The organism is Streptomyces sp. ERV7 (assembly GCF_001653515.1).
Lineage (GTDB): Bacteria > Actinomycetota > Actinomycetes > Streptomycetales > Streptomycetaceae > Streptomyces.
In genome coordinates this window covers 1667053-1723606 of record NZ_LYOY01000029.1, presented here as the reverse complement: position 1 = coordinate 1723606, position 56554 = coordinate 1667053, and the positions used below count along the sequence as shown (strand labels likewise).

The following is a 56554-nucleotide window of genomic DNA, read 5'->3' as shown; positions in this document are numbered from 1 at the left end:
CGGGGCCGCCGACGGACTTCTGGATGACTGCGCGCACGGTAACTCTCCCTGAGTCGCGTTCTCTTGCTTGATGTCCTCAACTCTATGGAGATCGAATGAGCCGCAGAATAGCCTTCCGTCTCGCTCACATGTCCCAGCGTCTCGCTGTCTGGTGCTTCTGGTGTTGCCTGGCCGTCGGTCACCGGAGCCGTGGCGACGCGGTCGGCTGCCACCGCTGCTGGTACCGGCTCGCCGAGGCGCCCGCGGTGAAGGCGGCCGAGGACGCGGGGGAGGCCTGACCCGCGAACTCGACGACGCCTACGGCGAGGCGATCATCCTCAGCCACCTCGGCAACCTGTACGAGCACACCGACGCACGGGTGGCCATCGACTACCACGAGCGCAGCCTTGAGACCGGCTGCCGCATCGGCAGTGAGCTCCTGGCGCACACCGCGCACTGCAACATCGGCTACGCGCGCCTCACCCTGGGCGAATGGGCCGCCGCCGTCGGCCACTTCGAGCGGGCGCTGCGGATCCTCGGCGAGCAGGGCGACTGGCACGGGCGCTCGCAGTCCTGGGTCGGCCTGGTCCGGGTGCTGGGTGAACTGGGCCGTGCCGAGGAGGCGTTCGCCGCCTGCGCGGACCTCCTCGACCAGGCCGTCGAGCGGTGCGACGCGTACACCGAGGGCCTCGGCAGGCGTGAATACGGCCGTCTGGAACGGGCGCGCGGCCGTGTCGCCGAGGCGCGGGTCCAGTGGGAGCTGGCGCTGACGGCCCTGGAGGGCGGGGATCCCAAGGCGTACGCGGAGGTGGCGGAGCTGCTGTCGGGCCTGGACGCGGAGGCGGAGGCGGAGGCCGGTCCGGGGTCGGCGTCGGGTGCTGGACGGCTTGCGGAGGCGGGGCGGGCCGGCGCGGAAGCCGGGTGAAACATTCCCGGACCCCCAGCGCGTCAATGAGGTGTAGGGGAGGTCAAGGGGTCGGGGGAGAGCATGAGAAGGCCGGGGCAGCAGAGGCAGCCGAGACAACAAGCACGTCAAGCACGCACGGATGAGTTCCTTGAGTTCGCGTCCGGGCGCACGAACCATCTGTTCCGTGCAGCGTGCCTGCTGACCAGCGGAGACACTCATCTCGCCGAGGACCTCGTGCAGGAGACGCTGGGGCGGCTGTTCGCGGTGTGGGGCCGGATGTCCCGGATCGACAATCCCGCGGGATACGCGCAGACGATCCTCGTGCGCACATTCCTCACCCACCGGCGAAGGCGCTCGGCCGACGAACGGCCCCTCGGGGAGCTGCCGGACCGGCCCGTCACCACGGACGGGGACCCGGCGCTGCGGCTCGCCCTGCTCGCCGCGCTCGCGCGGCTCCCACCCAAGGACCGCGCGGTCGTGGTCCTGCGGTACTGGGAGGACCGCAGCGTGGAGGAGACGGCGGAGGCGATGCGGGTCAGCTCGGCCGCGGTCCGCACCCGCTCGGTGCGCGCGCTGGCGAAGCTGCGCGAACAGCTGGGCGGCAGCCTGGCGGAACTCGCCGCGCTCTGACCGCGAACCGCGAACCGGGCACCACTGACTGGGCACCACCGACCGGGCACCACCGACCGGGCACCACTGACCGAGCACCACGACCCAAGAGCCACCAACCACTGACCACGAAGCGAGGAGTGGGGTTCCACCATGCCTTTTGAAGACCAGCTCGGTGACGCGATGCGCAGCACCGGCGACGGCTTCGTTCCGCAGGACAGCCGCGCGCTGCTCGACGGCGCCCTGACCAGCGGCCGCCGCCGGGTGGCCCGGCGCCGGGCCGCCACGGTGACCGGCAGTGTGGTGGCGCTGGCCGTGGTCGGCCTCGGCGGAGCCTGGGCGGGCGGGCTTGTCGGTGGCTCCTCCGGCGGCTCCGGGGGCTCCGGCGGCGCGGCCGCGTCGGTGGCGCCGCCGCCCAAGTCGACGCTCCCGGACGGCGTGTCGGTCAGTGCCGAGCAGATGATCAAGAATCTGATCTCGCTCCTCCCGCAGGGGAAGACCAGCCAGAAGCAGGGCGGGGGCGCGGGTGGCCCGGGCGGCAAGTCCACGACGCCGACCGCGTCGGTCGTCTTCGACGACGGCAGGGGCAAGGGGGCGATCGGGATCTCGCTGAGCACGATCGACCCGGCGGGCCAGAGCGCCGCCCAGTATGTGACCTGCCCGTCGAAGGCGATCACGGACTACGACCACTGCGCGGCCGAAGTGCTGCCCGACGGCTCGCGGTTCATGCTCTTCCAGGGGTACGAGTACCCGGACCGCCGCGAGGAGACGAAGAACTGGCGGGCCACGCTGATCACCCCGAAGGGCGTGCTGGTCGATGCGAGCGAGCACAACGCGCCGGCCGAGAAGGGCGCGGAGATAACGCGCGTCGATCCGCCGCTGACCGGTTCGCAGATGAAGACGCTGGTCACGGCCGAGGTGTGGAAGACGACCATGGCGGGTGCGAAGGTGCCGCGCCGGGAGCCGGTGCCGCCCGGCGAGCCGAGCGGGGGCTCGATGCAGCACGCGCTGGTCGCCTCGCTCCCGAAGGGGCTCAAGGTCGTCGACCAGGGAAACCAGGGCGGCTATGCGTTCGTGGTCGTGGACGACGGCAAGGGCAGGAGCCTGGTCGGCATGAACGTCCAGCCCGGCATGGGAGACGTGCCCCTGCAGGGCACGGTGTCGACGCTCCCCGACGGCACCCGGGTCGGGGAGGAGCAGCGCCCGGGCGAGAAGGGCGGCGCGGGCGTGGTGTGGTGGACGGTGGACACGATCCGCAAGAACGACCTCCGCGTGGTCATCAGCGCGTTCAACACGGGCAACCAGAACTCCCCGGCGACCCGCGCCACTCCCGCACTGACGATGTCCCAGCTGAAGGCGATAGCCCTGGACCCGAAGTGGGACACGCTGCGCTAGCCACCGCACCGACTGCGCTAGCCACCGCGCCGACCGCTGTGCTCTGCCGGCCGCGCGGCGGCTCGGCCCGGCGGGGCACCTCGGGCACCTCGCCGGGCGGCGCCTCACTTCGCCTCCGAGTAGCGCTCCACCACCGCCGTCGTGAAGGGGAACCGCACGGGGGTCTCCCCGAAGGCGATCCGGCCGGCCAGCGCGCCCGCCGTACGGATCGCCTCCACCACCCGGGGGGCCTCGGCCTCGGGGCAGTGCACGATGACCTCGTCGTGCTGGAAGAAGACCAGCTCGGCCCGCATACCGGCGGTGGCGAGCTCCTGTCGCAGGGCGGCGAGCAGCAGCAGGGCCCAGTCGGCGGCGCTGCCCTGGACGACGAAGTTGCGGGTGAAGCGGCCCCGGGCGCGGGCGTTGGTGGACGCGTATCCGGGGGTGAACGGGGCGAGGTGGAGGAGGCGCTGGCCGCGTGGGACGGCGAGGTGGCGCCCGACCGTTCCGACCGGGTCGTACGCAAAGGCGCGGGGCTGCTGCTCCACACCCTGGAGGAGCTCTCGGAGGCGCTCGCCTCGCCCGCCCCGCCGATGGCCGTGAAGGACGGCGGGGCGCCGTCCCGCCAGGGAAGTCCCTGACGGGAAGTCACTTCTGGGGGCGGGTCACGGGTCAGGGAGTGGGCAGTCCCGCCGTCGGGACGCCCGTCGGCAGCTTTCCGTCCAGCTCCGACTTGGTGAAGGTGTCGGTCGTGCCGCCCTCCCACTTCACCGTGAGGCTCTTGCGGTCCGCACTCAGCGACGGCATGCCCGCCGCGCGGTCGGTGTTGCCGTCGGCGCACTTCAGCTCGATCATCGCCATGCCGTTGTCGCTGACCGTGCCGCTGCACGTGTGTTCGCCGCCGAGCGCGACCGTCGTACCGCTGATCACCAGGGCGGTGGGCCTGCCCTTCAGGACGGCCGCCCACGCTCCGGCGATGTCCTTGGCGGCCACCGTGCCGCCGCTGCTCCCGTTGCCGGAGCCGCCGCTCGCGCCGGGGCTCGCGCTCTGCCCGGTGCCGCCGGTGCTCTTGTCCTTGGGCTTGTCGCCGCCGTCCGAGCTGGAGCACCCGGCCAGGGCGAGACAGGCGAGGGCCACGGCGCCCGCCCCGGTACGTACATGCCTGCGCACTGCGCATTCCCCTTGCGTCGACGGTTTCCGGACGCGTCAAGCTACCAGCGCGTGAACCAGGGGGGCGCGGGACGCGTCTATACCCAGTGGACGAGTAGTCCAACCCGGTGGAATGCCTGTAACGGCCCGAGTACCGCGCGTGCACGTGCATATGCTCATGCAGGCGCACATGAACACGGCTATGATCCGGGGCAGTTGACCTTTCACAGATGCACGCCTGCACATCCCCCGGGAGCGACCTTGCACCACGCGTACAACGGCATGGCGGCAACAGAGCTTCAGGGTGTCGTCTGGCAGAAGAGCCGGCACAGCAACTCCCAGGGAACCTGTGTGGAGTTCGCCAGACTGCCGGGTGGAAGGGTTGCCGTCCGCAACTCGACGTTTCCCGACGGACCCGCGCTGGTCTACACGCGCGCGGAGATCGAGGCGATGCTCCTCGGCATCAAGGACGGCGAGTTCGACCACCTGATCACCGACTGATCAGGCTCCGTATCGCGCCGACGCCCGCCGCCCGATCGGGCCCCGACATGCGAACGGGCCCCCACATGGGGGCCCTCATGCCGTACGGGGGGGGAAGCGCCGGTCTCAGTCGGCCGGCTGGAGGCGGAACAAGGCCCAGACCACTTTGCCGCTCAGCGTGCCGGTGAGCGGGTGCCAGCCCCAGGAGTCGCTGAACGAGTCCACCAGGAACAGGCCGCGCCCCGACTCGGCGTCGCAGTCGTCGGAGCCGGGCGAGGACGGGCTGTCCACGCTGGGGTCGCGCACCGCGCACACCAGCCGGCTGGTCCAGCGCATCAGATGCAGCCGCACGGGCGGCGCGTCGGACTCGCGGGCGGTGTCGGCGGGCAGCGCGTGGCGCAGGGCGTTGGTGACGAGCTCCGAGACGACCAGGGCCACTTCGTCGAAGCGCTCCGAGAGGTCCCACTGGCCGAGGGTCTTCTTGGTGAACTGTCTGGCCCCGCGCACGGCTTCATAGCGGGCGGGCAGCGCGCACGAAGCGGAACTGGCCACGGCGGACGGGTCGATGGGCGGGAGGGCCTGCCTTAAAGGCTCCAACGGCTCCAGCATGGTCGATCCATTCGTCCCCATGCGAGGCACTCCCGGGATTCGCGGCCGTGGCGGTACAGGCGAACGTGGCGTACAGCAGAACATCACGCTAGGCACAGCAGGACACAAGACGAGCACGCAGGTGCGCGGGGACCATGGTTCCGAATGCCCGCTCCTGATGCAAGGGCAGATGCACGTGCACGTGCCAGACCTGTCCAACCCCGTGGTGATTGTTGCTCATTTCTTCCCGAGGCCGATTTCGGAGCTTGACCATTTCCGTAATCGATTGAGTACGGGGTGAAGCGTTTTGGTGGCAGACTGCCGTGCACCGTCGGTTGGGGAGGGACAGCGAAGTGACCGCAGGAGAGTCGAGCGGGTCGGTGGTCCGGCGCATTCTGCTGGGCTCACAGCTCAGGCGCCTGCGCGAGTCCCGGGGCATTACCCGTGAGGCCGCCGGGTATTCGATCAGGGCGTCGGAGTCGAAGATCAGTCGTATGGAGTTGGGGCGGGTGAGCTTCAAGGCAAGGGATGTCGAAGACCTGCTGACGCTCTACGGGGTCACCGACGACGCCGAGCGCGCGTCGCTCCTGGGGCTCGCGAAAGAGGCCAACATCGCGGGCTGGTGGCACAGTTACGGCGATGTGCTGCCCGGCTGGTTCCAGACGTACATCGGTCTGGAGGGCGCGGCCTCGCTCATCCGGATCTACGAAGTGCAGTTCGTCCACGGCCTGTTGCAGACCGAGGCGTACGCCCACGCGGTCGTCCGGCGCGGTATGCCCAACGGGTCGAACGCGGAGGTCGACCGCCGGGTGGCGCTGCGCCTGGAGCGCCAGAAGGCCCTCGTCTCCGAGCGCGCCCCGAGGTTCCACGCCGTCCTGGACGAGGCGGCACTGCGCCGCCCGTACGGCGAACGGGATGTGATGCGCGGCCAGTTGAAGCACCTCATCGAGGTGTCCGAGCAGCCGAACGTGACCCTCCAGGTGATGCCGTTCAGCTTCGGCGGGCATGCGGGCGAGAGCGGGGCGTTCACCTTGCTGCGCTTCCCGGAGTCCGACCTCTCCGACATCGTGTATCTGGAACAGCTCACCAGCTCCCTCTATCTGGACAAGCCGGAGGAGGTCGCCCAGTACGACCGGGCGATGGAGCGGCTCCAGAAGGACAGTCCGGGACCGGAGGAGAGCCGCGATCTTCTCCGTGGACTACTCCAACTCATCTGATACGTCAGTACGATGACGTCACATCAGGGTTGTGTACCAGAAGCGGGGGACACAGTGGACGCGACGACGAACACGTTCGCGACGGACACGGTGGCGGCGCAGTGGCAGCAGTAAGGGATGGCATGTCCTTCTTCACCGACCTGGCCCACCAGTACATCGACGGCGAGTGGCGCACCGGCAGCGGGTCGTGGGACATCATCGACTTCGATCCGTACAACGGGGAGAAGCTCGCCGCCATCACGGTCGCCACGGTGGACGAGGTCGACGAGGCCTATCGCGCGGCCGAGCGCGCCCAGATCGGCTGGGGTGAGACCAACCCGTACAGCCGAAGACTGGTCTTCGAGCGCGCGCTGCGGATCACCGAGGAGCGCGAACCGGAGATCATCGAGGCGATCGTCACCGAGCTGGGCGGCACCCGCCTCAAGGCCGGGTACGAGGTGCACCTCGCCAAGGAGTTCCTGCGCGAGGCGATACAGCTGGCAGTGCGGCCGGAGGGCCGGATCCTGCCCTCGCCCGTCGACGGCAAGGAGAACCGCGTCTACCGGCTGCCGGTCGGCGTGGTCGGGGTGATCAGCCCCTTCAACTTCCCCTTCCTGGTGACCCTGAAGTCGGTCGCGCCGGCCCTCGCGCTCGGCAACGCCGTCGTCATCAAGCCGAACCAGAACGCGCCGGTGGTCGGCGGCGGCCTGATCGCCAAGATCTTCGAGGACGCGGGCCTGCCGGCCGGGCTGCTGAACGTGCTGGTCACCGATATCGCCGAGATAGGCGACGCGCTGATAGAGCACCCGGTGCCCAAGGTGATCTCGTTCGCGGGCTCCGACCGCACCGGCCGCCATGTGGCCGCTGTCGCGGGCAGCCACTTCAAGCGGGCCATCCTGGAGCTGAGCGGCAACAGCGCGCTGGTCGTCCTGGACGACGCGGACATCGACTACGCGGTCGAGGCGGCGGTCTTCAGCCGCTTCGTGTACCAGGGCCAGGTCTGTATGGCCGCCAACCGGGTCCTGGTGGACCGGAGTATCGAGCAGAAGTTCACCGAGAAGTTCTGCGCGCGCGTAGCCGCCCTCAAGACCGGCGATCCGGCCGACCCGGCCACCGACATCGGCCCGGTCATCAACAACTTCCAGGCGGACGCGCTCACTTCGCTGGTCGACCAGGCCCTCGCCGAGGGCGCCACCGCGCTGGTACGGGGCCGTACGCGCGGCAGCCTGGTCGAGCCGACCGTCCTGACCGGGCTGCCGGAGGACTCCCCGCTGCTGCGGCAGGAGATCTTCGGCCCGGTGGTGCTGCTGCTCTCCTTCGACGGTGAGGAGGAGGCGGTACGGATGGCCAACGACAGCCCCTACGGACTGAGCGGCGCCGTCCACACCGCCAACGTGGAGCGGGGTGTGCGGTTCGCCAAGCGGATCGTCACCGGGATGATCCACGTCAACGACTCGACCATCCAGGACGAGCCGCTGGTCTCGTTCGGCGGCGAGAAGTACTCCGGGCTCGGGCGGCTGAACGGCGACTCGACGATCGAGGCGTTCACCACCCAGAAGTGGATCTCCGTGCAGCACGGGAGGAGCCTGTTCCCGTTCTGAGCGACCAGCTGGTTGCTCTCGCGAACGGTCGAGGTCATAGGCTGACGCGCATGTCAGCGATCCGACTCCTCGTCCTCGGCGCGATCCGCCAGCACGGCCGGGCGCACGGCTACCAGGTCCGCAACGACCTGGAGTACTGGGGCGCCCACGAGTGGTCCAACGCCAAGCCCGGCTCGATCTACCACGCCCTCAAACAGATGGCGAAGGAGGGCGTGCTGCACGCCCACGAGATCGCGCCGAGTACGGCGGGCGGCCCGCCGCGCACCGAGTACGAGCTGACGGACGCGGGCCGCGAGGAGTATCTGAAGCTGCTGCGCGCGGCGCTGACCTCGTACGACCAGAAGATGGACATGCTCTCGGCGGCGATCGGCTTCATGGTCGACCTGCCGCGCACGGAGGTGGTGGCGCTGCTGCGCGACCGCCTGGAGCGGCTGGCGGGCTGGCGGACCCGGGTGACGGAGTACTACACCCCCGAGGAGGGCCCCGAGTCGCTCGGCCACATCGGCGAGATCATGAACATGTGGGTCCACTCGGCGGACGCGGAGGCGGCGTGGACGGGCGGCCTGATCACCAGGATCGAGTCCGGCGCGTACACGTTCAGGGGCGAGGGGGAGCCGTTCGTGGGGGTACTGGCGGACGAGAGCGCCCCATAGGGGCGCGGGGCGGTGCCAGGTGCGGCTCCGCCGCGTGGGCGCGGGCAACCACGCACGATCCGCAGTCGAACACGTCATCCCACGGAGCCCCCTGGCGCCCCACGCAGTCCCCTAGTGGTGGAAGGCCGTGGCCTCCGACTCGTCCCGCCCCAGCGGGCCCGGCTGACGCCGCAGCTCCGGCAGGAGCCGTCCCAGGTCCTCCACCAGCATCGCCGCCAGATCCGAGGAGAACCCGTTGCGGCACACCACCCGCAGCACGGACAGGTCCTCGCGCCGCGGCGGGAACGTGTACGCCGGGACCAGCCAGCCCCGCTCCCGCAGCCGCCGCGACACGTCGAACACGTCGAAGCGCTCCACCTCCGGCGCGGTCGTGAACGCGAACACCGGCAGCTCGTTCCCGCGCGTGAGCAGCCGGAAGTCGCCGAGCGCCTCGATGTGCTCGGCGAGCGCCCGCGCCACGTCCCGGGTGGTCTGCTGCACCGCGCGGAAGCCCTCCCGCCCCAGCCGCAGGAACGTGTAGTACTGCGCCACCACCTGCGCCCCCGGCCGGGAGAAGTTCAGCGCGAAGGTGGGCATGTCGCCACCCAGGTAGTTCACCCGGAAGACCAGCTCCTCCGGGAGCTCCTGCGCCGAGCGCCACAGCGCCCACCCCACGCCCGGGTACACCAGGCCGTACTTGTGCCCGGAGGTGTTGATCGACGCGACCCTGGGCAGCCGGAAGTCCCACACCAGGTCCTCGTCCAGGAAGGGCGCCACCATCGCCCCCGAGGCGCCGTCCACATGGACCGGCACGTCAAGACCCGTACGCTCCTGCAACGCGTCGAGCGCCGCGCAGAGTTCCGCGATCGGCTCGTACGATCCGTCGAAGGTCGAGCCGAGGACCCCCACCACGCCGATCGTGTTCTCGTCGCACAGCTCGGCCGCCGCCTGCGGGTCGAGGTGGAAGCGGTCGCCTTCCATCGGGACCTGGCGCGCCTCGACCTCCCAGAAGGTGCAGAACTTCTCCCAGCAGACCTGGACGTTCACGCCCATCACCAGGTTCGGCACCGCGTCCCGCCCCGGATAGCGGTCGGCGTTCCGCTTCGCCCAGCGCCGCTTGAGGGCCATCCCGGCGAGCATGCAGGCCTCGCTCGACCCCGTCGTCGAGCAGCCCACCGCCCCGGCCGGGTCGGGCGCGTGCCAGAGGTCCGCGAGCATCGCCACACAGCGCCGCTCCAGCTCGGCGGTGCGCGGGTACTCGTCCTTGTCGATCATGTTCTTGTCCCGGCACTCCGCCATCAGCACCGCCGCCTGGGGCTCCATCCAGGTGGTGACGAAGGTGGCGAGGTTGAGCCGGGAGTTGCCGTCCAGCATCAGCTCGTCGTGGACGAGCTGGTACGCCGTTGAGGGGGCCAGCGGCCGGTCCGGCAGCCGGTGCCGGGGCGGCGCCGAGGTCATCGAGCCGACCGGGTCGGCCTCCCCGTAGAACGGGTTGAGGGCGAGGCGCCCGTACTGCTTCTCGTGCTCCTGCGCCTTCTTGTCGGCGCCCGGGTGCAGTGCCATGGCCGGTCCCCCCCCGTCTCAGAGCTTCGCGATCACGACGGCCGTTCCGTACGCGCAGACCTCCGTCCCGACGTCGGCCGCCTCGGTGACGTCGAAGCGCATCATGAGGACGGCGTTCGCCCCACGCGCGCGTGCCTGCTCGACGAGCCGCTCCATCGCCTGGTTGCGGGTCTGCACGAGGGTCTTGGTCAGCCCCTTCAGCTCGCCGCCGATCATGGACTTCAGTCCGGCGCCGATCTGGCTGCCGAGGTGCCGCGAGCGCACGGTCAGACCGAAGACCTCTCCGATGACGTGCTGGACCTGATATCCGGGTACGTCGTTCGTCGTCACGACCAGTACGTCGGAGTGCTCGCCCTGCCCGCCGCCGAATTCCTCGATGCCCATCGCGCCTACCTCCTGGAGATCCTGGGACCCAGCTTCGTACCCGCCCGGGCACAGCGCATCCCCAGGAACCCGGTGGAACCTGGAGTGCGCCGCAGGCGTTGATAGTTTTGGCCCCGTCAACGCGCGCTTACGCGCCCCCGCCCCGACCCCTGACCCAGGAGCGCCGGAACCCGTGACCAACCTCGCACTCGGTCCGAGCTGGCTGGACCCCGACCAGCTGCTGTCGTCCTTCGGCCTGGCCGGTCTGCTGGTGATCGTCTTCGCCGAGTCCGGCCTGCTCATCGGCTTCTTCCTGCCGGGCGACTCGCTCCTGTTCACCACCGGCCTGCTGGTCACCAGCGGCAAGATCGACACCCCGCTGTGGCTGGTCTGCGTGCTGGTCGTGGCCGCCGCCGTCGTGGGCGACCAGGTGGGCTACCTCTTCGGCCGCAAGGTCGGCCCTTCGCTCTTCAACCGGCCGGACTCCAAGCTCTTCAAGCAGGAGAACGTGGAGAAGGCGCACGAGTTCTTCGAGAAGTACGGTCCGAAGTCGCTGGTGCTGGCCCGGTTCGTGCCGATCGTGCGGACGTTCACGCCGATCATCGCGGGCGTGAGCCGGATGAACTACCGCTCGTTCATCACGTACAACGTGATCGGCGGCACGCTGTGGGGCGCGGGTGTGACGCTGCTCGGCGCCTCCCTGGGCAACGTCGAGTTCGTGCACAAGCACATCGAGCTGATGCTGGTCGCGATCGTGCTGATCTCGGTGGTCCCGATCGCGATCGAGTTCCTGAGGGCCCGCTCCAAGGCGAAGAAGGCGGGTCCGGGGGCCCAGGGCCCGTCGGACCTGTCCCAGCCCCGCCCGCCCCAGCGCAGGCGCCACGCGAAGCGCTGAGCGGGCCCCCGAGGGGCGCGGGGCCGCGACATGCGCGGCTCCGCCGCCCCAGCGCAGGCGCCACGCGAAGCGCTGAGCGGGCCCCCGAGGGGCGCGGGGCCGCGACATGCGCGGCTCCGCCGCGTGGGCGCTGCCGGCCCCCACCGGCCGGCGGCCGAAGCGCGCGTGCCGGGCGTCGGGGCAGGCGGGGGTCGAAAGACAGGCTCTCAGAACCCCCGCGTACGCTTCGCCGCCTTGCGCCCCGCTCCCGGCGCCTTCAGGAACATCCGGGACATCTCGCTCCCCAGGTTCACCCCGATGGCGATCGCCATCGCCAGCGCCGCCGCCTTGGCGATGTTGGCGAGCCCCTGGTCCCGGTGGTTCTGGGCGATCGCCAGCACCCCGAAGTACGTGGCGCTGCCCGGCAGCAGCGGCCCGATCGCCGCCGTCACGTACGGCAGCGCGGACGTGTTGCGGTAGCGCGCGAGCAGCTGCCCGAACAGGCCGACCAGACCGGCCGCCACCGCCGTCGCCATGATCGGTGACCCCTTCGCGGTGACCGCGATCGACGCGTAGATCACCCAGGCGATCCCGCCGTTCACCGTCGCGATCCACACGGTGGAACGTTCCTGCTGGAGCAGGACGGCGAAGGTCAGACAGAGCACCATCGACGCCAGCGTCTGCACGACGGGCCGCTCGATGGGGCTCAGCGCCGCCTCGGGGTTCAGCTTGGCGTCGACCTGGAGCCCCCCGTACAGCACGGTGAGCACGCCGATCACGATCGCCACGAAGAAGTACGTGACCTCCAGGAGGCGGGCCGAGGCGGTGATGTAGAAGCCGGTCAGGCCGTCCTGTACGGCGGCCACCAGCGCCCGCCCGGGGATCAGGGCGAACAGCCCACCGGTGATCACCGCCGAGGGCCGCAGGTCCCAGCCGAGCAGGCTGAGCGCCACACCCATCGCCGCGGGCGGCATCGCCGCCACCACGAACTGGTAGAACTCGGGCAGCCCGCGCGCCGCGCAGAGCCAGGCCAGCCGGTCGCCGAGGATCGCGCCGGCCGCGGCCACCAGGAACACCGTCACACCGCCGCCGACCAGCACCGACGCCGCCCCCGCGAGGCCGCCCGCGGCGAGGGTGAGGAGCCAGCCGGGGTACGGGTGCCGGTTGCGGCGGATCTCGGCGAGCCGGCGGTAGGCCTCTTCGAGCGTGACGTCGTGCTCGGGGCTGGTCATATCCGTGACGAGCCGGTGCACGGCCGCGAGGCGCGTGTAGTCGGTGCCCCGGCGGCGCACCGTCCGGTTCGCCGTGACCGGGTCGTCCACCAGGGACGGCTGGTGGGTGATGGACAGCAGGGTGAAGGTCACCGTCGGCTCGCAGCGGTCCAGGCCGTACGAGCGGCAGATCGCGAACATCGCCGCCTCGACGTCCTCCGCACCCTCGCCGCCCGCGAGCAGCAGCTCGCCGATACGCAGCGTCAGGTCGAGCACGCGCGGCACGGCGGGCCCCGACTCGTCGGACTTCAGGGCCGTCTCCGGCACCGGCCGCTCGCCCACCGGCATCCGCAGCATGGTGCGCATCCGGTCCTGCCAGGGCGCGTCCTTGGAGAGCCGCACCAGCGGCAGCCCGGCGGTGGTGATCGTCGCGGACGGGGCCTCGCGGGCCGAGTAGGTGCTGGGCGGCGCGAAGGCGGAGGCGGGCTGCTCCACGACCGGCTCGGGCTCCGGCACCCCGGCCGGCAGCGCGAACTCGGAGGTCGGCGAGTCCTCCTCGGGGGGCCCGGGGTGGTCCACCCCGTCGGGAGCCGCGAAGGCGCTGCGCGCCTCGTCCGAGAGCGGCTTGCGCTCCTCCGGCCCCTGCTGCTCAGCCACCCCTTGCCTCCCTACGGCCCCTTCAGTACGTATGCGTGTGCCCAGTATGTGGGCGATCATCAAGTCGTACGACAACGGGCGGCGCACCCCGGAAGGTGCACCGCCCGTCGTCGTACGGATCAGAGGCGCGTCAGTGCGCGCCGCCCTGCGCCTCAAGGCGCTTGTAGGAGGCCTTGATCTCTTCCTCGGCCTCGGCGCGGCCGACCCAGTCGGCGCCCTCGACGGACTTGCCGGGCTCCAGGTCCTTGTAGACCTCGAAGAAGTGCTGGATCTCCAGGCGGTCGAACTCCGACACGTGGTGGATGTCGCGCAGGTGCTCGACACGCGGGTCGGACGCCGGCACGCAGAGCAGCTTGTCGTCGCCGCCCGCCTCGTCGGTCATACGGAACATGCCGATGGCGCGGCAGCGGATCAGGCAGCCCGGGAACGTGGGCTCGTCCAGGATGACGAGCGCGTCCAGCGGGTCGCCGTCCTCGCCGAGGGTGTTCTCGACGAAGCCGTAGTCCGCCGGGTAGCTGGTCGAGGTGAAGAGTCGACGGTCCAGGCGGATCCGGCCGGTCTCGTGGTCCACCTCGTACTTGTTCCGCGAACCCTTCGGGATCTCGATGGTGACGTCGAACTCCACGGGTGGCTCTCCTCCATGATCAGCACATGCATTTGACGGTTCCCGCGTCCCCCGGGTCGGGCCCGGGACACTCAGCCGGATGGGCCGCCGGTGCTGACCCGGAGTGCCATGTTCGCGGCAAGACGCAGTTCTGGTGATTAAGTGTCCCTCACGCAGGTGTGTGATCGCGAAAGGGGCTGGTCCTCGGTGCCGGGACCCAAGACATGGCAGCTCACGGCGGGTGCGGCTGCGGTAGGCCTGGCGGTGGCGGCCGGAGCGGTGGCCACGGCCGGTCCCTGGGACTCCGGTCAGCGTACGGCGGAGCGCGACCGCGCAGCGGCTCACCGGCGAACAGGTGGCGCACATCACCTGGGCGCGCCCCCCGTACCGGCGCCCGCGCCCAGCGCGAGGGGCGTGCTCACCGCGCTTGGCGCCCCCGCGAACGCCCCCGCGAACGCCGTGGCGGACACCGCGCTCGACCAGGTCCTCGGCCCCCTGCTCGCCTCGCCCGGCCTCGGCCCGCGGCCCGCGGCCGCCGTGTACGACACGGCCACCGGCAAGCAGCTCTACGGGCAGCGCGCGGACACCGCCATGACGCCCGCCTCCACCGTCAAGATCGCCACCGCGGTCGCCGCCCTGTCGGCGCTCGGCCCCGGCCACCGCATCCCCACCACCGTCGTCGCCCCCGCCACGGGCAACGCGCTCACCCTGGTCGGCGGCGGCGACCCCACGCTCGGCAGGGACGGTCTGCGCGCCCTCGCCGACGCCACCGCCCGCGCCCTGCGCACCCGGGGCGTCGCCGACGCGTCCCTCACCTACGACCTCTCCCGCTACAGCGGCCCCGAGCTGCACCCCATCGGCCCGAACGAGAACATCGCGCCCGTCGTCGCCCTGATGACCGACGAGGGACGCGTGGACGGCAGCGACAGCGGCCCCGCGCCGCGCACCGGGGACCCGGCGGGCGACACCGCCCGTACGTTCGCCTCGCTGCTGCGCGAGCGCGGCGTCACCGCGAGCGCGCCCCGCCCGGGGAAGGCCCCGCAGGGCGCCGCCGAGCTCGCCCGCACCCTCTCCGCGCCGCTGTCCGACCTGGTCGAGCGGATGCTGACCAACAGCGACAACGACCTCGCCGAGGCGCTCGCCCGCCAGACCGCGATCGCCGCCGGGCAGCCCGCCGACTTCGACGGGGCCGCGAAGGCGGTGGCCGACCGGCTCGCGGCCCTCGGCCTGCCGCAGGCCGCCGCCGCCCGGTTCGCCGACGGCAGCGGCCTCGACCGCGACGACCGGGTCAGCGCCCAGCTGCTGACCCTGCTGCTGGCCCGCGCCGCCGACCCCGCCCACCCGGAGCTGCGCCCGGTCCTCACCGGTCTGCCGGTCGCCGGGTTCACCGGCACCCTGCGCGGCCGCTACGGGGCCGCCTCCGGGGGCACCGGCCTCGTCCGCGCCAAGACCGGCACCCTCTCCGGCGTCAACGCGCTCGCGGGCACCGTCGTGGACGCCGACGGCCATCTGCTCACCTTCGCCTTCCTCGCCTCGGACACCCCCGGCCCCGACGCCGCCCAGCGCGCCCTCGACCGGCTCGCCGAGCGGCTGGCCCGCTGCGGCTGCGGGTCCGGTTCCGCGTCGTCCGCCCCGTAAACGCCAAGGCGTCAACCCTCCTCCCCGCAGGAGAGGACAACGTACGGTTGACGCATGACAGGCATCGGTGGTGCTGCTTCTGCTGGGATGGTCGACTGGAACCTCGCGGTGGCGACCGCGACCCGACTGGTGAGGCCGGGCCCCGACGTGAGCCGGGACGAGGCACGCGCCGTCGTCGCGGAGCTGCGCCGGCACGCCAAGGCCTCGGAAGAACACGTGCGGGCCTTCACCCGGATGATCCCGGAGAGCGCCCGCCCCGCCGACACCCCCGTCCTCGTGGTCGACCGCGCCGGCTGGGTCAAGGCCAACGTGGCCGGGTTCCGGGCGGTCCTGAAGCCGCTGCTCGACAAGATGCAGGAGCGCCGGGGCGGCGGCGCGGGCGGCGCCGTGCTCGGCGCGGTCGGCGGCAAGGTCACCGGTGTGGAGCTCGGGATGCTGCTCAGCTTCCTGTCCTCGCGCGTACTCGGGCAGTACGAGACGTTCGCGCCCGCCACCCGCGAGTTCCCGGCCGGGAAGAACGGCGGCGGGCGCCTGCTCCTGGTCGCCCCCAACATCGTCCACGTGGAGCGCGAGCTCGACGTGGACCCGCACGACTTCCGGCTCTGGGTGTGTCTGCACGAGGAGACCCACCGCACCCAGTTCACCGGTGTGCCCTGGCTGCGCGACCACCTGGAGGGTGAAATCCAGTCATTCCTCGGTGAGACCGACGTCGACCCGATGACCGTCCTGGAGCGGCTGCGCGAGGCCGCCCAGTCGCTCACCGGAAGCCGCCCCGAGGGCGAGGAGGGCGACAGCGGCCGCTCCCTGGTCGAGTTGGTGCAGACCCCGGCCCAGCGGGAGATCCTCGGCCGGCTCACCGCGGTGATGTCGCTCCTGGAGGGCCACGCGGACTTCGTGATGGACGGCGTGGGACCGCAGGTCGTGCCCTCGGTGGCCGAGATCCGCGAGAAGTTCCAGCAGCGCCGCGCCAAGGGCGCCTCCCGCCTCGACCAGGCCCTGCGCAAGCTGCTCGGCCTCGACGCCAAACTGCGCCAGTACCGCGACGGCGAGCGGTTCGTACGGGCGGTCGTCGACCAGGTCGGCATGGACGGCTTCAACCGGGTCTGGACCTCGCCCAACACGCTCCCGACCAAGGCGGAGATCGCCAAACCGGCGGACTGGGTCGCGCGGGTGCACCGCAAGGCAGAGGGCTGACCGCACGAGCGCCGACCGCACCCACGTACCCGGGGCCCACAGCTGTCCCCCGGAAATGCGCAGGATCACCCATCCGAGGGACCGTAGGGCATGGGTAGGCGTGCAATGCTCGGGTATCGGCTCGGTTCTGTCACCATCTACGCACTCTGTGTGACCGATCTCTTCCCTCGTCCCGAGGCACCCCCCAACTTCACCGAAGGGCACCGGACATGGGTCCCCATCCTGCGGTCGCGGCGATACGCCTGGCGGTCCGCCGCGTACTCCACGACGTACTGCACGACGCGCTCGTCCTCCACGACGGCCGCACCCCGCCCCCCACCACCCCCCTCGACATTCCGCGCGACCCCGCGCGCGAGGGCGGCGCCGACGGCCCCCTGGTCCTCGTCGCCTGCTCGGGCGGCGCCGACTCCATGGCGCTCGCCTCCGCCCTCGCCTTCGAATCCCGCAAGCTCTCCGTCCGCGCCGGCGCCGTCACCGTCGACCACGGCCTGCAGGCCGGCTCCGACCAGCGCGCCGCCGAGGTCGCCGCCCGGCTCACCGCGATGGGGCTCGACCCGGTCGAGGCCGTCGCCGTGAAGGTGGGCCGCGTGGGCGGCCCCGAGGCCGCCGCCCGGGACGCCCGCTACGCCGCCCTGGACGCCGCCGCCGAGCGCCACGGCGCTGCCGCGGTCCTGCTCGGCCACACCCGCGACGACCAGGCGGAGACGGTTCTGCTCGGCCTCGCCCGCGGTTCGGGCACCCGCTCCCTGTCCGGCATGGCCGCCGTCTCCGGCGCCCACGGCCGCTACCGCCGCCCCTTCCTCCAGCTCGACCGGCACACCGCCCGCAAGGCGTGCCTGGTCCAGTCGCTGCCCGTCTGGGACGACCCGCACAACGCCGACCCCGCCTATACCCGCTCCCGGCTGCGCCACGAGGGCCTGCCCGCCCTGGAGAAGGCGCTCGGCAAGGGCGTCATGGAGGCCCTGGCGCGCACCGCCGAGCTCTCCCGCGACGACGCCGACGCCCTGGACGCCTGGGCCGCCGAGGCCGACCCCTCGGTACGGGACGAGGCCGGCGAGCTGCTGTGCGGAAAGCTCTACGCACTGCCCGCCGCGGTCCGCCGCCGGGTGCTGCGCAAGGCCCTCATCCACGCCGGTTCCCCCGCCGGCTCGCTCTTCGCCCGCCACGTCGAGGAGGTCGACCGCCTGATCACGGGCTGGCGCGGCCAGCGGGCCATCAACCTCCCCGGGCGCGTCGAGGCACGGCGGCAGGGTGGCAGACTGGTCATCCGGCAGAGCTGAGCTCACGTACGTACAACGAAAGTGGCCCGGGTGAACGAGAAGGACATGGGCACCGACCTCCAGTCGGTGCTCATCACCAAGGAAGAGATCGACGCCAAGCTGGCCGAGCTGGCCGCGAAGATCGACGCGGAGTACGCGGGCAAGGACCTCCTGATCGTCGGCGTCCTCAAGGGTGCCGTGATGGTCATGGCGGACCTGGCGCGCGCGCTGTCCACCCCGGTCACCATGGACTGGATGGCCGTCTCCTCCTACGGCGCGGGCACCCAGTCCTCCGGCGTCGTCCGGATCCTCAAGGACCTCGACACCGACATCAAGGGCAAGCACGTCCTGATCGTCGAGGACATCATCGACTCCGGCCTCACGCTGTCCTGGCTGCTCTCCAACCTCGGATCCCGCGAGCCCGCCTCTCTTGAGGTCTGCACGCTGCTCCGTAAGCCGGATGCCGCAAAGGTCGCGATCGACGTGAAGTGGATCGGATTCGACATTCCGAATGAATTCGTCGTCGGTTACGGCCTTGACTACGCCGAGAAGTACCGCAATCTCCCCTTTGTCGGGACGCTCGCTCCGCACGTCTACGGCGGCTGAGCCGGGAACCCTGACGGGAACCCTCAGCCCCCTTCCCGCGTTGGAGCTTGGGAAGGCGGGTTTGCCAGCCGTCCCTTGCGGCCGCGGGTGACAATGCTGGGGTACCGTCCGAAGAACAGTCTTTTCTCACAGCAGCATTTACCTACGGGCAGGAGGGACGGGGCGTTCTCGCTCCGTATGGATGGACGTGAAGCGATACTTCCGTGGGCCGGTCATGTGGATCGTGCTGGCCGTCCTCGCCGTGGTCGTGTTGATGCAGGTCGTCGGCTCGTCGGGCGGCTACAAGACGGTGGACACCTCTGAGGTGGTCCAGGCGATCGACAAGAACCAGGTAGACGAAGCCAAGATCACGACCGGCGACGAGTCGGTCATCAAGGTCGACCTCAAGGACGGCCAGAAGGTCAAGGGCGCCAACAAGATCCAGGCGAGCTACATCGGCGACGCCCAGGGCACCAGCCTGGCCAACAAGCTGCAGGGCAAGTTCGACAGCGGAGACCTGACCAAGGGCTACACGGTCTCCCCCTCGAAGCAGAACCCGATCGTGGGGATCCTGCTCTCGCTGCTCCCCTTCGTCCTCATCGTCGTCGTCTTCCTGTTCCTGATGAACCAGATGCAGGGCGGCGGCTCCCGGGTCATGAACTTCGGGAAGTCCAAGGCGAAGCTCATCACCAAGGACACCCCGAAGACGACGTTCGCGGACGTGGCCGGGGCCGACGAGGCCGTCGAGGAGCTCCACGAGATCAAGGAGTTCCTCCAGGAGCCGGCGAAGTTCCAGGCCGTCGGCGCCAAGATCCCCAAGGGCGTGCTGCTGTACGGCCCGCCCGGCACCGGCAAGACCCTCCTCGCGCGCGCCGTCGCGGGCGAGGCCGGCGTCCCCTTCTACTCGATCTCCGGCTCGGACTTCGTCGAGATGTTCGTCGGCGTCGGCGCCTCGCGCGTCCGTGACCTCTTCGAGCAGGCCAAGGCGAACGCCCCGGCGATCGTCTTCGTCGACGAGATCGACGCCGTCGGCCGGCACCGCGGTGCGGGCCTCGGCGGCGGCCACGACGAGCGCGAGCAGACGCTCAACCAGCTGCTCGTCGAGATGGACGGCTTCGACGTGAAGGGCGGCGTCATCCTGATCGCCGCCACCAACCGGCCCGACATCCTCGACCCGGCCCTCCTGCGCCCCGGCCGCTTCGACCGCCAGATCGCGGTCGACCGCCCGGACATGCAGGGCCGTCTGGAGATCCTCAAGGTCCACCAGAAGGGCAAGCCGGTCGCCCCGGACGTCGACCTCGCGGCCGTCGCCCGGCGCACCCCCGGCTTCACCGGCGCCGACCTGTCGAACGTGCTGAACGAAGCGGCGCTCCTCACGGCGCGCAGCAACCAGAAGCTGATCGACAACCACATGCTGGACGAGGCGATCGACCGCGTCGTGGCGGGCCCGCAGAAGCGGACCCGGATCATGTCCGACAAGGAAAAGAAGATCACCGCGTACCACGAGGGCGGACACGCCCTGGTCGCGGCGGCTTCCCCGAACTCGGACCCGGTCCACAAGATCACGATCCTTTCGCGCGGCCGGGCCCTCGGCTACACGATGGTCCTGCCGGACGAGGACAAGTACTCGACCACGCGCAACGAGATGCTCGACCAGCTCGCCTACATGCTGGGCGGGCGCGCGGCCGAGGAGCTCGTCTTCCACGACCCGACCACGGGCGCGGCGAACGACATCGAGAAGGCCACGACCACCGCGCGCGCGATGGTCACGCAGTACGGCATGACCGAGCGGCTCGGCGCGATCAAGTTCGGCGGCGACAACACGGAGCCGTTCCTGGGCCGTGAGATGGCGCACCAGCGCGACTACTCGGAAGAGGTCGCGGCGCTGGTCGACGAAGAGGTCAAGAAGCTCATCGAGACCGCGCACAACGAGGCGTGGGAGATCCTGGTCGAGAACCGAGACGTTCTCGACAGCCTGGTCCTGCAGCTCCTGGAGAAGGAGACGCTGGGCAAGGAGCAGATCGCCGAGATCTTCGCCCCGATCGTGCGGCGCCCCGCGCGTCCGGCCTGGACGGGCTCGTCGCGGCGTACGCCGTCGACCCGCCCTCCGGTCCTGTCGCCCAGGGAGCTGGCCCTGACCAACGGCGCCTCGACCGCCAACGGCGCGGCCCCGACCGACTCGGTCCCGACCGAGCAGGTCCCGGGCGCGGAGGACCGCCCCGAGAGCTGACTCCCGGCTCCTCGGACCCGGAATGCACGCCGCGCCCCCCAGGTTTTAGCCTGTGGGGGCGCGGCGCTTTCGTACGCCCGTGCAGACGAACGAGGAACGAGGCACAGATGACCGACCCGGTGACGCTGGACGGCGAGGGCCGCATCGGCGAGTTCGACGAGAAGCGGGCCGAGAACGCCGTGCGCGAGCTCCTCATCGCGGTCGGCGAGGACCCGGACCGCGAGGGTCTGCAGGAGACGCCGGCGCGGGTGGCGCGGGCGTACCGGGAGATATTCGCGGGTCTGTGGCAGAAGCCCCAGGACGTGCTGACGACGACGTTCGACCTCGGCCACGACGAGATGGTCCTGGTGAAGGACATCGAAGTCATGAGCAGCTGTGAACACCATCTGGTGCCGTTCGTGGGCGTGGCCCACGTCGGGTACATCCCGTCGGCGGACGGGAAGATCACGGGGCTGTCGAAGCTGGCCCGGCTGGTCGATGTGTACGCGCGCCGACCCCAGGTCCAGGAGCGCCTGACCACGCAGATCGCGGACTCGCTGATGGAGATCCTTGAGCCGCGCGGCGTCATCGTGGTCGTGGAGTGCGAGCACATGTGCATGACGATGCGGGGTGTGCGCAAGCCCGGCGCCAAGACGATCACTTCTGCCGTTCGCGGGCAGTTGCGGGACCCCGCGACCCGGGCCGAGGCGATGAGCCTCATCATGGCGCGCTGAGACCGGCTTCGCCCCGCAGGGGGCGGGGTTGTCCGGCTGCGGACCCCCTTGGGCCGGTCGCGCGGTTTCCCGCGCCCCTCAAGGGGGTGCGGTGCGCCCGGACGGGGCAGCTTGGTCCCGTCCCGGCCCCGCGCCCCTACTGCGCCGCCGGCGCCTTCCCCTCGTCCTCGTCGTCCGGGAGTTTGCAGACGCGTTCCAGGAAGAACGCCGCCGCTACCACCGCGATGCCCGCCGCCACCGAGAAGCCCGCGTAGATCGCCTGGTCGCGGCGGGCCGGGATGTCCAGGGAGCCGAGCAGGAAGACGCCCGTCCCGCCGTACATCCCGCAGACCAGTGCGGCGACCAGGGCGCTGGACTGGCCGAAGACCACGGCGCGGGCCGCCATCAGGGGCTCTACGCCCTTGGCGCCGGGGCGGCGCTCGCGCTGGGCGCGCAGCCGGGAGCGGATGGACAGGGCCGTGGCGAGCAGGATGACCGCGATCACGGCCAGCACGATCGGCGCGGCCAGCGGGACGCTCGGCAGGGTGCCCAGGGAGTCCCACAGCCGGGCCCCTGCCCAGGAGAGCACTCCGGCGACGGCGAAGACTCCCGCCAGTACGCCCAGCCTCAGTTGTTTCACCGAAGAGTGCCCTTCACTCGAAACCTACTCGCCGTCAGCAGCCTAACGACTACTCGGGCAGGCGGAGTTCCAGGTCGGCGCGGGGGAGGACGCCTTCGCGGCCGATCGCGGCGAGCAGGGTGGCGACCGGGCCGCGGCCGGGGAGCTGGGCCTCCGGGTCCACGTCCTGCCAGGGGGCGAGGACGAACGCCCGCTCGTGGGCGCGCGGGTGGGGCAGCGTCAGGACCGGGTCGTCCACGATGAGATCGGCGTAGGCAACGATGTCCACGTCGATCGTGCGCGGGCCCCAGCGCTCCTCGCGGACCCGGTCGAAGGCCTCCTCGATGGCCTGGCCGCGCTCCAGGAGCGAGCCGGGCGGGAGGGTCGTCTTCACCACGACCACCGCGTTGAAGTACGACGGCTGGGAACCCGGGGCGACGCCCCACGGCTCCGTCTCGTACACCGGGGAGACCGCCTTGACCCGCAGGCCCGGCGTGTCCTCCAGCGCGTCGATCGCGCCCTGGAGGGTCTCCAGTCGGTTGCCGAGGTTGGAGCCGAGGGAGATCACGGCCCGCTGCGGGTTGGACAGGGTGATGTCGGCCGCGTCCACCTGCTCGACCACGGAGGCGGGCACCGGCTGCACGGTCGGGTCGCTCTGCGGGCTCTCGTGGGAGAACACAGTCATACTCGGCTCCGGGTGATGGTGATGGTCACGTCGTCGAAGGGGACGGTGATCGGTGCGTCCGGCTTGTGGACGCACACCTCCACCTGCTGGACCCCCGCGTGCTTCAGGCACTGCTGGGCGATGCGCTCGGCCAGCGTCTCGATCAGGTCGACCGGCTCGCCCTGGATGACGTCCACGACTTCCTCGGCCACCACTCCGTAGTGCACGGTCTTCGCCAGGTCGTCGTCGGCCGCCGCGGGGCGGGTGTCGAGGCCGAGCACCAGGTCCACGATGAAGGTCTGGCCCTCTTCGCGCTCCCGGGGGAAGACGCCATGGTGCCCGCGGGCCTTGAGGCCGCGCAGCGCGACACGATCCACGCGAATCACTCCTGCTGTCGTTGGTCGGTCGGGCACCCGCCGCGTGCGGGCGGCGCCGTACCCACCATCGAATCTACCTGCGAGCACTGACAACGCTCGCCCACGGGGGCTATGGACAGACGGCGTCGGGACTGGTACCCGCCCCTACCCCGAGACCCCTGTTTCAATCCTCACAAGCTCCGTCTTCAACCACCCGAAGCCCGGGCTTCAGTCCTCGGACCCCTCGTCGTCGCCCGTCTCGGCGAGCACGGGGGAGCCGTGGTGGGACCAGAGCTTCCAGCCCTCGGGTGTGCGGCGGAACACATTGGTGGCGACCACGAGCTGGCCCACCAGCGGTCCGAGCTCGCCGCTCTCCTGGGCGGGGCCGCCGCTGAGGATGTTCTCGGTGCAGGTGACCAGGGCGGTGTCGGTGAGGATGACGACCTTCACGTCGGTGAGGAAGAACTGGATGTACTCCGTGTTCGCCATGATCAGCGCGTACGAGCGGAGCACCTCGCCGCGGCCGGAGAGGACCGGCCAGCCGGGGTGGACGCAGGAGATCGAGGTGTCACCGGCGTCGGTGGCGCTCAGCCACAGCTCGGAGAGCTCGTCGAAGTCGCCGCGCTCCAGCGTCTCGTAGAACGCGGTGTTGGCCTGCTCGACGGCCTCGACGTCGGTGCGGGCCGTCACGCGGTCCCCTCGGTGGGCCCGGCCGGGCTGCCCGAGGCGCCTTCGACCGCGCGCGCGACGCGTACCGCGTCGGCGGTGGCGCGGACCTCGTGGACCCGGACCGCCCAGGCGCCCTCGTGGGCGGCGATGGCGGAGACGGCGGCCGTGGCGGCGTCCCGTTCGCGGGCGGGGGGCGGGCCGGAGCCGTCCCCGGCCAGCACACGGCCAAGGAACCGCTTGCGGGAGGCGGCGACGAGCAGGGGGCGGCCCAGGGCGCGCAGCTCGGCCAGGTGGGCGACGAGCGCGAGGTCGTGCTCGGCCTGCTTGGCGAAGCCGAGGCCGGGGTCGATGACGATCCGCTCGGGGGCGATGCCCCCGGCGACGACGGCCTCCACGCGCGCGTGGAGCTCGGCGACGACCTCGCCGACCACGTCCGCGTAGACCGCGCGGCTGTTCATGTCCTGGCTGAAGCCCCGCCAGTGCATGACGACGAAGGGGGCTTCGGTGGCGGCCACGACCGGAATCATGTCCGGGTCGGCGAGGCCGCCGCTGACGTCGTTGACCAGCAACGCGCCTGCGGCGACGGCCTGTTCGGCGACGCTGGCGCGCATGGTGTCGACGGAGACGGTGACGCCTTCGGCGGCCAGGCCGCGCACCACGGGAACGACCCGGCGCAGCTCCTCGTCCTCGTCGACGCGGGTGGCGCCGGGGCGGGTCGACTCGCCGCCGACGTCCACCAGGTCGGCGCCCTCGGCGACGAGGGCGAGGCCGTGCTTGACCGCGGCCGCGGTGTCGAACCAGCGGCCGCCGTCGGAGAAGGAGTCGGGCGTGACGTTGACCACGCCCATGACCGCACAGCGGTCCCACTCGGGCAGCCCGGTCACCGTGCCCCGTCGGCGCAACGTACTCATACGTCCAGCGTAGGCGTCAGCCGGTGGTCCTCGGACCAGACGTCAGCCGACGGTCCTCGGGCCGGTGCCGGGGCGGGTGGCGGGGCCGGTGAACAGGCGCCGCAGCAGTTCGTGCAGGGCGCCGCGGTCGGTGCCGTCCAGGGCGTCCAGGGCGCTGTGGGTGCCGTGCATGCCGGCCCGGACCGTCTCGACGGCCCGGAGGCCCTCCTCGGTAAGGAGGACGTTCTTGACCCGGCGGTCGGTGGGGCTGGGTTCGCGGCGGACCAGGCCCCGGCTTTCGAGGCGGTCCACGATGCCGGTGACGTTGGAGGCGTCGCAGTGCAGCGTGGTGGCGAGCGAGCGCATGGCGGCGGGGCCGCGGCGCAGCACGGTGAGGGCCTTGGCCTGGCTGGCGGTGAGGCCGGCCTCGGATGCGGCGGTGGTGAAGTCGCCGTAGTAGTCCGCCAGGGAGTCCCAGAGGGCGTCCATGAGCGCGTCGTTCGTGACGGCGTCGGTCACGGCGGCCGGGCGGCTGGTTCCAGACATGACGCCACCTTACCGCGAGAAACTTGACGATCTCAACCTTTGAGGTTTACCGTCACTCTAGTTGCTTGGGGTAATCAAGCACTTGAGGTAGTCAAGCATCTGCCGGATCGACGACCTCGGGCGAACCCCTCCCTACGTACTCCTACGGAAGAAACCGTGACTCCCACACATCACGTGGCGCCCACGCGCCCCACCGGCGGTCCCGCGCTCGTCCTGGTCCTCGGGCTGGCCGCCATGGTCGTCTCGATGATGCAGACCCTGGTCGTGCCGATCCTCGGCATCATCCAGAACGACCTCGGCACCTCCACCGCCAACGTCAGCTGGGTCACCACCGCGACCCTCCTGTCCGCCGCCGTCTTCACCCCGCTGCTCGGCCGCTTCGGCGACATGCACGGCAAGAAGCCCACGCTCATAGGCGTCCTGGTGCTGATGGTCGCGGGCTCCGTCCTCGCGGCCACCACCAGCTCGCTGCTCTGGCTGATCGTCGGCCGGGTCATGCAGGGCGCCGCCACCGCGATCTTCCCGCTGGCCCTCTCGGTGCTGCGCGAGGAGATCCGCCCGGAGAAGCTGCACGGCGCGATGGCGCTGGTCAGCGGCACCCTGGCGTTCGGCAGCGGCCTCGCCCTGGTGGGCGCCGGCCTGCTGACGCAGGGCGACCACCCCGACTACCACCGCGTCTTCTGGCTGGCCGCCGTGCTCGCCGTCGTCGCCCTGGTCGCCGTCGTCGCGGGCGTCCCGGCCTCGCGCCACAAGCCCGGCGGGCGCACCGACTGGCTCGGCGCCGCGACGCTGGCCGCGGTCCTGGTCCTTCTGCTGCTGCCGATCTCGCAGGGCCACGAGTGGGGCTGGACCTCGGTCCGTACGCTCGGCCTGTTCGCCACCTCCGTCGTCATGGCCGGGGTCTGGGTCCTCGTCGAGCGCAAGGTCAAGGCGCCCATGGTGGACATGAAGATGTTCGCCCACCGCCCGGTGCTCTTCACCAACCTGGCCGGTCTGCTGCTCGGCTTCGCGATGTTCTCGCAGTTCATCGGCGTCTCGTACCTGGTGCAGATGCCGGAGAAGGTCACCGGTTACGGCTTCACCGCCTCGGTGCTGCGCGCCTCCGTCGAGTACCTGCTGCCCACCACGATCATGTCGCTGCTCGCCGCCCAGGCCGGCGGGATGCTGGTGCGCCGCATCGGCGCCCGCTTCACGCTGACGGCCGGTGCCGCGTTCGGTGTCATCGGCTTCGCCTGGCTGACCGGCGCGCACGACTCCAGCGCCTCGGTGATCCTGGCCGGCATGGTGATCGGTGTCGCCATCAGCTTCGGTTACGCGGCGATGCCCGCGCTGATCGTGGCGAGCGTCCCGCACCACCAGACGGGCATCGCCAACGGCATCAACTCGATCTCGCGGTCGGTCGGCAGCGCGATCGCCAGTGCGGTGATCACGTCGCTGCTCGCGTCGAAGACGATCGAGCACCTGCCCGCCGGGGTGCCGGCGCTGCCGCAGGAGAGCCAGTTCACGCTGAGCTTCGCCCTTGCGGGGGCCGCGTTCCTAATGGTCGTCGTGGTGGCCCTGGTCGGGCTCCACTCCGACCGCCGGCCCAAGGAGGAGGCGGTGGCCGCCGCCGAGCCCGAGAAGGTGGCTGAGGCGGAGACCGCGTCCGCGTAAGACGAAAGGGGCCCGGGGATTTCCCCGGGCCCCCTTTTTTTCGGTCGTCGGCTACAGCCGTCGGCTACAGCTTTTTCGGTCGTCGGCTACAGCGCCGCCCGTACCGTGCGCTCCGCCTCCCTCGATGTGAGGTGGGCGCACGGGCGCCGGCGGCGGCTGAAGCGGGCGAAGGGGCGCGGCAGGCCCACGTTCACGAAGCCCTCCGCCTGCATCACCGCGAAGCCGATGCGCGGCAGGTCGCCGTGGGCGCGGTAGACCATGAAGCGCGGCTCCCAGCGTGGCTGGAACTTTGCGTTGAACTTGTAGAGCGACTCAATCTGGAACCAGCGGGACAAGAAGACAAGGAGTCCGCGCCAGAGTCGCAGCACCGGGCCGGCGCCGATCTTCTCGCCGCGCGCCAGGGCCGAACGGAACATCGCGAAGTTGAGCGAGACATGCTCGATGCCGAGCTTCGGGGCGGCCTGGAGCGAGGCGGCGATCAGCAGCTCGTTCATGCCCGGGTCGGCGGACCGGTCGCGGCGCATGAGCTCCAGCGACATTCCGTCGGTACCCCAGGGGACGAAGTGAATCATGGCCTTCAGGTCGCCGTACGGCCCCGGCTCGCCCGAGCCGTCGTCGTCGGCCTTGTGGGCGGTGGCGATCACGCAGTCACCGTCGTCCGGGTCGCCGATCCGCCCGAGCGCCATGGAGAAGCCGCGCTCGGTGTCGGTGCCGCGCCAGGCTTCGGCGGCCCGCTGAATCCGTTCCAGCTCACCTACGGAGAGATCACGGACGCGCCGTACGCGGGTTTCGTAGCCATTGCGCTCGATGCGCTTGACCATCTGGCGTACGTTCCGCATGGCGCGCCCGGACAGGGAGAAATCCGCGGCGTCCACCACCGCCTCGTCGCCCAGTTCCAGGGCGTCGAGCCCGGTCTCGCGGGTCCACACCTCGCCGCCCGTCTCCGAGCAGCCGACCACGGCGGGGGTCCAGGAGTGGGCCTTGGCCTCGTCCATGAACCGCTCGATGGCGCCGGGCCAGGCCTCGACGTCGCCGATCGGGTCGCCCGAGGCGAGCATCACACCGGAGACGACGCGGTAGGTGACGGCGGCCTTGCCGCTGGGGGAGAAGACGACGGCCTTGTCGCGGCGCAGCGCGAAGTGGCCGAGCGAGTCGCGGGCGCCGTGCTTGGCGAGCAGGTCGCGCAGCTGGCGCTCGTCGTCCTCGGTGAGCCGGGCGGCCGGGTGCTCGGGGCGGAAGGCCAGGTAGATGGTGGTGATCGCGGTCAGCAGGCCGAGCGCGCCCAGCGAATAGGCGACGGTCCAGCTGGTGTCGCCCGCGTACTCGACGGGGCCCTCGAAGCCGAACAGGCCGTACATCACGTGCTGGATGCGGTCGGCGATCGACGGGTTGCCGACGACCCGGCCCGGGTGGACCGAGACGATCACCAGGCCGAGGCCCAGCGAGCCGGAGCCGAGCAGGATGAAGTTGGCCAGCGCCTTCCAGCGGCTGCGCGGGTCGGGCAGCGCGGTGAACTCGGCGCGGTGCCTGACCAGCAGCACCAGCAGCGCGATCGAGATCAGTACGCCGACGATCGAGTGCCGGTAGAGGAACTGGGCCACCGCGCCGATCGGCAGCAGGGCGACCGCGGCCCGCCAGGCCCGTCGCTTGCGCCGCTTCAGGCCGTGCGCCAGGAGCAGCAGCAGCACGCCGGTGCTGAGGGCGAGGGCCGCCGTGAAGGGGCCCGTCGTGCCGGGCAGGACCTCGCTGACGGCGTGCATCCGGCTGGCGCGGAAGCGCGGGAAGATGCCGGCGGCGATGTTGAGCAGGCCGACGAACGTCGCGGCCGTGCCGACCAGTGAAGGAACCGAATCGGGGCGCGGTCCGCGGAGGACTTTGCGCGCGCCGGCCGGAACCGAACCCTTTTTGTCCCCATCTATCCTGACAGACATCGCTTCCCGTGACTCCGCGAGAGATTCTGTTGTCCGCCACACTGACAAGGTCGCCACTGTGTTCCGGACAATTTGCGACCTCTAGGACGGCACATCCCGGGGGCGGGTTCCCTCGGTCTCAGGAAAATCTCAGTCAGAAAGTTTCGACGACTCATGGGTCTCACGAGCAACAAGGTTCTGGCGCTCGCCGTCGTGTTGGCGGTGGTGCTGTTCGCGCTCACCATCTGGCTCTGGCCGAAGCTGGCCAACCGCAGCTGGCGGGCCGTCCTGGGCCGGATCGGCCTGCTCCTCGGCACTCAGCTGATGCTCTTCGCCTCGGTGGGCCTCGCGGCCAACAACTCCTTCCTCTTCTACGGCTCGTGGGCGGACCTGTTCGGCCAGGAGAACGGCATGGGAGTGGTCGTGGACCACTCCGCGGGAACCAAGGACATCAAGGTCACGGGGAAGCAGAAGCCCGACACCCCCAGTGCCGGCAACCCCGCCGCGGGAGGTGAGATCCAGAAGGTGGTCGTCCAGGGGCAGCGGTCCAAAATAGCCAGCCCCGCCTACGTCTATCTGCCTCCCGAGTACTTCCAGAAGAAGTACGAGAACCAGAAGTTCCCGGCGGCCGTGGTGCTGACCGGCTATCCGGGCACCGCGGAGAACCTGATCAAGGGGCTGAAGTACCCGAAGACGGCATGGGCGCAGGTCAAGCAGAAGAAGGCGCAGCCCATGATCCTCGTGATGATGCGCCCGACGGTGGCGCCGCCGCGTGACACCGAGTGCGTGGACGTCCCGGGCGGCCCGCAGACCGAGACCTTCTTCGCCAAGGACCTTCCCAAGGCCGTCTCCGAGACCTACCGGGTCGGCACCAAGCCGCAGAACTGGGGCTTCATCGGGAACTCGACCGGCGGCTACTGCGCGCTGAAGATCGGCATCCACCACCCGGAGATCTTCGGCGCCAGCGCCGGCCTCTCCGCGTACTACAAGGCCGCCAGCGACCCGACCACCGGTGATCTCTTCCACGGCGACAAGGCCGCGAAGAATCGTTCCAACCTGCTGTGGTCGCTCGACCACGTGACGCAGGGCAAGTCCTCGTTCCTGGTCACCAGCTCCAAGTCGGGCGAGGACAACCTCAAGCCGACGCTGAAGTTCATCGAGAAGGTGAAGTCGCCCGCGCGCGTCTCGTCGATCACGCTCGACAGCGGCGGGCACAACTTCAACACCTGGCGGCGGGAGATCCCGCCCGTCCTGGAGTGGATCAGCGGCCGCCTCAGCGCGAACTGATCGACTCCACTTCCACTTCCGTACGGGGGACGGCCTGGGCGTCGGCGTCGATCGAGCGGCGCAGCGCCTCGTGCAGCCGGGCCGGGGTGAGCACACCGAGGAAGCGGCCCGTCCCCTCGTGGTCGATGACCGCGATCCACCCCGCGTCGTGCTGGAGCATCGTCGCGAACGCCTGCTTGAGCGAGGCGCCCAGCGGCAGCCAGGCCTCCATCCGTCGGGCGTGCTCGCGCACGGTCGCCTTGCGGGTCCCCTCGCCGGCCAGTGCGGCCCGCTCGGCGGAGATCCAGCCGTGCAGATCGCCGGAGGAGTCCAGGACCACCGCCCAGGGGGCGCCGAGGTCGCGGGGGAGCGGGTCGTCGAGCCGCACCACCGGCGGCTGCTCCAGGTCGCCCTCCTCGATGGGCGTCACCGAGAGCCGCTTGAGCCCCCGGTCGGCGCCGACGAAGTCCGCGACATAGGGCGTCGCGGGGGTGCCGAGCACCGTCGCCGGGGCGTCCAGCTGCTCGATGCGCCCCTGCCCGTACACCGCGATGCGGTCGCCGAGGCGGACCGCCTCCTCGATGTCGTGGGTGACGAACAGGACGGTCTTGCGGACCTGCGACTGGAGCTTGAGGAACTCGTTCTGCAGCCGCTCGCGCACCACCGGGTCGACCGCGCCGAACGGCTCGTCCATCAGCAGCACCGGCGGGTCGGCCGCCAGCGCCCGTGCCACGCCCACCCGTTGGCGCTGGCCGCCGGAGAGCTGCTCGGGGTAGCGCGCCCCGTGCACCTTGGGGTCGAGGCCGACCAGGTCGAGCAGTTCGGCCGCGCGCGCACGGGCCTTGGCGCGCTTGACGCCGAGCAGGTGCGGGACGGTCGCGGTGTTCTCCAGGACCGTCTTGTGCGGGAAGAGCCCGACCTGCTGGATGACATAGCCGATACGGCGCCGCAGTTGGACCGGATCGACGGTGGATATGTCCTCGCCGTCCAGGAATATCCGGCCCTCGGTGGGCTCGATCAGCCGGTTCACCATCTTCATCGTGGTGGTCTTGCCGCAGCCGGACGGCCCGACGAGCGTGACCAGTTCCCCCTCGGCCACCTCGAAGGAGAGGTCGTCGACGGCGGTGGTGCCGTCGGCGTACCGCTTGCTGACGTGCTCGAATCGGATCATGGTTCCCCATTGTGGCCGGTGGTGAGCGTGGCTGTGTGAACCCCATGTTGCCGCCCTGTGTTCGATGCGGGGATCCGCCCACCGGCCCTCGGTGATTGTCAGTGGCGGGGGTTAGGGTCGCCAGACAGACGTTCGGTCGGGGGACCCGGCCGGGGAATCGGTCGGGATTCACGGGATCCGGCGGGGGAGGTGGGGGACGGTGAGCGCGCAGAACTGCCTGGTGCGCAACGACTGGATCTGCTGGGAGTACGTGCGCTCCCGCAGCCACGAGCTGACCGACGCCACGGTCCAGCACATCTGGATCACGGTGGCCTCGGTGCTGATCGGGCTGCTGATCGCCTTTCCGCTGGCGCTGCTCGCGCGCGGCCGCCGAGCGGTCGCGGGCGCGGTCCTGACCCTGACGACCGTGCTCTACACGGTGCCGTCGCTGGCGATGTTCTCGCTGCTGCTGCCGGTGTTCGGGCTCTCCGCCTCACTGGTGGTCACCGGCCTGGTGCTCTACTCGCTGACGATCCTCGTACGGAACATCCTGGCCGGCCTCGAAGCCGTCCCGTCCGAAGTGCGCGAGGCGGCCCGGGGGATGGGGTACGGACGGATACGGCTGCTGTTCGAGGTGGAGCTGCCGCTCGCGCTGCCCGCGCTGCTGGCCGGTGTGCGGATCGCGACGGTGTCGACGGTGGCGCTGACCACGGTCGGCTCGGTGGTCGGCAAGGGCGGCCTGGGCAACCTCATAGGCGACGGCGTGCAGTCCACGTTCAAGGCGCAGGTGCTCACCGCCTCGGTGCTGTGCGTGCTGCTCGCGCTCGTGGCCGACCTGCTGCTGCTCGGCCTCCAGCGCCTGCTCACGCCGTGGACACGGATACGGACGACGGCGGGGGCGCGCTGATGGGGGTCATGGCCGACGCCTGGACCTGGCTGACGACGGGGTCCAACTGGTCGGGCGACGACGGCGCCTGGCACCGCCTGGCGGAGCACGCGTATGTGAGCGGCGTCGCGCTGCTGGTGGCGTGCGCGATCGCGCTGCCGCTCGCGCTGTGGCTCGGGCACATCGGGCGGGGCGGGGCGCTCGCGGTCAACATCTCCAACGTGGGCCGGGCGGTGCCCGTGTTCGCGGTGCTCGCGCTGCTGATGCTCACACCGCTGCGCAAGGCGGGGTACGCGCCGACGATCATCGCGCTGGTGCTCTTCGCGGTGCCGCCGCTGCTGACCAACGCGTATGTGGGCATGCGAGAGGTGGACCGGTCGGTGGTGGAGGCCGCGCGCGGGATGGGGATGTCGGGCGGCCAGCTGTTCGCCCGGGTGGAGCTGCCGCTCGCCTACCCGTTGATCATGATCGGGGTGCGGTCGGCCGCGGTGCAGGTGGTGGCGACGGCGACGATCGCCTCCATGGTGGGGCTCGGTGGTCTCGGCCGGATCATCACGGCCGGGTTCGCCACGTACAACACACCGCAGGTGGTCGCGGGGGCGATCCTCGCCGCGCTGCTCGCGTTGCTGGTCGAGGGCGTGCTGGTGGTGGCCGACCGGCTGTTCAGCCCGCTGCGCGCGGTGCGGAGGGGGAGCGCGGCGCAGTGACGCCCCCCGCTTCGTAGCGCCCGGGACCAGGGCCGGGCACACCTCGGGCCCCCACGCCTCGCCCCCCACACGTCGAACCCCCAACACGTCGGACTTACGAACTCTCGGATGGTGAACGTTCATGAGCAAGATCCTGCGCACGGCCGGTGCGGTGCTGGGCACGCTGGCGCTGGCCGGCTCGCTGGCCGCGTGCGGCGGCGACAGCCTGGAGAAGGACAAGGGCGGTAGCGGCGCGAGTAGCGGCGGGGGCGGCAAGAAGGGCTCGCTCACCGTCGGCGCCGCCGGCTTCACCGAGTCCGCCGTCCTCGCCGAGCTCTACTCCCAGATCCTGCGCGACGCCGGATACGGCACCTCGGTCACCACGGTGAAGAACCGCGAACTGTACGAACCAGCCCTGGAGAAGGGTGAGATCGACGTCGTTCCGGAATACGCGGCTACGCTTACCGAATTCCTCAACGCCAAGGTGAACGGCGAGAAGGCCAAGGACAAGCCGCTCGCCTCCAGCGACGCGGCCGCGACGGTCGCCGAGCTCACCAAGCTCGCCGCCCCGCGCGGTCTGAAGGTGCTCCCGGCGGGCGCGGCGGTCGACCAGAACGCGTTCGCGGTGACCAAGGAATTCGCCACCAAGAACAACCTCAAGACGCTTTCCGATCTGGGGAAGTCGAAGGTCAAGGTCAAGGTCGCGGCGGGCGACGAGTGCACCGTCCGCCCCTTCTGCGCCCCGGGCCTGAAGTCCACGTACGGCATCGAGGTCGGCGGTATCGACCCCAAGGGCGTCGGCACCCCGCAGGCCAAGCAGGCGGTCAAGGACGGCGTCGACCAGCTGGTGCTGACCACCACGACCGACGCCACCCTGGACCAGTACGGCCTGGTGCTCCTGGAGGACGACAAGAAGCTCCAGAACGCGGACAACGTCCTTCCCGTGGTCAATGCGAAGGAAGCGGGCGGCCAGGAGATAGCCGACGCGCTCGCGAAGCTCACCAAGGCGCTGACGACGGGTGATCTCGTCGAACTGAACCGCAAGGTGGACGCGGAGCGGGCGAAGCCCGCCGACGTCGCGAAGGACTATCTCCGGTCGAAGGGACTGATCAAGAAGTAGCGAAAGCCGGGGCCCGCGGAAGGCGGTTGCGAGAAGATTCGGGAGATTGGCGGGCTGGGGCTCCATTGGGCGTCTACGCACGGTAAATTTCAGGCCATGCCACGTGGACGCCACCGCCATTCCCCTCCTCTTCACCGGCTCCTTCCTCCGTCGGCCGTCGCCGGCGCCGCTGTCTTGTGCGCCGGTGGCGCCTGGCTGTTCGATCAGCCCGTGGCGCTGCGGAGCCTGGCCGCCGCCGCCGCGGTGGCCGCCGTCACCGGTTCGGTGCTGATGCGCGGCTGGGACCGGGCCGCAGGGCGCCGGGTCGCCGAGCTGACCCGCTCGCGCGCCGCCGACCAGTGGCGCACCGAGGAGCGGATCGCCGAACTGGAGGCGGATCTGGAGGAGTCGCGCGAGCTGCGCGGCCGTCTGGACGCCAAGCTCCGTGCCAAGCGCATGGAGCTGGCCGGGCTGCGCGGCGAACACGCGGCCCTGCTGCGGCGGTACGCGACGGCGGAGACCGAGCGGGCGAGCGTCCTGGAGAGCCGCCGCCGGCTCGCCCTGGAGGCCGGCGCCCCCAAGGCGCTGCCCGCCGCGGCCAGTACGCCGACGCCCGCCGCGTACGCGGCGGCCTCCAAGGCGCTGGAGAACCTGCCGTACGCGCGCCGTGCCCAGGAGGCGCGCAGCGCGGCCGCGGCGGTGGAGGTGGCACGCGGGGCGGCGCGCAAGGCGGTCCAGCCGCCCGCCCCCCGCGAGGCCAAGGGGCCGCAGGAGGCACAGTCGCAGGAGGCGCAGGGGTCACACGGGTCACAGGAGCCGCAGGGGAAGCGCGCGGCGGCCGACGGGAGCGGGGAGCACGTCCGCCCGTCGTCCGCCGCCCTTCCCGCGCTGCCCGCGGCACCGAAGCCGGTCGCGGCGGCGGTGGTTCCGTACGTCGCCCGTCCCGTCGTACGCCCCGAGGGCAGCTTCGACTTCTTCGGCACCGCGGCCGAGAAGGAGGCCGCCGAGAAGGAGGCGGTCGAGGCCGCGATAGAGGCCGCCGCGGGGGAGGACCTGGCCGACGTGGTCGGCGAGGAGGTCCTGGCCGAGCGGCCGCACCCCGGCCCCGAGCGGGTCGTGGGCAACGTCATCGATCTGACGGTGCACGACGAGACGGAGCAGCTGGACGTGGCGGTGCTGCGGACGGCGATCTCGTAGGTCGTCGAGAACGTACGGAAGGGGGCCCGGCGCCTTGAGCGCCGGGCCCCCTTCCGCTTGCTCGTACGCGCTACTTGTCGATGTCGCCGACGACGAAGAAGAGCGAGCCCAGGATGGCGACCATGTCGGCGACCAGGGTGCCCGGGAGGAGCTCGGTGAGGGCCTGGATGTTGTTGTACGAGGCCGAGCGGAGCTTGAGCCGGTACGGGGTCTTCTCGCCCTTGCTGACCAGGTAGTAGCCGTTGATGCCGAGCGGGTTCTCGGTCCAGGCGTAGGTGTGGCCCTCGGGGGCCTTCAGGACCTTCGGCAGCCGCTGGTTGATCGGGCCGGGCGGCAGCTCGGCGAGCCGGTCGAGGCAGGCGGCGGCCAGCTCCAGGGAGTTGTGGGTCTGTTCGAGAAGCACCTCGAACCGGGCCAGGCAGTCGCCCTCGGTGCGGGTGACGACCCGCAGGGTGTCCTGGAGTTCGCCGTACGCGAGGTACGGCTCGTCGCGGCGCAGGTCGAAGTCGACGCCGGAGCCGCGGGCGATGGGGCCGCTGACGCCGTACGCGTGCACGGCCTCCTGGGACAGGACGCCGACGCCGCGGGTGCGGCCGCGGAAGATCTCGTTGCCGAGGACGAGCCGGTCGTACACGTCCATCCGCGAGTTGGCGGCGGCGACGGCGTCGCGGACGCGGCCGAGCCAGCCGAGCGGGAGGTCCTCCTTGAGGCCGCCGACGCGGTTGAACATGTAGTGCATACGCCCGCCGGAGACCTCCTCCATCACGTGCTGGAGCTCTTCGCGCTCGCGGAAGGCGTGGAAGATCGGGGTGATTCCGCCCAGTTCGAGGGGGTACGACCCGAGGAACATCAGGTGGTTGAGCGCGCGGTTCAGCTCGGCGAGGAGCGTACGGGTCCAGACGGCGCGCTCGGGGACCTCCATGCCGAGCATGCGCTCGACGGCCATGACCACGCCGAGCTCGTTGGAGAAGGCGGAGAGCCAGTCGTGGCGGTTGGCGAGCATGACGATCTGGCGGTAGTCGCGCGCCTCGAAGAGCTTCTCGGCGCCGCGGTGCATATAGCCGACGACCGGTTCGGCGTGCTGGATGCGTTCGCCGTCGAGGACGATGCGGAGGCGGAGGACGCCGTGGGTGGAGGGGTGCTGGGGGCCGATGTTGAGCACCATGTCGGTGCTCTCCGCCGCGCCGCCGATGCCGACCGTGGTCTCCGTCATGGGCGACAGTATCCCCGGCCGGGGGTGTTTCCCCCGGCGGGCGGACGCCACATGGCCGTAGTCCACCGCCACCGCAAGGCCCGCCGACAGCGTCGACACCGCCGCCGCCCACGCCTCGTCCCGCGCGCGCCCCACCTCCGCCCGCGCCCCTGGCTCCCGCAGCGGCCACCACCGCTCCAGCCAGCGCGCGTCCTCGCCGGAGACGGGTGCGCCGAGGCGTTCGGTGCCGTCGGGGCGGACCAGGACCTCGCGCGGGACGCCGTCCGGGTCGGCCTCGGCCACGTCCACCGGCACGTTGTCCAGCCACTCGTTGGCGAACAGGAGGCCGCGGACACCGGAAGGCGGCTCGGCGACCCAGGCGATCCGCCCGTCGAGCCCGGGCGGACGCGCCGCGCGCTCCACGGCGTACGCCCGTACGGGGAATCCGGTGGGCAGCGCGGCCAGTACGCCCGTCACGAGCTCCCCGCGCCCCGCGCCCATGTCGACGAACGCGACCTCGCCGCCGCCGAGCTCCCCGGCCACCTGCTCCAGGAGCCGCGCCACGGCCTGGGCGAAGAGCGGTGAGGCGTGGACGGAGGTACGGAAGTGGCCTGCGGGGCCCTCGGGGCGGAGGTAGAAGCCGCCGGGGCCGTACAGGGCCCGCTCGGTCGCCGCCCGCCAGCCCGACCACGCGCCGCCGCCGTCTTCGTTCACCTCGTGATTCACAGCAAAAGGCTAGGGGCCCTCCACCTTGGGGAGTACGCCCGGGCGACCCGGATCGACCCTCCGGTTGACCCTTGCACCGATCCGGCATCCCTACGCTGGGTTACGTGCAGCGCCTCTACGACTTCATCCGCAGACACCCGACCGCGGTCGACACCCTCTGGGCCGTCTTCCTCCTCGGGATCTCCGGCATGTCGCTCGTGTCCGGTGGCGTGAGCCACGGCTCGACCGCGGCGGCCCTGCTGATCGCCGTCGGCCTGAGCGCCGTCGTGGCACTGCGCCGCCGCGCCCCCGAGAAGACGGTGGTGCTGGCGGCCCTGCTGGGCCTGGCCCAGCTGGCCCTGGACGTCAGTCCGAACGTGGCGGACTTCGCCATGCTGGTCGCCATCTACACCGCGGCCGCCGTCGGCGAGCGCTGGGCCTCGCGGCTCGCCCTGGCGGGCTCGCTGCTCGCGGCCGTGATCGCGATGGTGCGCTGGCCCGACTACAGCGACAACGGCGCCGACGGCAGTACCAGCCCGGGGCAGACGATCTTCTTCGTCGTCGTGATGACGGTCCCGTTCCTCCTCGCCTGGGTCCTCGGCGACTCGATGCGCACCCGCCGGGCGTACTTCGCCCAGCTGGAGGAGCGCGCCGCCCGCCTGGAGAAGGAGCGCGAGGCGCAGGCCAAGGTCGCGGTCGCCGCCGAGCGCGCCCGGATCGCCCGCGAGCTGCACGACGTCGTCGCCCACAACGTCTCGGTGATGGTGGTCCAGGCGGACGGCGCCGCGTATGTGATGGACAGCGCGCCCGATCAGGCGAAGATCGCCCTGGAGACCATCTCGATGACCGGGCGCCAGGCGCTCGCCGAGATGCGCCGCCTCCTCGGCGTGCTGCGCACGGGCGAGCACCGGGAGGCGGGGGAGTACGTGCCGCAGCCCGACGTCGAGCAGATCGAGGAGCTGGTCGAGCAGGTGCGTACGGCCGGGCTCACCGTGGACTTCAAGATCGAGGGCACCCCGCGCCCGCTGCCCAGCGGCGTCGAGCTCACGGCGTACCGGATCGTGCAGGAGGCGCTGACCAACACGCGCAAGCACGGCGGCCCGGAGGCGGGCGCCAGCGTCCGCCTGGTCTACTTCGACGACGGGCTCGGCCTGCTGGTCGAGGACGACGGGCGAGGGGCGGCGCACGAGATGTACGAGGACGGCGGCGCCGACGGCCAGGGGCACGGTCTGATCGGCATGCGCGAGCGCATCGGCATGGTGGGCGGCACTCTGGACGCGGGGCCGCGGCCGGGCGGCGGCTTCCGCATCAGCGCCCTGCTGCCGCTGAAGCCCGCCCAGTAGGTTCCGTACGCCCGAGGTTTTCCCGTACGCCGAAATTCCCGTACGTCGTGATGGAGAGGGACCCGATGACGATCCGCGTGATGCTCGTCGACGACCAGGTGCTGCTGCGCACCGGCTTCCGGATGGTGCTCGCCGCCCAGCCGGACATGGAGGTCGTCGCGGAGGCGGGCGACGGCGCGGAGGCGATCGAGATCCTCCGCGCGACCGCCGTGGACGTGGTGCTGATGGACGTGCGCATGCCGCGGCTCGACGGGGTGGAGGCGACGCGCCGGATCTGCTCCGCCGAGACGCACCCCAAGGTGCTGATCCTGACCACCTTCGACCTGGACGAGTACGCGTTCTCCGGCCTCAAGGCGGGTGCCAGCGGCTTCATGCTGAAGGACGTGCCGCCGGCCGAACTGCTTGGCGCCATCCGCTCGGTGCACAGCGGCGACGCGGTCGTGGCGCCCTCCACCACCCGGCGCCTGCTCGACCGGTTCGCCCCCATGCTGCCGACGACCGGCAAGGAGCGGGGCCCCGGCGGCGCCATGGAGAAGCTGACCGAGCGCGAGCGCGAGGTCATGCTGCTGGTCGCGCAGGGCCTCTCGAATGGCGAGATCGCGGCGCGTCTGGTCCTCTCGGAGGCCACCGTGAAGACCCATGTCGGCCGGATCCTGACGAAGCTGGGGCTGCGGGACCGGGTGCAGGTGGTCGTCCTCGCGTACGAGTCGGGGCTGGTGCGGGCCGGCGGGCTCTGAGCCGCCGTTCGGGCCCCCGGCGCCGCTCGGTCGCCGCGCTCGACGCCCTCAGTCGCCGCGCAGGACCAGGTCGAGCAGCCCCGGGAAGCGCGCGTCGAACTCCTCGCGGCGCAGCCGGTTGACCCGCTTGGGACCGTCGTCGCGCTGCTCGACGAGACCGGCCGCGCGCAGCACCGAGAAGTGGTGGCTCAGCGCCGCCTTGCGTACCGGCACGTCGAAGGAGCCGCAGCTGCGCGTCCACTCCCGCGACTGGGCCAGCTCGCGCACCAGCTGGAGGCGGACCGGGTCGCCGAGCGCGTCCAGGGCCGTGATCAGGGGGACCTTGTCGGGGTGGGTGTGTTCGGGTGCCGCGCGATGGGTCATCGGTGTCCTTCCTCCTGGCCGGGCCCGGCGGTGCGCCCTTGCCGAGTGTTCGATGATGGTCGTACACTCCTGAGTGTTCGACTTTCATTGAACACTTTAGGTGCCGAGGGGGCCCCACGTCATGCGTGCGATTCAGGTCAGCGAGCTGGGCGGTCCGGAAGTACTGCGGCTGGTGGAGACCGGGGCGCCCCGGCCCGGCCCCGGTGAGGTCGCCGTCGACGTCCTCTACGCCGGGGTCAACTTCGCCGAGGTGAAGGCCCGTTCGGAGGGCTACCGGGTGCGGTCCCTGCCGTTCGTGCCGGGCCTTGAGGTCTCCGGGCGCGTACGGGAGCTCGGCGCGGGCGTCGAGGGGCTCGCGGTCGGGCAGGAGGTCGCCGCGATGGCCGAGGGCGGCGGTTACGCGGAGGTCGCCGTCGTCCCGGCCGCCGCCGTCTTCCCGGTGCCCGAGGGCGTCGGCCCGCGGACCGCCGCCACGCTCCCCACGGTCCTGCCGACCGCGCACGCGCTGATCCACGAGGTGGGGCGGCTGCAGCCCGGCGAGAGCGTCCTGGTCCAGGGTGCGGCGGGCGGCGTCGGCACGGCCGTGGGGCAGCTCGCCCGGCTCGCGGGCGCGGGCGCCGTCTACGGAGTGGTGTCCAGCGAGGCCAAGGCCGCTTACGCGCGCGAGCACGGGTACGACGACGCGTTCCTCACCGACTCCTTCCCCGAGGACGTGCGCCGGGCGACCGGCGGGCGGGGCGTGGACCTCGTCCTGGACCCGGTCGGCGGCCGGACGCTGCGTCAGGGCTTGGACGCGCTGGCCCTGTTCGGGCGGCTCGTCTCGTACGGGAACGCGGGCGGCGAGGGCCCGTGGCAGGTGGGGCAGCCCGAGCTCTACCCGGCCGCCCGCTCGGTCGCGGGCTTCTCCGTCCTGAGCCTGGCGGCGGACGCTCCGGAGGCCCTGCGCGACCTGGCCGGCCGCGCGTTCGCCCTGGCGGCGAACGGCAGCGTGAAGCTGCCGGTGACCGCCGAATTCCCCTTGGCGGAGGCAGCGGAGGCCCACCGCCTGATGGAGGGCCGCACGTCTACGGGGAAGCTGCTGCTGAGGGTGGGCTGAGGATGCGGAGCGGGCCGTGTGGGCGCCCTGCTTCCTCTTCGGGGCGGCGCGGGTGCGCTGTCGTTGATGAGGCCGGTGAGGCGCCCTTGAGACCGCGTGGTGCGGCAACCCCGCGCCCCTGGGGGCGCGGGGAACTGCGCGACCAGCCCCCACTCACCCGCAGTCGAACTCCGGGCCCTTCAGGGGCGCGGGGAACTGCGCGAGCGACCCACCACCGGCCCGCAGACGAACACCGGGCCCTTACGGCGCGCCCCCACGCACCCGCGGTCGAAGGACAACCCCGCACGGCCTCAGCGAAGCACCCCCTCCAGGAAGTCGCTGCCCAGCCGGGCGACCACAGCCACATCCAGCTGATGCAGCACATACCGCCCACGCCGCTGCGTCGTAAGAAGCCCCGCCTTCTTCAGCACGGAGAGATGGCGCGACACCTCCGGCGCGGAGATCCCGTACGCGTCGGCAAGCTCGCTCGTCGTATACGCCCCCCGCGCCAGACTCCGGCACAGCCGCATCCGCATGGGGTGCGCGACCGCCTCCAGCCGCGCCTTCACCACGTCGACCGGCGCCGCGCCGCCCAACTCGCCGGTCGGGACCGGGTACTGGACGACCGGCTGCCAGCCCGGCGCGTGCAGCGCGAACAGGTGCGGCCAGCCGAACGCGGTGGGGATGAACGTCAGCCCCGTGCCCGCCGCGCTCGTGCGCCCGTGGGTCAGCTTGTCCACGACGACGCGGCTGCCCCGCTCGTCCTGCTCCAGGGCGATGGAGGGGGAGACCGCCGCGACCGCCTCCGCGAGACCCCTGCGCCTGAGGAGCTCCGTCTTGTGCCGCGCGTCGGCGGCCAGCTGCACCCGTACGCGCTGCCAGGTGTCCCCGAAGAACGCGGCGTCGCAGTCCTCGAACAGCCTGCGTATCCACGCGCGCGCCCCCGGCGGGTCGACCAGCATCCGCTTCACGAAGGCGGCCTGGCGCGGCCCGCGCGCGGCGGCGAGGTCCAGGGCCCGCTCCCGCATCCGGGCGTCGACCAGCGGGGACGGCGCCCCCGCGTTGTAGAGGCTCGCGCAGGAGATCTCCAGCGCCGCCGCCACGTACTTCTCGTCGTCCATCCGGTCGAGGTCGTCCAGCTCCTCGGCCAGCGTCTCGCGGGGGTGCGAGGGCAGCAGGATGTCCGAGCGGGTGGACCGCCACAGGAAGTCCGCCTCGTGCAGCCGGTCGGCGAGCTCCGGCTTGAGACCGGCCGCCGTACTGGTGGTCCAGCCGTGCAGCCGGGCGTGGTGCGCGGGCTCGGAGAGGGCGTGCAGGGCGGCGCCCAGCTCCGCCAGGGGAGAGGGCCCGAAGGCGATCCGCTCCGGGGGCAGGCCCGTGATGTCGATGCACACGCTCATGCGCCCATGGTGCACCGCACCACCGACAGCGCCCCCGTCATTTGACGCCCCTGGTCAATCGGCGCGACGGACGGCCGCGAGCGGCGCAGCCTGGATGCATGGACGCCATCCAGCAACAGATGCTCGACACCTACCGCGCGGCCCAGCTCCAGGAGCCGACGCCCCCACTGCCGGGGCAGCACGACGTGCGCACCCTGCGCGAACTGCGTGACTACCGGCGCTTCGAAGCGGTCCTCTCCGGCCGCCTCGCCCACGGCCGGCTGCGCGCCGCCCTCGGCCGCCTCCTGCCCTCACCCCCGCACCCCCGCCTGCCACTGAGGGTCCCTCCCGGGGCCTCTAGTCCAGCCTCCGTACGAACTCCGCCACCGCGTCCCGTACGTCCTCGGCCGACCACTCAAGGGCCGGCTCCGCCACCGTCAGCTCGGTGTACGAGAGCCCGGGCGGGCCCGCGGGCGCGGGGAACCAGCGGCGGAACAGCGTCACGCCCGTCTCCTCGGACTGGCCGAGCCCGGCGTCGTCCAGGGCGTCCGCCCCGTACGGCAGCCACACATGGAACTGGTGGGTGTGCGGCACCTCCGGATTGATCCGGAACCACGGCACGCCCGCCTTGGTGAAGCCGTCCGCCAGCCCCTCGGCCACCACGCGCGCGTGGGCGACGTACGAGGGGAGCTTCGGCAGCACCCGGTCCATGCCGACCAGCGCCGACAGGGCCGCCGGATACTGCTGGAAGAGCTGGCCCCCGTACCGGTGGCGCCAGGTGCGGGTCTCGTCGACCAGCGACTCGGGCCCGACGAGCGCGGCGCCCGACAGGCCCTCCAGGGTCTTGTAGTACGACACGTAGACGCTGTCCGCGAGGCGGGCGATCTCCTCCAGCGGGCGGTCGAAGTGCACGGCGCACTCCCACAGCCGTGCGCCGTCGAAGTGCACCACCGCATCCCGTTCCCGGGCCGCCTCCACGACGTCGGTCAGCTCCTGCCAGGTGGGCAGGACGAACCCCGCGTCGCGCAGCGGCAGCTCCAGCATCAGGGTGCCGAACGGCTCCTCGAAGTCCCGTACCTCCTCGGCCGTGGGCAGCCGGGGCGCGGTCGTCGGGTGGACCGTGCGCAGCCCGCTCACCGTGCCGAAGGCGCGCCGCTCGTGCACCTCGGGGTGGGCGAGGGGGTGCAGCGCCACCGTGGAGTTCCCGGTGCGCCCGGCCCAGGCGCGCATCGCGGCCTGCTGGGCCATGGTGCCGGTCGGGAAGAACGCCGCCGCCGGGAAGCCGAGCAGGCCGGCGGTGCGCCGCTCCAGCTCGGCGACCACACCGTCGCCGTAGAAGTCCGGCATCCCGGTGGTGTCGTAGACCTCGCCCGCGTCGGCGGCGAGCGCGGTCAGCCGCTCGCCCATGGAGAACTCACCGGGCATCCGGCACAAGGTGCGCTCCGAGGCGCGCCACGCCGCCACCCTGCGCCGGCGCGCGTCCTGCGCGCCGCCTTCGCCGCTCGGGCCGCTCTCGCCCGGTTCGTTCCCGATCTGACCGTGCTGGTCTTCCAGACCTTGCTGATCTTCCATGTTCCGATCATCACCCACAGCCTGTGGACAACCACAGGGGTTATGGGGGCTGGGCGTAGCATGACGGGGAAATCGTCCGGTACCCCTCGCGGACTGGAACGGAAGGCCCCGCCGCGTGAACGCACAACCAGAGACCCGCCCAGCCCGCCTCGCCGTCGGAGTCGTCGGTGCCGGCCGGGTCGGCCCTGCCCTCGCCGCCGCGCTGAAGCTCGCCGGGCACCGCCCGGTGGCGGTCTCCGGCGTGTCGGACGCCTCCGTGCGCCGGGCGGCCGCCCTGCTGCCGGACGTGCCCCTGGTGCCGCCCGCCGAGGTGCTGGCCGCCGCCGACCTGGTGCTGCTCACCGTCCCCGACGACGCCCTGCCGGGCCTGGTGGAGGGCCTCGCCGAGACCGGCGCGATCCGCCCCGGCCAGCTGCTCGTGCACACCTCCGGGCGGTACGGGACGGACGTGCTCGCGCCCGCCACGCGCGCGGGCGCGCTGCCGCTGGCCCTGCACCCCGCGATGACGTTCACCGGGACCGGCGTCGACGTCCAGCGCCTGGCCGGGTGCTCGTTCGGCGTCACCGCGCCCGAGGAGCTGCGGCTCGCCGCGGAGGCGCTGGTCATCGAGATGGGCGGCGAGCCCGAGTGGATCGAGGAGCAGAACCGCCCGCTCTACCACGCGGCCCTCGCCCTGGGCGCCAACCACCTGGTCACCCTGGTGGCCCAGTCCATGGAGCTGCTGCGGAAGGCCGGCGTCGCCGCCCCCGACCGGATGCTCGGCCCGCTCCTGGGAGCGGCGCTCGACAACGCGCTGCGCTCCGGCGACGCGGCCCTGACCGGCCCCGTCGCGCGCGGCGACGCGGGCACGGTCGCGGCGCACGTCGCCGAGCTGCGCAAGCACGCCCCCGCCACCGTCGCCGGATACCTCGCCATGGCCCGTACGACCGCCGACCGGGCGCTCGCCCACGGCCTGCTGAAGCCCGAACTCGCCGAAGACCTGCTGGGCGTGCTCGCGGACGGAGAGAACCGATGACCCTTCTGGTCCGCACCGCCGCCGAGCTGGCCGCCCTGGAGCGCACCGGCCGCCGCGCCGTCGTCATGACCATGGGCGCCCTGCACGAGGGGCACGCCACGCTGGTGCGCACCGCGCGCGAGAGCGTCGGTCCCGGCGGCCAGGTCGTCGTCACGGTCTTCGTGAACCCGCTGCAGTTCGGCGCGGGCGAGGACCTCGACCGCTATCCGCGCACCCTGGACGCCGACGTCGAGCTGGCCGGGCAGGCGGGCGCCGACGCCGTGTTCGCGCCTTTCACGGACGAGGTCTACCCCGGCGGCGAGCCGCAGGTGCGCATCACCGCCGGCCCCATGGGCGAGCGCCTCGAAGGCGCCTCCCGCCCCGGCCACTTCGACGGCATGCTCACCGTCGTCGCCAAGCTGCTCCACCTCACCGCCCCCGACCTCGCGCTGTTCGGGCAGAAGGACGCCCAGCAGCTGGCGCTGATCCGGCGCATGGCACGCGACCTCGACTTCCCCATGGAGATCGTCGGCGTGCCCACGGTCCGCGAGGCGGACGGGCTCGCCCTCTCCAGCCGCAACCGCTACCTCTCACCGGCCGACCGCACCACCGCGCTCGCCCTGTCGCGCGCGCTGTTCGCGGCCCGCGACCGGCTCACGGCCGAGCACGCGCTGCTCGCGCGCGCCGCGGCCACCCACGCCTCCTCCGGGCGCGCGCTCGCGCTCTCCCGGATCGGCGAGGCCCGCGCGGCCGCCGACGCGTACGCGGTGGAGGCGGCCGGCCCGTCCCCCGCGGTCGTGCGCGCCGCCGCGCAGAGCGTCCTGGACGAGGCCGCCAAGGCGGAGCCGCCGCTGGCCCTTGACTACCTGGCGCTGGTCGACCCGGCGACGTTCGACGAGGCCGGGGACGGCTTCGCCGGTGAGGCGGTCCTCGCGGTCGCCGCGCGCGTGGGCACCACCCGCCTGATCGACAACATCCCGCTGAACTTCGGAGCCCCCGCATGACCAGGACGACCGACGGTCCGCCCCGGACCGGCATACGGCTGGACGCGCCCGCCCCGGGCTGGGCCATCGACGCGGACGTCGTGGTCGTCGGCTCGGGCGTGGCGGGTCTCACCGCGGCCCTGCGCTGCACGGCCGCCGGGCTCACCACCGTGGTGGTGACCAAGGCGCGGCTCGACGACGGCTCCACGCGCTGGGCGCAGGGCGGCATCGCGGCGGCCCTCGGCGAGGGCGACACCCCCGAACAGCACCTGGACGACACGCTGGTGGCGGGCGCGGGCCTGTGCGACGAGGGCGCGGTGCGCGCCCTGGTCACCGAGGGCCCGGACGCGGTGCGGCGGCTGATCGCCACCGGCGCCCACTTCGACACCGACGACTCCGGCGTGATCTCGCTGACCCGCGAGGGCGGCCACCACCGCCGCCGCATCGCGCACGCGGGCGGCGACGCCACCGGCGCCGAGATCTCGCGCGCGCTGGTCGAGGCCGTCCGCGAGCGGGCGGTGCGGACCATCGAGAACGCGCTCGTACTGGACCTGCTGAGGGACGACGACGGCCGCACCGCGGGCATCACCCTGCACGTCATGGGCGAGGGCCAGCACGACGGCGTGGGGGCCGTCCACGCCCCCGCCGTGGTGCTCGCCACCGGCGGCATGGGTCAGGTCTTCTCCGCCACCACCAACCCGGCGGTCTCCACCGGCGACGGCGTAGCCCTGGCGCTGCGCGCCGGCGCCGAGATCTCCGACCTGGAGTTCGTCCAGTTCCACCCGACGGTGCTCTTCCTCGGCGCCGACTCCGAGGGCCAGCAGCCGCTGGTCTCCGAGGCGGTACGGGGAGAGGGCGCCCACCTCGTCGACGGCTCCGGCACCCGTTTCATGCTGGGGCAGCACGAGTTGGCGGAGCTCGCCCCGCGCGACATCGTCGCCAAGGCGATCACCCGCCAGATGCAGGCCAACGGCACCGAGCACATGTACCTGGACGCACGGCACTTCGGCGCCACGATGTGGGAGCGGCGCTTCCCCACCATCCTGGCCGCCTGCCGCGCCCACGGCATCGACCCGGTCACCGAGCCGATCCCGGTGGCCCCGGCCGCCCACTACGCCTCCGGCGGCGTGCGCACCGATCTGCACGGCCGCACCACGGTGCCGGGCCTGTACGCGTGCGGCGAGGTCGCCTGCACCGGCGTCCACGGCGCCAACCGGCTCGCCTCCAACTCCCTCCTCGAAGGCCTGGTCTTCGCGGAGCGCATCGCGGCCGACATCGCGGCGGGCGGCCACGCGCGCGTGCAGAGCGCCTCCCCGGCCGCCGAGGCCCCCGAGGACGCGCCCACCTGCCCGCTCCTCGTCCCCGAGGCCCGTATCCAGATCCAGCGGATCATGACCAACGGCGCGGGAGTGCTCCGCTCCGCCGACAGCCTCGCCGGGGCCGCCGCCCGCCTGGAGGCGATCCGGGCCGACGCCGACGGGGCCGACGAGCGCAAGGCCGCCGAGCCCGGTGTGGACGCGTGGGAGACCACCAACCTGCTGCTCGTCGCGCGCGTGCTGGTCGCCGCCGCCGCTGCCCGCGAGGAGACCCGCGGCTGCCACTGGCGCGAGGACCGGCCCGACCGGGACGACGAGGACTGGCACCGCCACCTCGTCGTACGGGTGACGCCGGACCGTACGCTCGACGTCCGCCGTACCGATTCCGCAGACTTCCCCCCGACAGTCGCCGACGCCCCCAGGGAGCCGTAACCGTGAGCACCCCCGACGAACACCGTCCCGAGCCGGTGGACGTACCGCTGATCCAGATCGGCGTCCCCGCGAGCGGAGGCGGCTGCGGCGACGACTGCGGCTGCGGCGACGAGGACGTGTACGAGTGCGGCCTCGACCCCTCGCTGGCCGCGCTCCTTGCCGAGTCGGGCCTGGACCCCGTGCAGGTCGAGGACATCGCGCACGTCGCCATCGAGGAGGACCTCGACGGCGGTGTGGACGTGACGACCGCGGCGACCGTCCCCGAAGACGCCGTGGCCACCGGCGACTTCACCGCGCGCGAGGCCGGTACGGTCGCGGGCCTGCGGGTCGCCGAGGCGATCCTGTCGATCGTGTGCACCGAGGAGTTCGAGGTCGAGCGGCACGTCGCGGACGGCGACCGCGTCGAGGCGGGCCAGAAGCTGCTGAGCGTCACCACGCGCACCCGCGACCTGCTCACCGGCGAGCGCAGCGCGCTGAACATCCTGTGCCGCCTGTCCGGCATCGCGACCGCCACGCGCGCGTGGGCGGACGCCCTGGAGGGCACGCGCGCGAAGGTGCGCGACACCCGGAAGACGACGCCGGGGCTGCGCGCCCTGGAGAAGTACGCGGTGCGCTGCGGCGGCGGCGTCAACCACCGTATGTCGCTCTCCGACGCGGCGCTGGTGAAGGACAACCACGTGGTGGCCGCGGGCGGCGTCGCCGAGGCCTTCAAGGCCGTACGGGAGATGTTCCCGGAGGTGCCGATCGAGGTCGAGGTCGACACGCTCGACCAGGTCGGGGAGGTCCTGGAGGCGGGCGCCGACCTGATCCTGCTGGACAACTTCACCCCGGAGCAGACCGCGACGGCGGTGGAACTCGTCGCCGGGCGCGCCTTCCTGGAGTCCTCGGGCCGCCTCACCCTGGAGACCGCGGCGGCGTACGCGGCGACGGGCGTGGACTACCTGGCGGTCGGCGCGCTCACCCACTCCTCCCCGATCCTCGACATCGGCCTCGATCTGCGCGAGGCGGAGTAACCGATGCTGCTGACGATCGACGTAGGCAACACGCACACGGTCCTCGGCCTGTTCGACGGCGAGGAGGTCGTCGAGCACTGGCGCATCTCCACCGACCCGCGCCGCACCGCCGACGAGATGGCGGTCCTGCTCAACGGCCTCATGGGCATGCACCCGCTGCTCGGGGCGGAGCTGGGCGACAACATCGAGGGCATCGCGATCTGCTCGACGGTGCCGTCGGTGCTGCACGAGCTGCGCGAGGTGACCCGCCGCTACTACGGCGACGTCCCGGCGGTCCTGGTCGAGCCCGGCATCAAGACCGGCGTCCCGATCCTGATGGACAACCCCAAGGAGGTCGGCGCGGACCGCATCATCAACGCGGTCGCGGCGGTCGAGCTGTACGGGGGGCCGGCGATCGTCGTCGACTTCGGCACGGCGACGACGTTCGACGCGGTGAGCGCGCGCGGCGAGTACGCGGGCGGCGTGATCGCCCCCGGCATCGAGATCTCGGTCGAGGCGCTCGGGGTCAAGGGCGCACAGCTCCGCAAGATCGAACTGGCCCGGCCGCGGGCGGTGATCGGCAAGAACACGGTCGAGGCGATGCAGGCGGGGATCGTGTACGGGTTCGCGGGGCAGGTCGACGGGGTCGTGACCCGCATGGCCCGCGAGCTGGTGGGTCCCGGCGGGGACCCGTCCGACGTCACGGTGATCGCGACGGGGGGGCTTGCGCCGATGGTGCTCGGCGAGGCGAACGTGATCGACGAGCACCCTGCCCGGGCGGGACCGAGAGCTCGGGGGAGGGCACGGTGAGGGCCATGACCGGAGCAACTCCCGAAACGCCCTGGAGTTACGCAGAGTTTCCGGACGGATGCGTTCCGTAGGCGCCACGGGGGCGCGCGGAAGCATTCGGCGGCGCAAGTGTGTTCGCCCGTAGCTGAGGGAACCGGGGCGCGCCGCATGGACTGTCAGTGCTTACGGGTAAGACATTCCTAGTGGGGAGGGGCGAGAAGCTCGCCGGGCCGTCTCGCGTTCGCCATCGGCGTACTGGAGACAGGGGTATCTGCCTGGCCTGCGGGAACATCGTCTCGCACCATCGAGTTGGAGCAGTTGTCGACTGTTCGGCAGCAAGTTTCCCCGCCTGGGCGGGGGTGATCGGGTCGGATGTCGGCAGTTGGAATGAGCTGTCCCGTCCCACGGGACTAGCATGCGGAAGGACAGGGAGGGGACCGACCCCTTACTGCCCGACCGCTCTGAGGAGCGATTAACGATGTTCGAGAGGTTCACCGACCGCGCGCGGCGGGTTGTCGTCCTGGCTCAGGAAGAAGCCCGGATGCTCAACCACAACTACATCGGCACCGAGCACATTCTCCTGGGCCTGATCCACGAGGGTGAGGGTGTCGCCGCTAAGGCCCTGGAGAGCCTCGGGATTTCTCTTGAGGCGGTCCGCCAGCAGGTGGAGGAGATCATCGGCCAGGGCCAGCAGGCCCCGTCCGGTCACATCCCCTTCACGCCGCGTGCCAAGAAGGTCCTGGAGCTGTCGCTCCGCGAGGCCCTCCAGCTCGGCCACAACTACATCGGCACCGAGCACATCCTGCTCGGCCTGATCCGCGAGGGCGAGGGCGTCGCCGCCCAGGTCCTCGTGAAGCTGGGCGCCGATCTCAACCGGGTGCGGCAGCAGGTCATCCAGCTGCTCTCCGGCTACCAGGGCAAGGAAGCCGCCACCGCGGGCGGCCCGGCCGAGGGCACGCCTTCGACCTCCCTCGTCCTCGACCAGTTCGGCCGGAACCTCACCCAGGCCGCTCGTGAGTCCAAGCTCGACCCGGTCATCGGGCGCGAGAAGGAGATCGAGCGGGTCATGCAGGTGCTGTCCCGCCGTACCAAGAACAACCCGGTGCTCATCGGCGAGCCCGGCGTCGGCAAGACCGCCGTCGTCGAGGGCCTGGCGCAGGCCATCGTCAAGGGCGAGGTGCCCGAGACCCTCAAGGACAAGCACCTCTACACCCTGGACCTGGGCGCGCTGGTCGCCGGCTCGCGCTACCGCGGTGACTTCGAGGAGCGCCTGAAGAAGGTCCTCAAGGAGATCCGCACCCGCGGCGACATCATCCTGTTCATCGACGAGCTGCACACGCTCGTGGGTGCGGGTGCCGCCGAGGGCGCCATCGACGCGGCCTCGATCCTGAAGCCGATGCTGGCCCGCGGTGAGCTCCAGACCATCGGTGCCACCACGCTCGACGAGTACCGCAAGCACCTGGAGAAGGACGCGGCCCTTGAGCGCCGCTTCCAGCCCATCCAGGTCGCCGAGCCGTCGCTGCCGCACACCATCGAGATCCTCAAGGGTCTGCGCGACCGGTACGAGGCCCACCACCGCGTGTCCATCACGGACGAGGCGCTGGTCCAGGCCGCGACGCTGGCCGACCGGTACATCTCGGACCGCTTCCTGCCGGACAAGGCGATCGACCTGATCGACGAGGCCGGCTCCCGGATGCGCATCCGCCGGATGACCGCGCCGCCGGACCTCCGCGAGTTCGACGAGAAGATCGCGGGCGTGCGCCGCGACAAGGAGTCGGCCATCGACTCCCAGGACTTCGAGAAGGCGGCCTCTCTCCGCGACAAGGAGAAGCAGCTGCTCGCCGCGAAGGCCAAGCGCGAGAAGGAGTGGAAGGCCGGCGACATGGACGTCGTCGCCGAGGTCGACGGCGAGCTCATCGCCGAGGTCCTCGCGACCGCGACCGGCATTCCCGTCTTCAAGCTCACGGAGGAGGAGTCCTCGCGACTGCTCCGTATGGAAGACGAGCTCCACAAGCGCGTCATCGGCCAGAAGGACGCCATCAAGGCGCTCTCCCAGGCCATCCGCCGCACCCGTGCGGGTCTGAAGGACCCGAAGCGCCCCGGTGGCTCGTTCATCTTCGCCGGCCCGTCCGGTGTCGGTAAGACCGAGCTCTCCAAGACGCTCGCCGAATTCCTCTGAAGGACCCGAAGCGCCCCGGTGGCTCGTTCATCTTCGCCGGCCCGTCCGGTGTCGGTAAGACCGAGCTCTCCAAGACGCTCGCCGAATTCCTCTTCGGCGACGAGGACGCGCTGATCTCCCTCGACATGTCGGAGTTCAGCGAGAAGCACACGGTCTCGCGCCTCTTCGGTTCCCCGCCCGGATACGTGGGTTACGAAGAGGGCGGCCAGCTGACCGAGAAGGTCCGCCGGAAGCCGTTCTCCGTCGTCCTCTTCGACGAGGTCGAAAAGGCCCACCCGGACATCTTCAATTCCCTGCTCCAGATCCTGGAGGACGGTCGTCTGACCGACTCCCAGGGCCGGGTCGTCGACTTCAAGAACACGGTCATCATCATGACCACGAACCTCGGCACCCGGGACATCTCCAAGGGCTTCAACCTGGGCTTCGCCGCCCAGGGCGATGTGAAGACCGGCTACGAGCGGATGAAGGCCAAGGTCAACGAGGAGCTGAAGCAGCACTTCCGCCCCGAGTTCCTGAACCGTGTCGACGACACGGTGGTCTTCCACCAGCTCACCGAGGAAGACATCATCCAGATCGTCGACCTCATGGTCGCCAAGGTGGACGAGCGTCTGAAGGACCGCGACATGGGCATCGAGCTCAGCGCGGACGCGAAGTCGCTCCTGGCGAAGAAGGGCTACGACCCGATCATGGGCGCCCGGCCGCTGCGCCGGACGATCCAGCGGGAGATCGAGGACATCCTCTCCGAGAAGATCCTCTTCGGTGAGCTGCGCCCCGGTCACATCGTGGTCGTCGACACCGAGGGCGAGGGCGAGGCGAAGAGCTTCACCTTCCGAGGCGAGGAGAAGTCGGCGCTGCCCGACGTCCCCCCGATCGAGCAGGCGGCCGGCGGCGCCGGCCCGAACCTGAGCAAGGAGGCGTAGCCTCCAGGGGCTCGTCTTGAGGGGCTGCCCCGGCTGTATGGACGCGTTGTCGTCCGTACGGGCCGGGGCAGCCCCTTTTTCCGTACGTACGGCTAGAGGGCGCGGCCGTCCACGGTGACCTTCACGTTGGGGAGGGAGCGCAGGCCTTTGAGTCCTTCACGGTCCAGGTCCCTGTTCGAGAGCAGGATGAGGCGCAGCGTCTCCATCGAGGGGAACAGCGGGAGCAGTAGGCGGCATTCGTCGAGCTGACGGAGGACCTGCAGACGGACGTCGCGGACTCCGGGGCAGGGAGAGCCGCCGCGGAGGTCCCGAAGTGAGGAGATCTGGAGGTCCAAGGCGGTGAGCCCGGGCATTCTCGCCACCTGGGCGAGGAGAGCGTGGAGGTCCGGCGTCCGGCGCACTGACAAATACGACAGGCTCCGCCAGTCCTTCAGCCCTGTCGGGTCTTCCAGCACATCGACGGACATTCTCGATACTCCGGTATGTACCGGTACCGCTGCCAGTCCACGGGTTCCCGCCCCGGAGAGGGAGAGGAAGTCGAGGGCGGTAAGCCCCGTGAGAGCGGAGAAGTCCTCAAGCCGGGGGCAGCGCGAAACGGACAACTGGCGGAGCCCCCGGACGCCACGAAGGAAGGAAAGGCTGGACACGGCGTTGTTGGACACCACTTGGGCGGAGTGCAGCGACACGTTCTCCAGGGAGAGGGACAGCTCCTCGGTGGTGAAGTCACCTGCGATGGTCACGTTCTGGACGGCAGGGAGGCCGCGAAGCTCTGCCAGCTGGTCTTTCGACGTGAGGTGCAGGGTGAGGCCTACCCAGGGGATCCGCGACAGCACTTCGCGCGCGTAGGCGCCCGTGGGATAGCGGTTCCATTCCCTCGCGAACTCACTCGCCGCCATGGGGCTGTGAGAGGCCCAGGCCCGTGCGTAAGGGATCGCCTCGGCTCCGCCGATGCTGCTGATCAGCACGGCGATCCCGGAAATCGCCGAGGAATCCAGCCGCATGTCGCCCGGGGCGGGCACCTGCGGGAGCAGCGTCGGCCCAAGGCGGGAAAGCATGGTACTCATATACCGATCCGTCGGTGGCAGCAAGGCCGCGATGCTCCGCCTCACCCGCTCGGTGGTCTGCTCATCGAGCCAAGCCGCGTGCTGGGCGCAGAGCGCGGCCAGTACATGGGCTTCATAGGCCCGTTTTCCCCTCGCTCTCAGCAGCCCGGCAACCAACTGCGGAAGTTGTCCGCGTCCGCAGTGCCCCGCTGCCAGCAGGATCACGTCCTGCCACTGTTCCTCCCCCGCATGCCGGACCAGTTCCTTGATGTGGTCGTCCTCGACCAGTTCCTTCGCCGCCAGGAAGTCCTGGAAGGTGCGGTGGGTGAACTGGTAGACGTCGCTGCCGCGTTCCTGGAGCAGGCCGCTGCGGTTCAGGAGGTGGCGCAGGACCGCGTCCTGGGTGCCCTGCGCCCGTACCCGGTCCATCCCCCGCAGCGCCCGCCCGATCTGCAGCAGCGCCTGTTCGGCCGTGAACTCCGTCTGGCCCTCGCGGACCAGCCACACCGCGATCCGCTGGAGGAGCTGTGTCGACTCCTCCACCGTGAGGGTGATCCGCTCCGGCGCGCCCACCTTGCGGCGCTCGTCGCGGTCGCCGAGGAGCATGCGCAGGGCCGACTGGTACAGGTCCCAGCGGGTCTTCGGCAGGAAGCCCTGGCGCAGCCGGTGCAGGGCGCAGATGACCGCGCAGAGCAGGGGCGTACGGGCGAGGGCGGCCAGCGTCGCGTTGGTGCGGAACTGATGGGCGAGGTCCCGCTCCAGCTCGTCGAGCGGCTCCTGCGGATCGCTGTCGAGGCGGGCCGCCCGGTGCCAGGCGGCCACGAACGCCTGGATGTCCTCGTCCCGCATCGGCAGCAGCCGCAGCTCCTCGAAGTCGGCCCGCCGCAGCCACCCCGGCTCCACCGCGAGCGGCCGTACGGTCGCCACGCAGCGCACCAGCGGATAGCGCTCAAGGAGGTTGGAGAGCCAGCGGTGGGCCTCCTCGCGGTCGTCCTGGGGCACCTCGTCGAGCCCGTCCACGAGCAGCATCGCCCGCCCGCTCTTCAGGACCCGGGCGGCCCAGCCCTCCGGTGCCCCGTCGATCACCAGCCGTGCGGCGTACGGGAGTTGGCCGGGCAGCGGGTAGGCGCCGCCCTGGGCGCGCAGGGTGCGCAGCGGCACCACGAACGGCACCAGGCCGTTCAGCTCGGCCAGTTGGGGCCCCAGCGTGCCCGCCGCCGCGTGCGCGGCCAGCCACCACACCAGGGTCGTCTTGCCCGCGCCCGCATCGCCCCGCAGCAGGACGCGCGGGCGGGAGGCGAGCAGTGCGTCGATGCGCTGGGGCGCCCCGACGTCGGGCATCCCGAGCGCCCCGTGGCCCTTCGACTGCGCCTCCAGGCTCAGATACGCGGTGTCCAGGTCCCACTCCGCGTCGTGCCGGTTCAGCTCGTCCAGCCCGAAGATCCGGCTACGGCGGTACTGGGCGCGCAGGGCCTTGGCGTACTCCTCCTCGTACGCGAGGTCGTCCCCGTACTCGGCGGTGACCTCGGGCAGGGAGGTCACGGGCACGTCGTGGTCGGCGCACCAGCCGGTGAAGCCCTCGTCCGCGACGAGGGCCGCCAGCGGCACGCACTCCACACGCCGGTGGCCGCGCCCGTCGGGCACCTTGCTGGCCAGGCCGACCACCGTGCCGCCCATGAACACGGGCGCGCCGGAGAGCCCGGCGAGCGGAGACCTGCCGTCGCGCCGCTCTCTGGCGGGCGGCCGGTCGAACTCGAAGGTCAGCTTCTGGCGGAGGCGCCCCGCGGCGGGCAGGAGGGTCCCGGTGAACTGGTCGAGGTCCATCCGGTTGCCGTCGTGCCATTGGACGGCCGGGAACCCGATGATCTCGCAGTAGGGCAGCGGCCGTTCGGAGGCGACCACGCCGAGCCGGGCGCCGCCGGGCGGTGACAGCCGCCCCCAATCGGGCTCGCACCACAGCAGCGCGGCGTCGAGGTCCTTGTTCTGCCAGACCAGGTGGCAGATGGTCTCCCCGGGCAGCCCGGGGATCTGGACCGTCTGCCGGCTGCCGAGCCCGAGGTGCGCGCAGGTGAGCACGAGCCCGGGGCCGATCAGCACGCCCGTGCCCTGCATCGCGCCGAACACGGCCACGATGTGGCGGGAGCCGACGGGACCGCTCACGCCGTCACCGTCCCGTTGGTGATCACCCGGACGCCGTCCGGGATCCGGTCCGTTCCGAGCAGCGGGCGGCGCGAGTCGATGTGGAGGAGCATCGGCGGTGCCGTGAGCCGGCGCAGGTCGTACTCCGGCTGGTTCGCCCACAGGTTCAGGACGTGCAGACGGGGGAAGAGCTCCGCGAGCCCGGCGAAGGCCTCGGGTGGCACCTGGTCGGTCAGGAAGAGCTGGAACACGGACGGCAGGGCGAGCCCGGCGGGCGCGGCGGCCAGGGACGCGCCCGTCACCTGGAGGGCGCGCAGCCGGGGGACACGGGCCAGCTCCGCCCATTCCTCGGGATACTCGGGGCTGCTCCAGGGACCGAGGTAGAGGCTGGTCAGGGCTTTGGCACTGTCGGCGAGCCCCCGCAGGTCGGCCGCCGCCGCCCCGGTGACGTCGAGCGACTCCAGCGGGGCCGCCGCCGGGAGCGAGGCGGGCGTCCAGCTCAGCCGGTCGCCGCTCAGGGCGAGCGAGCGGAGGTGGTGCAGCGAGCGCAGGGCACCGAGGTCCGCGTTGCCGACGCGGGTCAGCGAGAGCCCCCTCAGCGGCTTGCCCCGCAGCCCCGACAGATCGGTGAGCCGGTCGCAGTCGTACACGCTCAGGTCGGTGAGCGGATGCGGGCCCGCGAGGAAGGACAGGTCCTCCAGGAGGGAGTTCTCGCTGAGCCGTACCCGGGTGAGGGAGGCCTCGCCGGCGTACGCGCTCAGCGCCCGCGCCGTGAGGTCGCCACGCGCCTCCAGCCCGGCGCGGGTGCCCAGGGCCCGCAGGGCGCGCAGCTGCTCTTCGGAGGTGACCGTGAAGAGGATGCCCTCGGGGTCGATCCCGGCGACGACCTCGTCCGCGTACTGCCGGGTGTCGAACCGGCCCCAGGACCAGACGAGCTGGGCCCTGACCCGCCGTGCGGGGTGGCGGCCGAAGCGGGCCAGGAACGGGATCGCGCGCTCCGACTCCACGTGCGAGGCGGCGGTGACGACCAGCTCGGCCGTGTGCTTCTCCAGCCCCTCGGGGCCCGGCAGCAGGTCGAGGATCATCGGCCCGGCCGAGGCGAGCGCCCGCGCTCCCACGAGGTCGCGCGGCGGGATCAGCTCGGCCGTGCGTGCCTCGACCTCCGCCCGTACCCCGGCCGCGAGTTCGGCCGCGTGCTCCAGACAGGTGGCAGCGAGCAGATGGACCCGGGTGCGCGTCCTGGTGTCGGCGGTCGAGGCGCCGTGCTTCAGCAGTTCCTCGAACAGCTCCACGCGCTCGCGCGGGCGCGCGTGGGCGACGGCCATGCGGATGACGTCCTCCCACTGGTCGTCGGCGGAGTGGGCGACGAGCAGCCCCAGGTCGCCGGCCTCCACGGCGGCCCGGGCGCCGAGGTAGTCCTGGAAG

General features: G+C 71.5%; 50 protein-coding genes and 3 pseudogenes (2 of these 53 running past the window's edge). 29 read left to right on the top strand and 24 right to left on the bottom strand.

The genetic code is table 11. The annotated features are described in order from the left end of the window. Positions 1-37, bottom strand: partial view of an NADP-dependent oxidoreductase gene (locus A8W25_RS14035; protein WP_067160578.1) — the 5' end (the start) only. The gene continues 887 nt to the left of window position 1, outside the view; 37 of the gene's 924 nt are visible here — the first part of the coding sequence; it begins with the start codon at positions 35-37; the stop codon falls past the left edge of the window. A gap of 123 nt (positions 38-160) precedes the next feature. On the opposite strand from A8W25_RS14035, the gene A8W25_RS14030 reads away from it, so the two are divergent. The 3 genes from A8W25_RS14030 to A8W25_RS14020 all read left to right on the top strand — a co-directional run bounded on the left by A8W25_RS14030 (position 161) and on the right by A8W25_RS14020 (position 2890). Continuing rightward, a complete protein-coding gene (locus A8W25_RS14030; protein ID WP_158942506.1) occupies positions 161-904 on the top strand; it encodes a tetratricopeptide repeat protein in 744 nt (247 codons plus the stop codon). A gap of 63 nt (positions 905-967) precedes the next feature. After that, on the top strand, positions 968-1516 hold the full coding sequence (locus A8W25_RS14025; RefSeq protein ID WP_067160574.1) for a SigE family RNA polymerase sigma factor: 549 nt from the start codon (positions 968-970) through the stop codon (positions 1514-1516). Positions 1517-1648: 132 nt separating this feature from the next. Next, entirely contained in the window at positions 1649-2890 is a 1242-nt protein-coding gene (locus A8W25_RS14020; RefSeq protein WP_067160571.1) for a hypothetical protein, read from the top strand. A 104-nt stretch (positions 2891-2994) separates the two neighbouring features. Here the strand turns inward: A8W25_RS14020 and A8W25_RS14015 are convergent. Together A8W25_RS14015 and A8W25_RS14010 are read right to left on the bottom strand one after the other, a co-directional pair. After that, positions 2995-3318: pseudogene (locus A8W25_RS14015) on the bottom strand (DNA polymerase); the annotation flags it as partial. Positions 3319-3541: 223 nt separating this feature from the next. Further along, complete coding sequence (locus A8W25_RS14010; RefSeq protein WP_067160564.1) at positions 3542-4039, bottom strand: hypothetical protein; 498 nt, start codon at positions 4037-4039, stop codon at positions 3542-3544. Positions 4040-4279: 240 nt separating this feature from the next. Here A8W25_RS14010 and A8W25_RS14005 point away from each other — a divergent pair, with 240 nt between their 5' ends. Further along, positions 4280-4519 (top strand): DUF397 domain-containing protein, encoded by a 240-nt coding sequence (locus tag A8W25_RS14005; protein WP_199831734.1) that lies wholly within the window; start codon positions 4280-4282, stop codon positions 4517-4519. Between the two features lie 105 nt (positions 4520-4624). Here the strand turns inward: A8W25_RS14005 and A8W25_RS14000 are convergent, their stop codons facing one another. Then, positions 4625-5128 (bottom strand): ATP-binding protein, encoded by a 504-nt coding sequence (locus tag A8W25_RS14000; protein ID WP_079126007.1) that lies wholly within the window; start codon positions 5126-5128, stop codon positions 4625-4627. Between the two features lie 311 nt (positions 5129-5439). On the opposite strand from A8W25_RS14000, the gene A8W25_RS13995 reads away from it, so the two are divergent. The 3 genes from A8W25_RS13995 (at position 5440) to A8W25_RS13985 (ending at position 8536) form a co-directional block, all read left to right on the top strand. Then, a complete protein-coding gene (locus A8W25_RS13995; RefSeq protein ID WP_067161232.1) occupies positions 5440-6303 on the top strand; it encodes a helix-turn-helix domain-containing protein in 864 nt (287 codons plus the stop codon). A 122-nt stretch (positions 6304-6425) separates the two neighbouring features. Then, positions 6426-7883, top strand: coding sequence for an aldehyde dehydrogenase family protein (locus A8W25_RS13990; RefSeq protein WP_067160558.1), 1458 nt, complete (start codon positions 6426-6428; stop codon positions 7881-7883). A 50-nt stretch (positions 7884-7933) separates the two neighbouring features. Next, positions 7934-8536, top strand: a complete 603-nt coding sequence (locus A8W25_RS13985) for a PadR family transcriptional regulator (protein WP_067160555.1) — start codon at positions 7934-7936, stop codon at positions 8534-8536. A gap of 111 nt (positions 8537-8647) precedes the next feature. Here A8W25_RS13985 and A8W25_RS13980 read toward each other — a convergent pair whose 3' ends face one another. Both A8W25_RS13980 and A8W25_RS13975 read right to left on the bottom strand, forming a co-directional pair. After that, positions 8648-10078, bottom strand: a complete 1431-nt coding sequence (locus A8W25_RS13980) for a glutamate decarboxylase (RefSeq protein ID WP_067160552.1) — start codon at positions 10076-10078, stop codon at positions 8648-8650. Positions 10079-10096: 18 nt separating this feature from the next. Next, positions 10097-10462 (bottom strand): YbjQ family protein, encoded by a 366-nt coding sequence (locus A8W25_RS13975; RefSeq protein WP_067160549.1) that lies wholly within the window; start codon positions 10460-10462, stop codon positions 10097-10099. A gap of 172 nt (positions 10463-10634) precedes the next feature. Between A8W25_RS13975 and A8W25_RS13970 the strand changes: the two genes are divergently transcribed. Beyond that, a complete protein-coding gene (locus A8W25_RS13970; RefSeq protein WP_067160546.1) occupies positions 10635-11336 on the top strand; it encodes a DedA family protein in 702 nt (233 codons plus the stop codon). A 206-nt stretch (positions 11337-11542) separates the two neighbouring features. Here the strand turns inward: A8W25_RS13970 and A8W25_RS13965 are convergent, their stop codons facing one another. Together A8W25_RS13965 and A8W25_RS13960 are read right to left on the bottom strand one after the other, a co-directional pair. Beyond that, positions 11543-13243 (bottom strand): threonine/serine ThrE exporter family protein, encoded by a 1701-nt coding sequence (locus A8W25_RS13965; RefSeq protein ID WP_067161229.1) that lies wholly within the window; start codon positions 13241-13243, stop codon positions 11543-11545. 70 nt (positions 13244-13313) lie between these two features. Beyond that, the gene (locus A8W25_RS13960; RefSeq protein ID WP_067160543.1) at positions 13314-13808 is read right to left on the bottom strand and encodes an inorganic diphosphatase; all 495 of its coding nucleotides are present in this window, start codon (positions 13806-13808) and stop codon (positions 13314-13316) included. A gap of 186 nt (positions 13809-13994) precedes the next feature. Here A8W25_RS13960 and dacB point away from each other — a divergent pair, with 186 nt between their 5' ends. The 6 genes from dacB (at position 13995) to folE (ending at position 21406) form a co-directional block, all read left to right on the top strand. Next, positions 13995-15425, top strand: coding sequence for a D-alanyl-D-alanine carboxypeptidase/D-alanyl-D-alanine-endopeptidase (gene dacB / locus A8W25_RS13955; RefSeq protein ID WP_067160540.1), 1431 nt, complete (start codon positions 13995-13997; stop codon positions 15423-15425). Positions 15426-15479: 54 nt separating this feature from the next. Further along, the gene (locus A8W25_RS13950) at positions 15480-16619 is read left to right on the top strand and encodes a zinc-dependent metalloprotease (RefSeq protein ID WP_067160538.1); all 1140 of its coding nucleotides are present in this window, start codon (positions 15480-15482) and stop codon (positions 16617-16619) included. A gap of 209 nt (positions 16620-16828) precedes the next feature. Next, positions 16829-17899 carry a tRNA lysidine(34) synthetase TilS gene (tilS, locus tag A8W25_RS13945; protein WP_067160535.1) on the top strand — a complete coding sequence of 357 codons (1071 nt, stop codon included), beginning with the start codon at positions 16829-16831 and terminating at the stop codon, positions 17897-17899. A gap of 45 nt (positions 17900-17944) precedes the next feature. Beyond that, on the top strand, positions 17945-18484 hold the full coding sequence (gene hpt / locus A8W25_RS13940) for a hypoxanthine phosphoribosyltransferase (RefSeq protein ID WP_067161225.1): 540 nt from the start codon (positions 17945-17947) through the stop codon (positions 18482-18484). A 181-nt stretch (positions 18485-18665) separates the two neighbouring features. Then, positions 18666-20693 carry an ATP-dependent zinc metalloprotease FtsH gene (gene ftsH / locus A8W25_RS13935; protein ID WP_067160533.1) on the top strand — a complete coding sequence of 676 codons (2028 nt, stop codon included), beginning with the start codon at positions 18666-18668 and terminating at the stop codon, positions 20691-20693. Positions 20694-20800: 107 nt separating this feature from the next. Then, positions 20801-21406: a GTP cyclohydrolase I FolE gene (gene folE, locus A8W25_RS13930; protein ID WP_067160530.1), complete on the top strand. Its 606-nt coding sequence runs from the start codon at positions 20801-20803 to the stop codon at positions 21404-21406. Between the two features lie 136 nt (positions 21407-21542). Here folE and A8W25_RS13925 read toward each other — a convergent pair whose 3' ends face one another. The 6 genes from A8W25_RS13925 to A8W25_RS13900 all read right to left on the bottom strand — a co-directional run bounded on the left by A8W25_RS13925 (position 21543) and on the right by A8W25_RS13900 (position 25129). Further along, positions 21543-22025, bottom strand: a complete 483-nt coding sequence (locus tag A8W25_RS13925; RefSeq protein ID WP_067160526.1) for a DUF3180 domain-containing protein — start codon at positions 22023-22025, stop codon at positions 21543-21545. A gap of 49 nt (positions 22026-22074) precedes the next feature. Next, on the bottom strand, positions 22075-22689 hold the full coding sequence (folK, locus tag A8W25_RS13920) for a 2-amino-4-hydroxy-6-hydroxymethyldihydropteridine diphosphokinase (protein WP_067160523.1): 615 nt from the start codon (positions 22687-22689) through the stop codon (positions 22075-22077). After that, positions 22686-23045 (bottom strand): dihydroneopterin aldolase, encoded by a 360-nt coding sequence (gene folB / locus A8W25_RS13915; protein ID WP_067160520.1) that lies wholly within the window; start codon positions 23043-23045, stop codon positions 22686-22688. Before folB ends, folK begins: the two co-directional genes overlap by 4 nt. 207 nt (positions 23046-23252) lie before the next feature. After that, positions 23253-23714: a nuclear transport factor 2 family protein gene (locus A8W25_RS13910; RefSeq protein WP_067160517.1), complete on the bottom strand. Its 462-nt coding sequence runs from the start codon at positions 23712-23714 to the stop codon at positions 23253-23255. Further along, positions 23711-24604 (bottom strand): dihydropteroate synthase, encoded by an 894-nt coding sequence (folP, locus tag A8W25_RS13905; protein ID WP_067160514.1) that lies wholly within the window; start codon positions 24602-24604, stop codon positions 23711-23713. The genes A8W25_RS13910 and folP overlap by 4 nt, the downstream gene beginning before the upstream one ends. Positions 24605-24646: 42 nt before the next feature. Next, positions 24647-25129, bottom strand: a complete 483-nt coding sequence (locus A8W25_RS13900; RefSeq protein ID WP_067160512.1) for a MarR family winged helix-turn-helix transcriptional regulator — start codon at positions 25127-25129, stop codon at positions 24647-24649. A gap of 156 nt (positions 25130-25285) precedes the next feature. Here A8W25_RS13900 and A8W25_RS13895 point away from each other — a divergent pair, with 156 nt between their 5' ends. After that, a complete protein-coding gene (locus A8W25_RS13895) occupies positions 25286-26782 on the top strand; it encodes an MFS transporter (RefSeq protein ID WP_067160508.1) in 1497 nt (498 codons plus the stop codon). An 86-nt stretch (positions 26783-26868) separates the two neighbouring features. Here the strand turns inward: A8W25_RS13895 and A8W25_RS13890 are convergent, their stop codons facing one another. After that, positions 26869-28713 (bottom strand): phosphatidylglycerol lysyltransferase domain-containing protein, encoded by a 1845-nt coding sequence (locus A8W25_RS13890; protein ID WP_067160505.1) that lies wholly within the window; start codon positions 28711-28713, stop codon positions 26869-26871. A 153-nt stretch (positions 28714-28866) separates the two neighbouring features. On the opposite strand from A8W25_RS13890, the gene A8W25_RS13885 reads away from it, so the two are divergent. Further along, positions 28867-29979: an alpha/beta hydrolase gene (locus A8W25_RS13885; protein WP_067160502.1), complete on the top strand. Its 1113-nt coding sequence runs from the start codon at positions 28867-28869 to the stop codon at positions 29977-29979. On the opposite strand, the gene A8W25_RS13880 is transcribed toward A8W25_RS13885, so the two are convergent. Further along, positions 29966-31129 carry an ABC transporter ATP-binding protein gene (locus A8W25_RS13880; protein ID WP_067160499.1) on the bottom strand — a complete coding sequence of 388 codons (1164 nt, stop codon included), beginning with the start codon at positions 31127-31129 and terminating at the stop codon, positions 29966-29968. The two genes, A8W25_RS13885 and A8W25_RS13880, sit on opposite strands and share 14 nt — an antisense overlap. Positions 31130-31328: 199 nt before the next feature. On the opposite strand from A8W25_RS13880, the gene A8W25_RS13875 reads away from it, so the two are divergent. From A8W25_RS13875 to A8W25_RS13860, 4 genes are all read left to right on the top strand, one after another. After that, entirely contained in the window at positions 31329-32015 is a 687-nt protein-coding gene (locus tag A8W25_RS13875; protein ID WP_067160497.1) for an ABC transporter permease, read from the top strand. Further along, complete coding sequence (locus A8W25_RS13870) at positions 32015-32701, top strand: ABC transporter permease (RefSeq protein ID WP_067160494.1); 687 nt, start codon at positions 32015-32017, stop codon at positions 32699-32701. The genes A8W25_RS13875 and A8W25_RS13870 overlap by 1 nt, the downstream gene beginning before the upstream one ends. 121 nt (positions 32702-32822) lie before the next feature. After that, complete coding sequence (locus tag A8W25_RS13865) at positions 32823-33800, top strand: ABC transporter substrate-binding protein (protein ID WP_067160491.1); 978 nt, start codon at positions 32823-32825, stop codon at positions 33798-33800. Between the two features lie 96 nt (positions 33801-33896). Continuing rightward, entirely contained in the window at positions 33897-34976 is a 1080-nt protein-coding gene (locus A8W25_RS13860; RefSeq protein ID WP_199831733.1) for a hypothetical protein, read from the top strand. Positions 34977-35046: 70 nt separating this feature from the next. Here A8W25_RS13860 and A8W25_RS34360 read toward each other — a convergent pair whose 3' ends face one another. Beyond that, positions 35047-36189 (bottom strand): NADH-quinone oxidoreductase subunit D, encoded by a 1143-nt coding sequence (locus A8W25_RS34360; protein WP_067161224.1) that lies wholly within the window; start codon positions 36187-36189, stop codon positions 35047-35049. 3 nt (positions 36190-36192) lie between these two features. Beyond that, positions 36193-36882 (bottom strand): annotated as a pseudogene (locus A8W25_RS34355) (SAM-dependent methyltransferase); the annotation flags it as partial. A gap of 116 nt (positions 36883-36998) precedes the next feature. On the opposite strand from A8W25_RS34355, the gene A8W25_RS13850 reads away from it, so the two are divergent. Beyond that, entirely contained in the window at positions 36999-38216 is a 1218-nt protein-coding gene (locus tag A8W25_RS13850; protein ID WP_067160485.1) for a sensor histidine kinase, read from the top strand. A gap of 65 nt (positions 38217-38281) precedes the next feature. Beyond that, positions 38282-38953, top strand: coding sequence for a response regulator transcription factor (locus tag A8W25_RS13845; protein WP_067160482.1), 672 nt, complete (start codon positions 38282-38284; stop codon positions 38951-38953). 48 nt (positions 38954-39001) lie between these two features. Here A8W25_RS13845 and A8W25_RS13840 read toward each other — a convergent pair whose 3' ends face one another. Further along, the gene (locus A8W25_RS13840) at positions 39002-39316 is read right to left on the bottom strand and encodes an ArsR/SmtB family transcription factor (protein WP_067160479.1); all 315 of its coding nucleotides are present in this window, start codon (positions 39314-39316) and stop codon (positions 39002-39004) included. Positions 39317-39437: 121 nt separating this feature from the next. Between A8W25_RS13840 and A8W25_RS13835 the strand changes: the two genes are divergently transcribed. Further along, positions 39438-40412, top strand: a complete 975-nt coding sequence (locus A8W25_RS13835; protein ID WP_067160476.1) for a quinone oxidoreductase family protein — start codon at positions 39438-39440, stop codon at positions 40410-40412. Positions 40413-40702: 290 nt separating this feature from the next. On the opposite strand, the gene A8W25_RS13830 is transcribed toward A8W25_RS13835, so the two are convergent. The 3 genes from A8W25_RS13830 to A8W25_RS13820 all read right to left on the bottom strand — a co-directional run bounded on the left by A8W25_RS13830 (position 40703) and on the right by A8W25_RS13820 (position 43342). Beyond that, a complete protein-coding gene (locus tag A8W25_RS13830; RefSeq protein WP_067160473.1) occupies positions 40703-41791 on the bottom strand; it encodes a DUF5937 family protein in 1089 nt (362 codons plus the stop codon). Then, positions 41788-42045 (bottom strand): hypothetical protein, encoded by a 258-nt coding sequence (locus tag A8W25_RS35575; protein WP_067160470.1) that lies wholly within the window; start codon positions 42043-42045, stop codon positions 41788-41790. The genes A8W25_RS13830 and A8W25_RS35575 overlap by 4 nt, the downstream gene beginning before the upstream one ends. A gap of 82 nt (positions 42046-42127) precedes the next feature. Beyond that, on the bottom strand, positions 42128-43342 hold the full coding sequence (locus A8W25_RS13820; protein WP_079126005.1) for a threonine aldolase family protein: 1215 nt from the start codon (positions 43340-43342) through the stop codon (positions 42128-42130). Between the two features lie 115 nt (positions 43343-43457). Between A8W25_RS13820 and A8W25_RS13815 the strand changes: the two genes are divergently transcribed. From A8W25_RS13815 to A8W25_RS13790, 6 genes and pseudogenes are all read left to right on the top strand, one after another. Beyond that, entirely contained in the window at positions 43458-44357 is a 900-nt protein-coding gene (locus tag A8W25_RS13815) for a Rossmann-like and DUF2520 domain-containing protein (RefSeq protein WP_067160467.1), read from the top strand. Beyond that, complete coding sequence (gene panC, locus A8W25_RS13810) at positions 44354-45340, top strand: pantoate--beta-alanine ligase (protein ID WP_067160464.1); 987 nt, start codon at positions 44354-44356, stop codon at positions 45338-45340. The genes A8W25_RS13815 and panC overlap by 4 nt, the downstream gene beginning before the upstream one ends. Continuing rightward, positions 45337-47067, top strand: coding sequence for an L-aspartate oxidase (locus A8W25_RS13805; protein WP_067160461.1), 1731 nt, complete (start codon positions 45337-45339; stop codon positions 47065-47067). Before panC ends, A8W25_RS13805 begins: the two co-directional genes overlap by 4 nt. 2 nt (positions 47068-47069) lie before the next feature. After that, a complete protein-coding gene (nadC, locus tag A8W25_RS13800) occupies positions 47070-48080 on the top strand; it encodes a carboxylating nicotinate-nucleotide diphosphorylase (RefSeq protein ID WP_067160458.1) in 1011 nt (336 codons plus the stop codon). Between the two features lie 3 nt (positions 48081-48083). Beyond that, entirely contained in the window at positions 48084-48869 is a 786-nt protein-coding gene (locus A8W25_RS13795; RefSeq protein WP_067160455.1) for a type III pantothenate kinase, read from the top strand. Positions 48870-49326: 457 nt separating this feature from the next. After that, positions 49327-51947 (top strand): annotated as a pseudogene (locus A8W25_RS13790) (ATP-dependent Clp protease ATP-binding subunit). Between the two features lie 92 nt (positions 51948-52039). On the opposite strand, the gene A8W25_RS13785 reads toward A8W25_RS13790, so the two are convergent. Both A8W25_RS13785 and A8W25_RS13780 read right to left on the bottom strand, forming a co-directional pair. Next, positions 52040-55150: an NACHT domain-containing protein gene (locus A8W25_RS13785; protein ID WP_067160452.1), complete on the bottom strand. Its 3111-nt coding sequence runs from the start codon at positions 55148-55150 to the stop codon at positions 52040-52042. Next, on the bottom strand, positions 55147-56554 hold the 3' portion of the coding sequence (locus A8W25_RS13780; RefSeq protein WP_067160449.1) for an NACHT domain-containing protein. It continues 1784 nt past the right edge of the window; only the last 1408 of its 3192 coding nucleotides appear in the window; the start codon falls outside the window, past its right edge — the gene reads right to left on this strand; it ends in the stop codon at positions 55147-55149. Before A8W25_RS13780 ends, A8W25_RS13785 begins: the two co-directional genes overlap by 4 nt.

What these genes read in the sequence shown, in the direction of transcription:
- A8W25_RS14025 (WP_067160574.1), top strand. Translation starts at nt 968, where the DNA reads ATGAGAAGGCCGGGGCAGCAGAGGCAGCCGAGACAACAAGCACGTCAA.
- A8W25_RS14020 (WP_067160571.1), top strand. Translation starts at nt 1,649, where the DNA reads ATGCCTTTTGAAGACCAGCTCGGTGACGCGATGCGCAGCACCGGCGAC.
- A8W25_RS14000 (WP_079126007.1), bottom strand. Translation starts at nt 5,128, where the DNA reads ATGGGGACGAATGGATCGACCATGCTGGAGCCGTTGGAGCCTTTAAGG.
- A8W25_RS13990 (WP_067160558.1), top strand. Translation starts at nt 6,426, where the DNA reads ATGTCCTTCTTCACCGACCTGGCCCACCAGTACATCGACGGCGAGTGG.
- A8W25_RS13985 (WP_067160555.1), top strand. Translation starts at nt 7,934, where the DNA reads ATGTCAGCGATCCGACTCCTCGTCCTCGGCGCGATCCGCCAGCACGGC.
- A8W25_RS13980 (WP_067160552.1), bottom strand. Translation starts at nt 10,078, where the DNA reads ATGGCACTGCACCCGGGCGCCGACAAGAAGGCGCAGGAGCACGAGAAG.
- A8W25_RS13975 (WP_067160549.1), bottom strand. Translation starts at nt 10,462, where the DNA reads ATGGGCATCGAGGAATTCGGCGGCGGGCAGGGCGAGCACTCCGACGTA.
- A8W25_RS13965 (WP_067161229.1), bottom strand. Translation starts at nt 13,243, where the DNA reads ATGATCGCCCACATACTGGGCACACGCATACGTACTGAAGGGGCCGTA.
- A8W25_RS13950 (WP_067160538.1), top strand. Translation starts at nt 15,480, where the DNA reads ATGACAGGCATCGGTGGTGCTGCTTCTGCTGGGATGGTCGACTGGAAC.
- tilS (WP_067160535.1), top strand. Translation starts at nt 16,829, where the DNA reads ATGGGTCCCCATCCTGCGGTCGCGGCGATACGCCTGGCGGTCCGCCGC.
- hpt (WP_067161225.1), top strand. Translation starts at nt 17,945, where the DNA reads ATGGGCACCGACCTCCAGTCGGTGCTCATCACCAAGGAAGAGATCGAC.
- ftsH (WP_067160533.1), top strand. Translation starts at nt 18,666, where the DNA reads ATGGACGTGAAGCGATACTTCCGTGGGCCGGTCATGTGGATCGTGCTG.
- folE (WP_067160530.1), top strand. Translation starts at nt 20,801, where the DNA reads ATGACCGACCCGGTGACGCTGGACGGCGAGGGCCGCATCGGCGAGTTC.
- folK (WP_067160523.1), bottom strand. Translation starts at nt 22,689, where the DNA reads ATGACTGTGTTCTCCCACGAGAGCCCGCAGAGCGACCCGACCGTGCAG.
- folP (WP_067160514.1), bottom strand. Translation starts at nt 24,604, where the DNA reads ATGAGTACGTTGCGCCGACGGGGCACGGTGACCGGGCTGCCCGAGTGG.
- A8W25_RS13900 (WP_067160512.1), bottom strand. Translation starts at nt 25,129, where the DNA reads ATGTCTGGAACCAGCCGCCCGGCCGCCGTGACCGACGCCGTCACGAAC.
- A8W25_RS13890 (WP_067160505.1), bottom strand. Translation starts at nt 28,713, where the DNA reads ATGTCTGTCAGGATAGATGGGGACAAAAAGGGTTCGGTTCCGGCCGGC.
- A8W25_RS13885 (WP_067160502.1), top strand. Translation starts at nt 28,867, where the DNA reads ATGGGTCTCACGAGCAACAAGGTTCTGGCGCTCGCCGTCGTGTTGGCG.
- A8W25_RS13880 (WP_067160499.1), bottom strand. Translation starts at nt 31,129, where the DNA reads ATGATCCGATTCGAGCACGTCAGCAAGCGGTACGCCGACGGCACCACC.
- A8W25_RS13870 (WP_067160494.1), top strand. Translation starts at nt 32,015, where the DNA reads ATGGGGGTCATGGCCGACGCCTGGACCTGGCTGACGACGGGGTCCAAC.
- A8W25_RS13865 (WP_067160491.1), top strand. Translation starts at nt 32,823, where the DNA reads ATGAGCAAGATCCTGCGCACGGCCGGTGCGGTGCTGGGCACGCTGGCG.
- A8W25_RS13860 (WP_199831733.1), top strand. Translation starts at nt 33,897, where the DNA reads ATGCCACGTGGACGCCACCGCCATTCCCCTCCTCTTCACCGGCTCCTT.
- A8W25_RS34360 (WP_067161224.1), bottom strand. Translation starts at nt 36,189, where the DNA reads ATGACGGAGACCACGGTCGGCATCGGCGGCGCGGCGGAGAGCACCGAC.
- A8W25_RS13845 (WP_067160482.1), top strand. Translation starts at nt 38,282, where the DNA reads ATGACGATCCGCGTGATGCTCGTCGACGACCAGGTGCTGCTGCGCACC.
- A8W25_RS13840 (WP_067160479.1), bottom strand. Translation starts at nt 39,316, where the DNA reads ATGACCCATCGCGCGGCACCCGAACACACCCACCCCGACAAGGTCCCC.
- A8W25_RS13835 (WP_067160476.1), top strand. Translation starts at nt 39,438, where the DNA reads ATGCGTGCGATTCAGGTCAGCGAGCTGGGCGGTCCGGAAGTACTGCGG.
- A8W25_RS13830 (WP_067160473.1), bottom strand. Translation starts at nt 41,791, where the DNA reads ATGAGCGTGTGCATCGACATCACGGGCCTGCCCCCGGAGCGGATCGCC.
- A8W25_RS13820 (WP_079126005.1), bottom strand. Translation starts at nt 43,342, where the DNA reads ATGGAAGATCAGCAAGGTCTGGAAGACCAGCACGGTCAGATCGGGAAC.
- panC (WP_067160464.1), top strand. Translation starts at nt 44,354, where the DNA reads ATGACCCTTCTGGTCCGCACCGCCGCCGAGCTGGCCGCCCTGGAGCGC.
- A8W25_RS13805 (WP_067160461.1), top strand. Translation starts at nt 45,337, where the DNA reads ATGACCAGGACGACCGACGGTCCGCCCCGGACCGGCATACGGCTGGAC.
- A8W25_RS13795 (WP_067160455.1), top strand. Translation starts at nt 48,084, where the DNA reads ATGCTGCTGACGATCGACGTAGGCAACACGCACACGGTCCTCGGCCTG.